Genomic DNA, 56,365 nt, shown 5'->3' on the forward strand with positions numbered 1-56,365 from the left:
CGAGTGGGCCGGCGGCGCGGCACTCTCGCACCGCCTGCCGACCGCCGTGCCGCTGGCGATCAACGTCGGCTACGCCTATGGCGGCGACGGCGGCCACGGGGTGCGGGCCGGGCTCGGCGGCGAGTTCTGAGCGCGCCTCCCGCCCGGCTCGGGCCGGGCGGGCTCGGGCCATCGCGTTGGTCCTGAGGCAATCGACGCAGCAGGCCAGGCCTCTGGGTGACGGGCGCGCCCGCCATCCAGGGGTCGTCTTCGTCGGCCCCCCATGCGATCGGGCGATGGGGCTCGTCTCCCGCATCGACTTGCGGACGGGTCGAATGTCGCCGATCGGGGCGGCTCGTTCGCCAAACCCGACCCGTCATTCCGGGGCACCGAAGGCGAGCCCGGAATCACGAACCGCCGAGCCGGCCCGAAAGGGTGTCGACGGTCGATTCAGACAGCTTCGCTGGCGGTTCTGGGTTCCGGGCTCCGCTGCGCGGCCCCGGACTGACGGGTCGGGTTTCAGGACGGTCGCGGTCGGGTCGTCGAACCGTGCTTCGCCGTTCGGGCACGTCGGCCGCCCGCGACCCCCTCACCGCGCCCCGCGATGAAGGTCCCCGTCGATCAGCAGCGCGCTCTTGCCGTCGAGGCGGGTGCGGTAGACCTGCAGGTTCTCCATCACCCGCTGGACGTAGTTGCGGGTCTCGGTGAACGGGATGCGCTCGACCCAGTCGATCGCGTCGACCTCGCCCTTGCGCGGGTCGCCGTAGGCGTCGATCCACTTCTTCACGTTGCCGCCGCCGGCGTTGTAGGAGGCGAAGGCGAGGATGTAGGAGCCGCGCCAATCCTCCATCAGCTCGCCGAGATGGGCCTGGCCGAGGCGCGCGCTGTAGATCGCGTCAGTGCCGAGCCGGTCCGGGTCGTAGGCGGCCGAGACGCGTCGCGCGGTGCGCTGGGCGGTGGCCGGCATCATCTGCATCAGGCCGCGCGCGCCGACGCCGGACTGCGCCCGCGGGTCGAACTGGCTTTCCTGGCGCGCGATCGCGAAGACCATCGCCTTCTCGACCAGCGGCACCGAGCCGAACGCCTCGTAGGTCGGGATGCCGATGGTGGGGTAGGCGTGCGCGTCGAGGGGCAGGCCGCGCTGCACCGCGAGCTTGCCGACGGCGACGAGGGCGCGGGCGTCCTTCATCTCGACGGCGAGGTCGCCGAGGGCCTGCACCTCGCGCGCATCGGTGAGGCGCTGCGCGGTGTCGATGTAGAGCGGAAGCGCCAGCTCCTTCAGCGAGGCGGCCCCGAGCAGGCGCAGGGCACGGATGCAGAGCCGGTCGTCGAAGGCGGCGCGCGCCGGGCCGTCGAGGTCGGCGGGCGCGCGCAGCGCGAGGCTGGTCTGGCCGAGCTTGGCCCGGGCGAGCTGCCCGTAATAGGCGATCGGCTGCAGCGCCGCGGTCTCGTAGAACCCCTTGGCCGCATCGGCCTGCCCGAGGGCTTCGGCCGCCCGGCCCTGCCAGTAGGCGGCGCGGGCGATCGAGATCGGCGTCTCGGCGATGCCGGCGGCGAGCGCGAAGTGGCGGGACGCGGCCTCCGGGTCGCTGCCGAAGCGGAGCGCGATCCAGCCGGCGTGGAACTCGGCCTCGATCCGCTTCTCGACGGTGCGGGCCGGGTTGGCGCTCGCCACCGCGTAGGCGGTCCTGGCGTCGCCGAGGTCGATCAGCTTGCGCGCGACGATGCGGCGCTCGACCCACCATTCGTCGCCGTCGACGAGCACGTCCGGGTTGCTCGGCGCGGTCGCCAGCACGGCCGCCGCCTCGGCCGGCTTGTCGGCCCGGCGCAGGAACTGCGCCCGCGACAGGATGTAGGAGCTGTCGCTGCGCAGCGACGGCGGCACCGCGGCGAGGGCGGAGGCGGCCCCGGAGCTCTTGTCCTCGACGGCCCGGCGCGCCCGCACCAGGCTGGCATAGGCGCCGCCGGCATAGGTCGCGGCCCGGCCGGCCGCCTCCCAGTCTTCCTTCAGGAGCGCACGCTCCATGCGGTAGCGGTGATCGATGCGGGTGAGCACGCCCGGGAAGGCGTCGGCGACCCTGGCCTCGAGCGAGCGGCCGAAGGTCTCGGAGCGCCACAGGTCGCGGACGAGGTCGGCGGCGTCCGCATCGAGCCCGTCCGCCTTGAACGCCAGCGCCAGGGCGAACTTGCCCGGCGCGCTCGCCGGCCGGGTCGCACCGAAATAGGCGCGCACCGTCGCCGGATTCCTGCGCTCGGTGAGCAACGCCTCCTCGGCGCGGCGGCGGAGAAGCGGGCCCGCCGGCCAGTCCGGGTTGGCGCGGGTGAAGGCGACGGTGCGCTCGAAGCCGATGCCGGCGCCGGCGCGGATCGCGACCCATTCGAGCAGCGCCCGCGCCGCCGGATCGGAGAAGCCGTCGCGCAGGCGGTCGCCGTCGGCGACCTTGCCCTTGCGGTAGAAGTCGATCGCCTGGCGCAGCTGGGCGACGTCGGTGTCGCCGACGCGGGCGATCGGACCGAGGCCCGGCACCTCCGGCACGGGGGCGGCCGGCGTCACGGCGGCGTCGGGCAGCGGGAAGGCGACGGGCGCGTCCGGGTCGGCCGAGGCGTAGGCGGCGGCGCCCGCCGGGAGCGCCTGCCCGGGCGGAAGCGGCTTGGCGGCCCCGGCATCGCCGGCGGCCTTCGGATCGAGCTTGAGCGCGTCGGCGGCGACCGGATCGAGCGCGGTCCTGGAGCCCTCGACCTGGCTGGCCGGCGCCGTGGCGTCGCTCGCCGGCGGCGTCGGCTGCGAGGCGGGCGGGGCCTGGACCCGCGGCAGGTCGACCGCCGGCGCGGCCAGCGCCACGCCCGCGGTCAGCGCGAGGCCGAGGGCAACGATCTGCGAGCGTGTGAGGGACGCCATGGATGCGGTCACTCTCTGCGATCCGGTTTCGACGGATGCCGGCAAAGGACAGCCTCGGCGCCGAGCGTTAAGAACGCATTAACCGCGTGCGCGAAGGGTTTGCGCGGGGGTGGCGGAAGCCCTATGTCTGCGCCGCCCGCAGCGCGGCGCCGGACCACCGGCCCAGGCCGGAGCGGGCAACGAGACCGGCTGGGACGCCCGAGATGACCGAGACCACTGCGCGCTGCCTTCGGGGCTCCATGACCGCCCTGGTGACGCCGTTCCGCGACGGCACCTTCGACGAGGCGGCGTTCCGAAAGTTCGTGGCCTGGCAGATCGAGCAGGGCAGCCACGGCCTGGTGCCGACCGGCACCACCGGCGAGAGCCCGACGCTGACGCACAGCGAGCACGACCGCGTGGTCGAGGCCTGCATCGACGAGGCCGGCGGCCGCGTGCCGGTGATCGCCGGCGCCGGATCGAACTCCACGGCCGAGGCGGTCGAGCGGGCGCAGCACGCCGAGAAGGCGGGCGCCGACGCGGTGCTCGTGGTCACGCCGTACTACAACAAGCCGACGCAGGGCGGGCTCTACGCCCACTTCAAGGCCGTCAACGACGCGGTCGGCATTCCGATCATCATCTACAACATCCCTCCGCGCTCCGTCGTCGACATGAGCGTCGAGACGATGGCGCGCCTGTTCGAGCTCAAGAACATCGCCGGGGTGAAGGACGCGACCGCCAAGATCGATCGCGTCAGCCTCCAGCGGCGGGCCATGGGCGAGGGTTTCATCCAGCTTTCGGGCGAAGATGCGACCGCGCTCGGCTACAACGCCCATGGCGGCCACGGCTGCATCTCGGTGGTGTCGAACGTGGCGCCGCGGCTCTGCGCCGACCTCCAGGAGGCGACGCTGTCGGGCGACTTCGCCAAGGCGCTGCAGCTGCAGGACCGGCTGCTGCCGCTGCAGGTCGGGCTGTTCGCCGAATCCAACCCCTCGCCGGTGAAGTACGCCCTGGAACGCCTCGGCCACATGAGCGCCGACGTGCGCCTGCCGCTCGTGCCGGTCTCGGACGCGACCAAGGCGATCGTCGACGCCGCCCTGCGCCATGCCGGCCTCCTGGCCGGCTGACGCCAGGCACCGAAGAGACCGATGGCTCCCAAACCCGAACCGAACCGGCGCATCGTCGCCGACAACCGCGCCGCGCGCTTCCACTACGCGATCGAGGACACCCTGGAGGCCGGCATCTCGCTGACCGGAACCGAGGTGAAATCGCTGCGCAGCGGGCGCGCGACCATCGGCGAGGCCTATGCCGGCCCGTCGGGCGGCGACCTGATGCTGTTCAACGCCTACATCCCGGAATACGTCCAGGCGAGCCGCTTCAACCACGAGACCAAGCGCCCGCGGCGCCTGCTGATGCACCGCCGCCAGATCGACAAGTGGATCGGCGCGACGCAGCGCCAGGGTTACACGGTGGTGCCGCTGAAGATCTACTTCAACGAGAAGGGCCGCGCGAAGGTCGAGCTCGGCCTCGGCAAGGGCAAGCAGGCCCACGACAAGCGCGAGGCCGCCAAGGAGCGCGACTGGCAGCGCGACCGCGCCCGGATCATGCGCGACCGGGGGTAGCTCCCGGACGGCCGCGCGGGTCGGCGCGACGATGCCCGGCCCGGGTTGCGAGAGTCAGAGAGCACGCCTTCCCTCCCCCCTCTGCGGGGGAGGGTGGGCCTCGCCTGAGCGAGGGTCGGGAGAGGGGAGCGCCGTATCCGGAACCGTCGCTCCCCTCTCCCGACCCGCTTCGCGGGCCACCCTCCCCCGCAGAGGGGGGAGGGAAGCGACGCGCAAATGTTCGTTCAAGAAAGCAGATTTCGAGGCTGGAACGAGAGATGGCGTGCGCGATGCCCCATCTCGTTGAATCGCCTGCTCGAACCGGAGCCGCGCCATGGACCCGAACCTCGCCCTGCCCGCCAACCTTCCCGCCCCGATCGACGACGGTGCGGCGGCGCACCTGACCGGGATGAGGCTGCCGGACGTGTCGCTCGCGGCGACCGACGGCACCCGCGTCTCGCTGGCGAAGCTCGCCGGGCGGACGGTGGTCTTCGCCTATCCCCGCACCGGCGAGCCGGGACAGCCGAACCTGGTGGCGGACTGGGACGCGATTCCCGGCGCACGCGGCTGCACGCCGCAAGCGTGCGGCTTCCGCGATCTCCATGACGACCTGAAGGCCCGCGGCGTCGCGCAGGTGCACGGGCTCTCGACGCAGACGGGCGCCTACCAGCGCGAGGTGGCGACGCGCCTGCAGCTGCCGTTTACCTTGCTGTCGGACGCCTCGCGCGCCTTCGCGATGGCAGCGCGGCTGCCCACCTTCGAGGCGGCCGGCACCATCCTGCTACGCCGGCTCAGCCTCGTCGTCGACGACGGCGTCGTGACGAAGGTGTTCTACCCGGTGTTCCCACCCGATCGCAGCGCGGCCGACATCCTGGCCTGGCTCGATGGGGAGGGAACCGCGAAGGCCTAATCCTCCGCGGGGGCGTCCGGCGTTCCGTTCGCGCCCTGACGGATGCCGTAGCGGCTCTCCAGGCCCGGGTTGGCGCGGGCGGGCCGCTCGGCGTAGTCGCGCGTCCGGTCGCCGGCCGGGCGAGCCTGACGCTCGCCGGGGTCTCGCCCGACCTTGCCGATCAGCTGCACGAGGTCGACGAACTCGTCGGCCTGGCGGCGCAGGTCGTCGGAGATCATCGCCGGCTGGGTCTGGATGGTGGAGACCACCGTGACCTTCACGCCGCGGCGCTGCATCGCCTCGACCAGCGAGCGGAAATCGCCGTCGCCGGAGAACAGCACCATGTGGTCGATGTACTGGCTCAGCTCGAGCGCATCGATCGCAAGCTCGATGTCCATGTTGCCCTTGACCTTGCGGCGGCCGAGCGAGTCGGTGAACTCCTTGGCGGGCTTGGTGACGACGCGGTAGCCGTTGTAGTCGAGCCAGTCGATCAGCGGACGGATCGAGGAATACTCCTGATCCTCGATCATCGCGGTGTAGTAGAACGCCCGAATCATGTTGTCGCGGGACTGGAATTCTTTCAGAAGCCGCTTGTAGTCGATGTCGAAGCCGAGGGCCTTCGTCGTCGCGTAGAGGTTGGCGCCGTCGATGAACAGGGCGCTGCGCTGTAGTGCACTCATGGCACGATCCATTTCTAAAATATAACCAAAACAATCATGGCACGTACCGCCCGCGGAAAAGCAGGTGGACGACACGCATCAAGGTTACGGGTGCAAAGTCGGCCCAACGGAGGACAGTGGACGCTGCTTGTTCCAAAAATCGCCGGCGACGGTGCGCAATAGTGACCGTACGGCATGTGTGAAGCGCACGATGGAATGTGTCAACCTTCGACGGAAAACGTCCTTTCGACGATCGGTCGACACAACCTCGTCGATCTTTTTCTCATTCGCCCCGCAACAACGGCGAAACATCTGCTGCCGGGACGATCAAACGCGCGTGAGTCCGTCGGCCGGCGCTGAGGCCTTCGGCATAGCGCGGCTGCCCGGCTTCACCGGCGGCAATGCGGCCAGCTCGGGCGGCAGCGCGTCGGGGGGATAGGCCGGGATGTCGAGGGTGACGAGCGAGAGCAGCGGCAGGCCGATCTCGCCGCGGCCGCCCGAGCGGTCGATCAGGCAGGCGGCGCCGACGATCTCGCCGGGCTCGCCCCGCAGCGAGGCGAGGCATTCGCGCGCGGACAGCCCGGTGGTGACGATGTCCTCGACGATCACCGCGCGCTGGCCGGCCGGGATGCTGAAGCCGCGCCGCAGGGTGAACGGGCCGCCGGGATCGCGCTCGACAAAGATCGCTCGCGCCCCGAGGTGCCGCGCGGTCTCGTAGCCGGGCACGATGCCGCCGATCGCCGGCGAGACGACGATGTCGACCTGGCCGAAGCGCGCCGTGATCACGGCGGCGAGCGCCCTGCACAGGCGCTCGGTGCGCGGCGGCTCGGAGAAGATCGCCATCTTCTGCAGGAAGACCGCCGAGCGCAGGCCGGAGCTCAGGATGAAGTGGCCTTCGAGCAGCGCGCCCGCATCGCGGAACTCCGCGAGAACCTCATCCGGACTCATGCGCACGGCTCCTCGCGGGGTGATGGCGAATGGTGCGCTTGTGGCAGCGGGAGCAGGTGGAGGCAAGCGGAAGGGGAAGAGGAAGGCGTTCGTGTCCCGGCTCGCATTCGGAACCCGAAAAACCCGCCCGCGGGGCAGCGGACGGGCCGGCGTCGCCGACGTCAGCGGTTGGACGCCATGCCGGCGGGCGGCTTGAAGTTCCCCTGCCATTGGGTGACCTGATCCGTCGGCGAGGAGAAGGTGGTCGTGAAATTCCCGTTCCCCTTCATGCCCACGAACGCGCCCGTCGCCTCGACGACCTTCGAGCTTCCGACGGCCATGAGGCGCCCCTGCGGATCGGTCGTCACCTTTCCTTGCAGCGTACTGGTCACCGAACCGTCCGGCGTCGTCAGGGTAATCCTACCCTTCACCGGCCCCTGACCTTTCACGAGCGTCACGCTGTCCTCGAGCGTGACCTGCGCGTTGTCGAGCGGCTGACCCGGGCTCCTGTTGACGCCCGAACCGCTCTCGTCGATCTGCACGCGGTCAGGACCCGTCGGTTGCGGACTCTGCTTGTCGTAGTGAACCCAGAACGTGCCGTTCATCGGCATGGCGCGAGCAGCCACCGTCCCGGCGATCATCGTTGCAACGGCAGCGGATACCACTGTCTTCTTCAACATTGGACGTCCTCCTTGCTGAGGTGCATGATTTTTTTAACGGACGTAAACTATCGCCAAACCCTCTTATAAAAGATGGCGGTCAGACACGTCTAAATACGTATCTGCGGTCGATCAAACGACTGTCCGTATCTGCAATATTTCCTCGAACAAAAATCGACTTCGCAATCGAAACATCCAAAGAATATGATGGATCATGCGATACGGCGGAGTACGTGGCGCATGCCATTCTCGACCGTATCCGAAACGTCTTCGCGCAACGAGCGGCACCAATGCAGGCTGAGTCGCAGAGGGGTCGCTCTCGATCCTTCGACATGCGCCATGCGTCGCCGAGCAGCGTGTCGAGTACGCAGCAAGAAAACTATCTGACCTTCTCCCAGACGATCGTGAGCACCTCCATCTTCCCCTCCTGGACCGACATCTGTGGCTTCGTCGTGTAGATCAGCCGACCATCCCGAGCCACGATATCCCGTATGAAGTCTTGGCCGCTCCAGAATTCGTTCCACGATGCATCGACGTGGTGGGTGATGGCGTTGCCGTTCAAGGTGAACGTTCCCGCATAGGCCCACATCGTCCGGAACAGTTTCGCGCGATCGGCATCGGTCAGATTGGTCGCCTTCTCGACATTCGGCCGCTCGTTGCTCACGGCAACCGTCATCATGCGCCCGTCGGGCGAGTAGGTGATGTAACCGACCGGCTTCGACCCGAGGGTGTTGCGCTCCTCGCCGGAATCGATGAAGCGCGTCACGCTGCTGACAAGCTTCCAGGTGCCGTACACCTCCGACGGCTCGATGGCGTCGGCGGTCGCCGGGATCGACAGCAGCGCGACCGCACACAGGCTGCATAGCATGGGCGCCTCCTCGGGTGATTGCATGCGAATCGGACGATATACAATACATCGTCGAGCGAATACGATCCTCTACCAATTTCGGAGGCGTGTCGAGGGCGCTCATTTCGCGAACGATAGTCGATCGGGCGGATGCCGATCGATGCCGGGTCGAGGACCGCGTCCAGAAGGCCGGCTCCCCGAAGGATGGAAAGGCGCGACAGAACGGTTTCGAGCATCGGGTCGAGCGCCGGGGTGCCGATCTCGCCGATGAGCTTTGCCGCTTCGCGCCGATCACCGCGAGCGCCATTCCGGCGATCTTGCGAAACTGAACGGTGCATTCTTCAGGGATGATCCGGTCGGGACTGGATCCATCGTCCCGAGCGTGCTTCAGGCGGCGCGATCGGGTTCGTGCTGCGGCCACGCGATCCGAGAGCGGCATCGCCACAAGTCCGGGCTCACCCGCCCGGACCGGGAAAAGCGCTCCGCGACGGCGTCGACCGGGCCCGGCGTGAAGCATCGTTCGACCTAGAGCACGGGCACCGCGGGCATGGCCTCCAGGGTGCGGCGAGCTGGTGTGGCAAGCCGCGAGTCGTCGTCCACGTCCTCGCGCCGAGGCGCCCTACCCGTTCACCCGGTCGACCCGGCTCACCGTCCGCTTGCCGCGCAGCTCCGCGATGATCGCGTTCAGATGCTGCAGGTCCCAGACCGAGAGGTCGATGACGATGTCGGTGAAGTCCTGAGTGCGGCGCTTCATCGAGAGGTTGTCGATGTTGCCGTCGTGGTCGGCGATCACCTGTGCGATCTGCGCCAGCACGCCGGGCTCGTTGATCGATTGCGTGGCGAGCCGCGCGGGGAAGCGCTCGGTGGCGTCCGCCTCGATGTCCCAGCGCACGTCGAGCCAGCGCTCGGGCTCGTTGTCGAACGCGGCCAGGGCCGCCGACTGGATCGGGTAGATCGTCACGCCGACGCCGGGCGTCAGGATGCCGACGATGCGGTCGCCGGGCACCGCGCCGCCGTCCGGGGCGAAGCTCACCGGCAGGTCGCCGGCGAGGCCGCGGATCGGGATCGAGTCGGTTCCGTCCGCCGCGCCGCCGCCCGGGAAGGTCAAGCGCATGGTCTGATCCTTCGACCGGATCAGGCGGCCGGCGCCGTTGACCACCGGTTGCGGCACCCCGGCCGGGCCCGATTTCCGCTCGTCCTTGTAGTCTGGGTAGACGCCGCGCACGACGTCGCCCGAGAACATCTCGCCGCGCCCCACCGCCGCGAACACGTCCTCGGCCGAGGCGCGGGCGAGGCGCGGGAGCGCGCCGCGCAGCTTGTCGTCGGTGAAGCTCTTGCCCGCGCGCTCGAACGCCCGATCGAGGATCTGGCGCCCGAGGCCGGCATATTGTCGACGCACCGCCGAGCGGGTCGCGCGCCGGATCGCGGCGCGGGCCTTGCCGGTGACGACGAGCGATTCCCAGGCGGCCGGCGGCGCGGCGCCGTCCGAGCGCGAGATCTCGACCTCGTCGCCGTTGGCGAGCTCGTGCAGCAGCGGCGCCATCCGGCCGTTGATCTTGGCGCCGACCGCCGAGTTGCCGACGTCGGTGTGCACCGCGTAGGCGAAGTCGATCGGCGTGGCGCCGCGCGGCAGGGCGATGAGCCGGCCCTTCGGCGTGAAGCAGAACACCTGGTCCTGGAACAGCTCGAGCTTGGTGTGCTCGAGGAACTCCTCGGGGCTGTCGCCCTCGGCCAGCAGCTCGATCGTGCGGCGCAGCCACTGGTAGGCGCCGCTCTCGGCCGCCAGCCGCGGGGCGACGCCGCCCTCCGGCTCGCGGCCGGCCGGCAGCTTGCCGGCCTCCTTGTAATGCGCGTGCGCGGCGATGCCGTACTCGGCGATGTCGTCCATCGCCCGGGTGCGGATCTGCAGCTCGACGCGCTGGCTCTTCGGGCCGATCACCGTGGTGTGGATCGAGCGGTAGTCGTTCTGCTTCGGCGTCGAGATGTAGTCCTTGTAGCGCCCCGGCACCATCGGCCAGGTGGTGTGGACGACGCCGAGCGCCGCGTAGCAATCGTCCAGCGTCTCGACGACGACGCGGAAGCCGAACACGTCCGAGAGCTGCTCGAAGGCGACGGACTTGCGCTCCATCTTCGACCAGATCGAGAACGGCCGCTTCTGGCGGCCGGTGACGGCGGCCTCGATCCCGCGGGCGGAGAGTTTTGCGGTGAGGTCGCGCTCGATGGTGTCGACAAGGCTCTCGGTCTTCGCGGTGAGGTCGGAGAGCCGCCGCGTGACGGTGGCGTAGATCTCCGGCTTGAGGTTGCGGAAGGACAGGTCCTCCAGCTCCTCGCGCAGCTCCTGCATGCCCATGCGGCCGGCCAGCGGCGCGTAGATGTCCAGCGTCTCCTGCGCGATCCGCTCGCGCTTGTCGGCGCGCATGTGCTGGAGCGTGCGCATGTTGTGCAGGCGGTCGGCGAGCTTGACCAGCAGCACGCGCACGTCCGCCGCCACGGCCAGCAGCAGCTTGCGGAAATTCTCGCCCTGCGCCGCGCGCTTCGAGACAAGGTCGAGGCGCTTGAGCTTGGTCAGGCCGTCGACCAGCGCGCCGATCTCGGGGCTGAACAGCTCGCGGATCTCGTCAAGCGTCGCGGCCGTATCCTCGACGGTGTCGTGCAGCACCGCCGCGACGATGGTCGCGTCGTCGAGGCGCAGATCGGTGAGGATCGCCGCGACCTCGAGGGGATGGGCGAAGAACGGGTCGCCGGACGCCCGCTTCTGCGTGCCGTGCGCGCGCATGGCGTAGACGTAGGCACGGTTGAGCAGCGCCTCGTTCGTCGCGGGGTTGTAGCGCTTCACCCGCTCGACGAGTTCGTACTGGCGCATCATCCGCCGGGAGACCCTTTCCGATCGCGAGGAGGCGCAAGTCTCACGCAAGCCGCGGCCGCGCGCCAGCCCCGAATGCGTCGCAGCCCGAGAAAGCCGAGGCGGCGCGCAAGCAAAAGGCCCGGCGTCTCCGCCGGGCCCGTGAAAGTCCGAAGTCCGGCGACGACGCCGAAGGCTACTCGCCCTCGTCGTCGGTCTCGACGGGCGGCGCCAGGTTCTCGAGGCCGCGGAGCAGGTCCTCCTCGCTCATGCGGTCGAACTGCGGCGCGGAATCGTCGCTCGCGGCGGTCGGCGAGACGGCGGCGGCGGTGGGCGAGCTCGACAGCAGCGGCACGGCCTCGGCCTCCGGCTCGTCGACCTCGACATACTTCTGCATCGAGTGGATCAGCTGTTCCTTGAGGTCGTCGGCGGTGATGGTCTCGTCGCCGATCTCGCGGAGCGCCACGACCGGGTTCTTGTCGCGGTCGCGGTCCACGGTGAGCGGCGCGCCGGCGGCGAGGAGACGCGCGCGGTGGCTCGCGAGCAGGACCAGCTCGAACCGGTTCTCGACCTTCTCGATGCAATCTTCGACGGTGACGCGAGCCATGCGCGGCGGCTCCTTCCAGCGGATACGGGGATGTCGGGCGGTGCCGGCTCATACACCGGTTGCGGTTTGGCAACAAGCACAGCGGTTTATTGCGTCGTGCATCCCGCGAGACCGTGCCGCCGACGGCACGAATCGCCGAGCCGCGACGCTCCGGGGCGCAGGCCCGGTTTGTGCGCTGCATTGTTGACACCCGCGGCGGGTGGTGCGACTGCGCCGCCCTTTCCGACAATGGGTTAGGCGACGGAGCGACCGTGCGGGCACTCATCTTTCCGGGCCAGGGCAGCCAGGCCGTCGGCATGGGCAAGGCGCTGGCCGAGGCCTTCCCGCAGGCGCGCGCCGTGTTCGCCGAGGTCGACGACGCCCTGGGCCAGCCGCTCTCCCGCGTGATGTTCGAGGGCCCGCTCGACGCGTTGACGCTGACCGCCAACGCGCAGCCGGCGCTGATGGCCGCGAGCCTCGCGGTGCTGCGGGTGCTGGAGGCCGAGCGCGGGCTCGATCTCGCGCGCGACGTCGCCTTCGTCGCCGGGCATTCGCTCGGGGAATATTCCGCCCTCGCCGCCGCCGGCAGCCTCACGATCGCCGACACTGCGCGCCTGCTGCGCATCCGCGGCGAGGCGATGCAGGCGGCGGTCGCCCCCGGCGACGGCGCCATGGCGGCGCTGATCGGCGCCGAGGTCGAGACCGCCGCGGCAATCGCGGCGGAAGCGGCCGAGGGCGCGGTCTGCGACGTCGCCAACGACAACGGCGCCGGCCAGGTCGTTCTCTCGGGCGACCGGGCCGCGGTCGAGCGCGCCGTGGCGCTCGCGCAGGCGCGCGGGATCAAGCGCGCGGTGATGCTCAACGTCTCGGCGCCGTTCCACTGCCGCCTGATGCAGCCCGCCGCCGAGGCGATGCGGGCGGCGCTCGACGCGGTCACGCTCAACCCGCCGGCCGTGCCGCTCTACGCCAACGTGCTCGCGACGCCGGTCTCGGATCCCGATGCGATTCGCCGAAACCTCGTGGCGCAGGTGACCGGAACCGTGCGCTGGCGCGAGAGCATCGCGGCCATGGCAGCGGCGGGCGTCGACGCGTTCTCCGAGATCGGCTCCGGCAAGGTTCTGTCGGGCCTCGTCAAGCGCATCGCGGCCGGTGCCGCGGCGGTGCCGGTCGGCACGCCGGACGACGTCGCCGCGTTCTCCCTGGCGTGATCGAGGCCCGCGCGCCTTCCTTCTCCCCTCTGCGTGAGAAGGTGGCCCGCGAAGCGGGTCGGATGCGGGGAGCGACGCCTCCGGATACGGCGCTCCCCTCCCCCGACCCCCGCTGACGCGGGGGCCACCCTCCCCCGCAGAGGGGGGAGGGAGACGCGCGGAGCCGATACCAAGACTTCGACACCCACAGATGAGGTGATCCCCATGTTCGATCTCACCGGTAAGAAAGCCCTCGTCACCGGCGCCACCGGCGGGCTCGGCGGCGCCATCGCGCGGGCGCTGCATGCGCAGGGGGCGGCGGTGGCCCTGTCGGGCACCCGCGCCGAGGCGCTGGAGGCGCTGGCGGGCGAGCTCGGCGAGCGCGCGCACGTGCTGCCGACGAACCTGTCCGACACGGCCGCCGTCGAGGCGCTGGTGCCGGCGGCGGAGGCCGCGCTCGGCGGTCTCGACATCCTCGTGAATAACGCCGGCATCACCCGGGACAACATCTTCGTGCGGATGAAGGACGAGGAGTGGGACCAGGTCATCGCCGTCAACCTCACCGCCGCGTTCCGCCTGTCGCGGGCGGCGGTGCGGGGGATGATGCGGCGGCGGGCCGGGCGCATCGTCAACATCGGCTCGGTGGTCGGCACCACCGGCAACCCGGGCCAGGGCAACTACGCGGCGGCCAAGGCCGGGCTCGTCGGGCTGACCAAGGCGCTGGCGGCGGAGGTCGCCTCGCGCAACGTCACCGTGAACTGCGTCAGCCCCGGCTTCATCGCCTCGCCGATGACCGACGTGCTCAACGAGAAGCAGCGCGAGGGCATCCTCGGCCGGGTGCCGGCCGGGCGCCTCGGCGAGGGTGCGGAGGTGGCCGCCGCCGTGGTCTACCTCGCCTCGGCGGAAGCGGCCTACGTCACCGGCCAGACGCTGCACGTCAACGGCGGCATGGCGATGGTGTGACGCCGGGGCGCGCGGCCCGGCCATCCCGCGGAAAACGCGGCGGAATCGGCGCCCGGAGCACACCGATGAACGGTTCGTGAACCGGGCCTCGCCAGCGCCGAAACCCTGTGTTAACACCCCGGCTGCCGTGCAAGGGGTTGACGGTTCGGCGGGTTCCGAGTCCAAGGCCAACAGGATTTCAGGACCCAGCGCGTTCGGTCACCAGCCGCTCGAAACAGGACCGGCCCGAAGCAAGGGCCACGGCGGCAACGGCGCCATTCCTTTCACCCACGTAACGTGAAGACCGAGGACCAGCAACGATGAGCGATATCGCTGAGCGCGTGAAGAAGATCGTCGTCGAGCACCTGGGCGTCGAGCCCGAGAAGGTGGTCGAGGGCGCCAACTTCATCGACGACCTCGGTGCCGACAGCCTCGACACCGTCGAGCTCGTGATGGCGTTCGAGGAAGAGTTCAACGTCGAGATTCCGGACGACGCCGCCGAGACCATCCAGACGGTCGGCGATGCGGTGAAGTTCCTGGAGAAGAACTCGGCCGCCTGATCGGCCAAAACGTCCTTCGGGTCGACGCGGCGCGGGCGGGGTGGAAACACCCGACGCGCCGCTGTCGTTGTTCAAGCGGAACGGGTTCGGGATAGCGCGATGCGGCGGGTGGTGGTTACGGGTCTGGGGATGGTCACGCCGCTCGGCAGCGGAGTCGAGCACACCTGGAGCCGGCTGATCGCCGGCGACAGCGGCGCCGGGCCGATCACCACCTTCGAGACCTCCGACCTCGCCTGCCGCATCGCCTGCACGGTGCCGCTGGGCGACGGCAGCGACGGCACCTTCGATCCCGACGCGTGGATGGAGCCGAAGGAGCAGCGCAAGGTCGACCCGTTCATCGTCTTCGCGATGGCCGCCGCGGGCCAGGCGCTCGACGATGCCGGCTGGCACCCGACGAGCTACGAGGACCAGTGCGCCACCGGCGTGATGATCGGCTCCGGCATCGGCGGCATCGGCGGCATCTACGACGCCTCGGTGACCCTGAAGGACAAGGGCCCGCGGCGGATCTCGCCGTTCTTCATCCCCGGCCGCATCATCAACATGGCCTCGGGCCAGGTCTCGATCGCGCACGGGCTGAAAGGTCCGAACAGCGCCGTCGTCACCGCCTGCTCCACCGGCACGCACGCGATCGGCGACGCCGCTCGCCTGATCATGCTGGGCGACGCCGACGTGATGGTCGCGGGCGGCGCCGAATCGCCGGTCGACCGGCTGTCGATCGCGGGCTTCGCCGCCTGCCGGGCGCTGTCCACCGGCTTCAACGACACGCCGACCAAGGCCTCGCGCCCCTACGACAAGGCCCGCGACGGCTTCGTGATGGGCGAAGGCGCCGGCGTGGTGGTGCTCGAGGAATACGAGCACGCCAAGGCCCGCGGCGCCAAGATCTACGCCGAGGTGGTCGGCTACGGCATGTCGGGCGACGCCTACCACATCACCTCCCCCTCGCCGGACGGCGACGGCGCCTTCCGCTGCATGACGGCGGCCGTGAAGCGGGCCGGCATCGACCCGGGCGCGATCGACTACATCAACGCCCACGGCACCTCGACGCCGATGGGCGACGAGCTCGAGCTGCGCGCCGTTGAGCGCCTGCTCGGGGCCGCGGCCCAGGGCGTCGCGATGTCCTCGACCAAGTCCGCCGTCGGCCACCTCCTCGGCGCCGCCGGCGCGATCGAGGCGATCTTCTCGATCCTGACCATCCGCGACGGCGTCATCCCCCCGACCCTCAACCTCGACGACCCGAGCGTCGAGACCGCCCTCGACCTCGTCCCGCACGAGGCCAAGCGGCGGCGGGTGGACATCGCGCTGTCGAATTCGTTCGGGTTTGGCGGGACGAATGCGAGCTTGGTGATGCGGCGGGTTTCTTAACTCGCTGTTTTGGTTGTTATCGGCTCTGTTGGTAGAACTTCCAGCATCGCCGTAACTACACTCCGCAAAATTCCCACTGAAGACAATGCCTCGTCCAGTGATAAGGCAGCCTCTGAGTCTATTATTGGGTTTCTATGTAATCAAGTCATCTGGCCCAGCGAAGACAAAACCTTTTATCGCCAATATCTTTCGAACGCATTGTTTTAACGTAAACGCCAAGACTTCTTACTTTAGGATTTGGCAAGTTTGTGCTGACGACAGAGTAGTACTTTTGCAGCACGCTTTTAGCTGCCCTAAATAAATGATCTCCACAAGCGGTTGGCATGTCTTAAGCAATCGCTTTTGCTGCTTCTCTTACGTCGACCAACGCCTCGGGGACTTTGTTTTTTAGATCGGTTGGGAACAGCGCATAAGGGTCGTCCAGTAGCAACAGGGTATCGTGACTACCCTTTTGATTGACGAAAAACGCTGGTGTAATTCCCACTTCCGCCTGTAAAGCAATCTTGCAACGATCATATGCAGTTCGGATCCGATATAGAACAAATTCATCAACGTCACGCTCCAGATCAAAATCTCCTTGCGTTACGTTGGCAAATTCTCGCAGAAGGTCATTAGCAAGGATTCTTGAGCTTCTTACCGTCGAAGCAAAGACGCTATTGCCGACAAAATTGCCTACGAAGTTTGTGTGAGAATTACGTGGTGAAATATATGCTTGTAATTTACTTCCGATTTTTGAGGCACTATAGTTAGCCGATTCAAATTTTCGGCCAGCTCTTAAATGTATGGTAGTAAAATTCGGATCATCTAGCGCCTCTGTTTATTTTACGGTCTACCACCCCCGCCGCTCCCCCGCATCCGGCACCCGCCCCTGCGGCGTGAGCCCGTGCACCACCTCCGGCAGCACTTGAGACAGCTGCGACAGCAGCGAGTCCCGGTCCATCCCGGTCTGGCTCTGGAGCGCGCCGAGGGTGTCGGGGCCGAGCGCGCGGGCGAGGTCGTGGGGCTCGATGCTGCGGTTGCTGCCGTGGCCGATCCACGAGTCGATCACGTCGCCGAGGCCGCCCTGCCGGAAGCGGTCGACGAGGCCGTCGAGCCCGCCGATCTGACCCGATGTTTCATGTGAAACATTTCCTGATTGAGGAACATTGGCTCGATCGCTGGGGCCGTCAAGCATCCCGGAGAGATCGCTGTAATCGCCGGGCGGCAGCGGCGCGTCGCGGCGGCCGCCCTCCTGGTCGAAGCCGCCGATGTCGCCGGGATCCTGGGCGGAATCGTCGGCGGAGTGGCCGGGATCGCGGCCGTAGGGACCGGCGCCGCCGGAGCGTTCGGTGTCCGGGCCGGGTTCCGGCCGGCGCTGGCCGCCGCCGAACACGTCGCCGAGGGCGCCCCCCAACCCGCCGCTCGCGCCCTTGGCGAGCAGCAGCATCAGCAGCGCCTTCACGATCGGCGACATCGCGCCACCGGCCGCGCCGCCCGGGTTGCCGCTGCGTCCGCCGCCGAGCACCTGCCCGAGCACGCCGCCGATCACCGAATCGAGCAGACCCATGGTGGTTTCCTTCAATCAGGATGGACTGAGCGCACGAAAAAGCCCCCGCCGATCAACGGCGGGGGCCGGGCCGAGGTTGCGTCGCGCCTAGCGGGCGGAGCGCGTCGCGTCGGGCAGGTGCTCCTTCGGGTTCACCCGCGCGGTGCCGACGGTGCCGGTGTCCATCACGTCGGTGCCGGGCGCGAGGGCGCGGGCCGAGGGGACGGTCCCGTTCGGCCGCCCTTCGGCGTCCGGTAGGGTCGCGGCGGTGGGCTGGTCGATGCGGCTGGCCGCCGACTGCGCGCGTGCCGGCTCGACGAAGTCGCCGAGCATTGCGAGCGCACCGGAGCCGGCGAGGCCGGCGGCGAGGAGCGCGGTGGCGGCGAGGCCGGCGCGCGGGCGCAGGGTGAGGCGACGGCGGGCGGAGCGATCGAGTCTCATGGTTTGGGGTCCGTTGCGTGTCTCCGGTGAGCCCGAAGGCTCTGTCTGGAGGGGCAACGCCGGACCGGGGCGCCTCGGTTCCGCGCTGGCTTCAGGTTGTGGGGGGCTCGCTCGGTCGCACCCCCGCGAGGCGCCGGGCGAGCCCGCCGAGCGCGCAGCCGGCGAGGTAGGGCGCCAGCATCGCGACCGCGCTCTCGAGCCAGAACCCGGCGACGCCGGGCACGATCCCCGCGAGGGCGATGCCGGCCGGCACCAGGGTCGCGATCCCGAGCGCGGCGGGAATCGCGGGGCCGGAAGGCAACCCGGCGAGCCGGCCGACGCCGAGCCCGAGCATCAGGGCGGCGAGCGATCCCGGCCACAGGCCGGCGAGGAGAAGCATCACGGGCGAACGGCCTCTTGACGGTCAGGGCAGCACGGCGAAGGCGATGCCCGGCCGGTCCGAGGGTTTGGTCCGCGATGCTGAGCTGATCGACGCCGGCGCCGGCCTGGAGCAGGTACTCGACGACCACCCCGGCGCGCAGCCGCGCCAGGTCGGGCTCGGGCGCTTCGGCCGCCTCCCTGGGCTTCGCGTCCTTCGGCTTGGCGTCCTTCGGCTTGGCATCCTTGGCAGGCTTGGCGTCCATGGACGCCGGCGCGGCCTTCTTGTCCGATGCCTTGGCGTCGGGCTTCGCCGCGTCGCTCTTGGCCGGATCGGGCTTGGCCCCTGCCTGCGCCCCGGACGCGTCGGCGACCTTCGCCTCGGGCGGAGCGGGCGCGGGCTTGGCCGGATCGCCGTGGCCGGCGACCGCGATGCGCAGCGCGGGGCAGGTTTTGGCGAGATCGGCGAGACGATCAAGCACCGGATAGAAGATCGGCGCGAGCGCGCCCGAGCCTGGCGGGAAGCGCAGGCTGGTTCCGCCGACGAGCGCCGTCGCCTCGGCGCGGCAGGCCTCGGGATCGCGCGTCGGCACGGGGGTCTTCGGCACCACCGCGACGGTGGCGCTCCAGCCCGGCGGCATCGCGGCCGGCAGGGTCCGGGCGACCCGTCCCGCGGCCTCGCGATACAGGCTCTCGCCCGAGAGCGTCAGCGTGCGGTCGGCGACCGCGACCTCGCCGCTCGACAGGCTCGCCAGCACCGGCACCGCGGCGGACAGGGCGGCGGCGAGGTCCGGCGGCGCGCCGTCGGCGATGCGGGTGCGGTCGACGATGCGCTCGCGGAAGAAGCGCGGCTTCACCACGGCGAGCAGCCGGTCGCGCGCTTCCGTATCGGGGAGGTGGCCGGACAGGCTGACGCTGTCGGCCTCGCGCCGGATCGCGACGCGGTAGGGCGAGAGCGGCTTCACCGTGAGCGCCACCGCGCCGGCTCCGACCCCGGCGGGCCTGGCGTCGCGCATCGCCGTCTCGATCTCCCCGACGGCCTGGCTGTCGACGGCGTCGCCCGCGACCGACACCCGGGCGCCGTCGAAGCGGGCGCCGCCGCTCTGCATCAGCCCGACGAGGCGGACCAGGAACCGGGCGAGCGCGTCCGGCTCGATGTCCTTAGCGAGGCCGCGGGCGGTGCGCATCCGGTCCTCGACCGCGACGCCATCGGCGATCTCCGCGGCCAGCCGCCCGATCTCGGCCCGCGCCGCCTCCGAGACCACCGAGCCGGTGAGCACCACCCCGCCGCCGGGGTTTCGCGACACGGCCATGGTGAAGTCGTCGATCCGCGCCGGCAGGACGTCGACCCGGCCGAGCGTGTAGCCCGGCGGCGGCTCGGCGAGCGCGGCGCGCAGCGCGTCGTAGGCGGCGACGTCCACCGCCTCGCCCGAAACGGCGATCGCCATGTCCGTCACCGTGGCGATGGCGCCCGGCGCGAGGTTGCGCAGGCGCGCGACCGCGTAGGCCGCCGCCGCGGGGAAGTCGGGCGGCGCGCCGCGGGCGGCATGGGCCGCGTCGTCGATCGCCGTCTCGTCGGGGATCTCGGCGGCCAGGCGCGTCCGCAGGGCGGCGCGGCCGATCTCCGCCGGGCGGCTGCCGGAGAACGCGATGCGGTCGGGGGCGGTCCGGGTGGCGCTCCAGGCGAAGGGCGCGGCGGTCTCGATCAGCCCGATCTCGGGCACGATCCGGCGCGGCTCGGCCAGCGCCTCCAGCCGGGCGAGCGCCGCCGCGCGCGCGGCCGGCCCCGGCGCCTCGCCCTCGGCGACGATGTCGCGCCCGCGGACCGTGACGCGGAGCCAGGGCTCGGGCGATCCGGCCTCGGTCGCCTGCGCCACCGCCTCGCCGGCCTCGGCGATCCGCGCGCCGATCCCGGGCCCGGCGTACAGCGTGGTGCCGACCCAGATCAGCCCGACCACGGGCAAGCCGAGCAGCCAGCCCTTGGATCGCAGGCCGTCAAGCGATGCGGGCGGATGGCGAGACGGCACGGGCTACGATCCGATGATGGCGGGCGATCCTCGTCTCACAGAGCGCATGATCGGGCACGGGTCCCCTCCCCCGCGCGGGAGAGAGTGCTGAGCCGTGCTTCGAACACGCCGTCCGGTGCCGACACCCGGAGATGAGTGAGTCCTGGAACTTCTGCACCGGAAACCTGAACCGCCATCGCGGCATCATGAAGGCCGGCGGACGCTCACCCTTCGCGCAGCATCTCCAGCTCGAGCCAGCGCTCCTCGGCGCCGGACAGCTCGACCTCGGCCTGGGCGAGCATCGCCGACGCCTTGTCGAAGCGGGCCGCGTCGCGGGCGTAGAGGCCGGGATCGGCCAGAACCGTGCGGAGCTGCGCGATCGCGCCCTGCAGCTTCTCCATCCGCGCGGGCAGCGTCTTCAGCTCGTGCTGGTCCTTGAAGTTCAGCTTCGCCCTCGACGCGGGCGCCGCGTCGGCCCTTTCGCGAAGGTCGGCCTTTGCGCCGCTCTTGGCGTCGGCTTTCCCCTCGGCTTTTCCCTTGGCGCCGGCGCGCGCCTGCACGCCGATCCCGCGCTGGTTGACCATGTCGGAGTAGCCGCCGGCATACTCGACCCAGCGCCCCTCGCCTTCCGAGACCAGCACGCTGCCGACGACGCGGTCGAGGAAGTCGCGGTCGTGGCTCACCAGGATCAGGGTGCCGGAATAGTCGCCGAGCATCTCCTGCAGCAGGTCGAGGGTCTCCAGATCGAGGTCGTTGGTCGGCTCGTCGAGGACCAGAAGGTTGGCCGGCTGCGCCAGCGCGCGGGCGATCAGCAGCCGGTTGCGCTCGCCGCCCGAGAGCACCGACACCGGGGTGCGCGCCTGCTCGGGGGTGAACAGGAAGTCCTTCAGGTAGCCGACCACGTGGCGGCTGACGCCGTTGACGACGACGGAATCGCCGCTGCCGCCGGTCAGCACCTCGGTCACGGTCATGCTCGGCTCGAGCACCGCGCGGGCCTGGTCGAGCAGCATCATCTTCAGGTTGGTGCCCTGGCGGACGCTGCCGTCGTCGGGCTGCAGCTTGCCGGTGAGCAGGTTGATCAGCGTGGTCTTGCCGGCGCCGTTGGCGCCGACGATGCCGAGGCGGTCGCCGCGCATCACCCGCAGGGACAGGTCGGCGACGATCCGGCGCTCGCCGAAGCTCTTGCTCGCGTTCTTGGCCTCCATCACCAGCGTGCCCGAGGCCTCGGCCTCGCCGGCCTGCATCGTCACGGTGCCGACCGGGCGGCGGTCGTCGCGGCGCTCCTTGCGCAGCGCGTGCAGGTTGCCGAGGCGGCGCACGTTGCGCTTGCGCCGGGCGGTGACGCCGTAGCGGAGCCAGTGCTCCTCGTCGTTGATCTTGCGCTCGAGCTTGTGCCGGTCGCGCTCCTCCTCCTCGAAGAACGCGTCGCGCCAGGCCTCGAAGCCGGAAAACCCCTGCTCGATCCGGCGGGTGACCCCGCGGTCGAGCCAGATCGTGGCGCGGGACAGGGCGGAGAGGAAGCGCCGGTCGTGGCTGATCAGCACCATCGCGGCGCGGGTGCCCTTCAGCTCGGCCTCGAGCCACTCGATCGCCGGCAGGTCGAGGTGGTTGGTCGGCTCGTCCAGCAGCAGCACGTCGGGCTCGGGCGCCAGCGCCTGGGCGAGCGCGACGCGGCGGCCCTCGCCGCCCGAGAGCCGCGTCGGGTCCTCGCTGCCGTCGAGGCCGAGGCTTTCGAGCAGGTAGCGGGCGCGGTGATGGGCGTCGCCGTCGCCGAGGCCCGCCTCGACGAAGTCGAGGGTGGTGGCGAAGCCGGAGAAATCCGGCTCCTGGGCGAGGTAGCGGATCGTGGTGCCGGGCTGGACGAAGCGGACGCCGCGATCCGGCTCGACGTGCCCGGCGGCGATCTTCATCAGCGTCGACTTGCCCGAGCCGTTGCGCCCGACGAGGCAGGTGCGCTCGCCGGGCGAGACGGAGAACCCCGCTCCCTCGATCAGCGGCGTGCCGCCGAAGGTGAGCGCGATGTCTTGAAGGGTCAGGAGCGGTGGGGCGGCCATGGCCGGGCTTATGGCAGCGCGGCCGCCTCACCACAAATGCCGATGCGCTCAGGCGACCGGGTCGGCGGGGCCGGTCGGCGTCGGCATGCCGGGCGTGGTCACGGGGACCTCGGCCGGGGTGATGCCGGGCGCCTCGCTCGGGGTTTCGCCGGGGATCTCCGGGCCGGGCGCAGGGCTCGGCACGGTCGGCGGGTCGTAGGGCGTGTCGGGGGCCGGCGTCGGGTTCGTCGGCACCTCGGGGATCGCGCCGGGATCGGCCATGGGAAACGCTCCTCGCTGGGGTCGCGGCGCGTCTTGGCGCGCGCCGCGTGACGAGCGTGAACGGCGCGGTCGCGCCGGGTGTTCCGGTGTTACTTCTTGGTCAGCAGCAGGTTGCCTTCCTTGCCGACCATTTTCTTCACCTTGTCGGCGAACAGCGCGAGCAGCAGCGGCAGGTGGCACTCGACGCGCACGCTCTCCTGGCCGACGTCGATCTGGCCGTTCATGTTCTGCTTCATCGCCGAGATCGCGAAGTCGAGCCGGTCGCCGTTCCAGGCGAGGTTCTCGATGGTGACGCCGCTCTTGGCGAGCAAGGCGCGCCCCTGCTCGACGCCGGTCTCGATGCGGCGGCGCGCCTCGTCGCGGCCGAGGTCGTGCGGGATGTCGACGATGAGGGGTTTTGCCATGGCTTTTCGCGCTGCGTCTCCGGTTCAGGCCCGGAGATGGGGCCGGCCGGGGTGCGGGGCAACGCCGGCCGGCCTGCCCATCAGTTCACGACGTGCAGCGAGACGTAGGTGGTGCCGCCCATGCCGAGCGCCCGGGCCGAGCCGCGGGACAGATCGATGATGCGGCCATGGACGAACGGGCCGCGATCGTTGATCCGCACCACGACCGACCGGCCGGTGCGCCGGTTCTCGACGCGGACGCGGGTGCCGAAGGGCAGGCTGCGGTGGGCGGCAGTCATCCCGTTCGGGTTGAAGCGCTCGCCGCTCGCGGTGCGATGGCCGCTGCCGTACCAGGATGCGCCTCCGCTCTGGGCGGCGGCCGGCAAGGAGGCGGCGACGAGCGACAGGGCGGTTCCGAGGGTGACGGCGGCGTTTCTGGCGACGGGTCGGAAATGCATGCTTCGGTCCTTGGCTGTTGACGAGGGCGGCGCCAATCGAGACCGAACGGGGCTGAAATGAGACCCCCACATTTTGGGCAGCCGGATCACATTCCGGCCGAATTTCGAAGATGTCGCCCGCATTCGCCGCTACAAGCAACGCGCAAGCATTGAAGACTTGTCTTTTTCTCGGTGCGAATGCCCGATTACGCTGTGGTATAGTCTTCATGCCCCCGCACAGGGACGCAGGAAGAACCGCCGTCGAGGTCCGAGACGTGCGCTCAGCGAAACCCTGCTGCCCACCCTGCGACTGAGCTTGGCCGTAGCGTGGGGCCGGGCCGGGCTCGTGGGCGCGGCGCCGCGGGCGCCTGCCTGCACCGCCGGGTCGTTCCGGTTCCCGACCGTAGGGGCGCACGACCCGGTCGCCGCGTGGCGGTTGGAGCGATCCATCCGAAGATGCGAGCGCGGAACGCGACAATCGCCGCATCGGGTGCGGTCGATGCGGTCCCGGCAAGGCAAATCGCCGTGATGGGAATGGTTAAGGCGACGTGAACGCGACAGGCCGCGACGATCCAGAAAGAGATCGAAAGCAACGCCAGCCCCAAACCGGGACAGGAAGTTCCACAAATCGGAAACGCGACCTTTACCTTAACGGGGCCATGGTCTGCCGGTCAGTCGCGTAACCGGTGTTTGCCATGGCTTCCCCGCGTACCGTGGTTGCCGACGCCGCCGCCCGGAAACATGTCTCGCGTACCGGGCGCGCTTTGTCGGCACCACGGATGGGTCTCGTACCCGCCGTCCAGCGCCTTCCCCTCGACGAGATCCTCGTCGGCGACTGCATCGCGGCGATGAACCGCCTGCCGGCGTCGTCGGTCGACTGCGTCTTCGCCGACCCGCCCTACAATCTCCAGCTCGGCGACGCCTCGCTGATGCGGCCGGACCAGAGCCGGGTCGACGCCGTCGACGACGACTGGGACAAGTTCGCGAGCTTCGCCAGCTACGACAGCTTCACCCGCGACTGGCTCACCGCCTGCCGCCGGGTGATGAAGCCGAACGCCACGCTGTGGGTGATCGGGTCGTACCACAACATCTTCCGCGTCGGCAGCGTGCTGCAGGATCTTGGTTTCTGGATCCTCAACGACATCGTCTGGCGCAAGGCCAACCCGATGCCGAACTTCCGCGGCAAGCGCTTCACCAACGCGCACGAGACCCTGATCTGGGCCTCCCGCTCGGCCGAATCGAAGGGCTACACCTTCCATTACGACGCGCTGAAGGGCGGCAACGAAGACCTTCAGATGCGCTCGGACTGGTTCATCCCGCTCTGCACCGGCGACGAGCGCCTGAAGGGCGCCGACGGCAGCAAGGTCCACCCGACCCAGAAGCCGGAGGCGCTGCTCGCCCGCACGCTGCTCTCGGCGACCAATCCCGGCGACGTGGTGCTTGACCCGTTCTTCGGCACCGGCACCACCGGCGCGGTGGCCAAGCTGCTCGGGCGCCGCTTCATCGGCTGCGAGCGCGAGGCGGTCTACGCCGACGCCGCGCGCCGGCGCATCGACGCGGTGGTGCCGCTGTCGCGGGCCGCGCTCCTCGTCGCGCCGACCAAGCGCGCCGAGCCGCGGGTGCCGTTCCTCGGCGTGGTCGAGGCCGGCCATCTCAAGGCCGGCGACGTGCTCACCGACGAGCGCCGCCGCTTCAGGGCGACGGTGCGGCCGGACGGCCAGATCGACGTCGGCGTCGCCATCGGCTCGATCCACAAGGTCGGCGCCCTGGTCCAGGGCCTGCCCGCCTGCAACGGCTGGACGTTCTGGCACTCCGAGCGCGCCGGCAAGCTGGTGGTGATCGACACCTACCGCGCGAAGCTCCGCGCGGTGATGGGGGCGGCGGGCTAGAACCGAGCCCCCTCCCCCCCGACGGATCGCGGGCTTGCCCGAGATCCGCATCTCGTGTGCCCAAGTCGGGCAGGCCCGACTTGGGTGCGGCGGAGGGAATGCGTGCGCGCCGTCAGCGTTTCCGCATCGCCTTCCGCGCCGGCTTGCGGGGGGGCGGCACAACCTCAGGTTCTCCCTCGAACATCTCGTCCGTCGGCGGCGGCGGCTCGACGATGCGCGGCGTCGGCTTCGGCACCGGGCGGAAGCGCGGCGGGTCCGCGACCGTCTCGGGCGCTTCCCAGACTGCCAGCATCGGCATCGGCGGCGGATCGCGCTTCGGCCGGCCGCGGGGCTTCGCCTCGGATTCCGGCTTCGGATCGAAGGCGTGGGCCAGCACCTTCCTCATCACGCCGGGCAGCGGCTCCGCGTCGAGGTCGCGCCGCGGCGTGAAGCGCATCCCGGCCGGCGCCTGCGTCGACAGCGCGACGCGGGCGAGAAACACGGTCAGCTCCAGCGGGAAATGCGTGAAGCCGTGCCGCACCTGCCCCGGCAGCCGTTTCCAGCGCGCGTCGAGGGGCGCGTCGAGGAGCGCGCCTGCGGGGTCGTAGTCCGGTGCCCATGCGCTCATCGGCGGCTCGGCCATGCTGCCGAGCAGGCCTTCCGGCGGCCGGGTGCGCAGCAGGACGGCCTCGTCGCCGGAGCGGACGACGACGAAGGCCGCGCCGCGCCGCAGGGAGCCCTTCACGGCCTTGAGCTTGCGCGGGTAAGTCTCCGGGTTGCCGGCAGCGCGGGCGCGGCAGGGCGCCATCCACGGGCAGAGCGCGCAGGCCGGGCGCTTCGGCGTGCAGATGGTGGCGCCAAGATCCATCACGGCCTGCGCGAAATCGCCGGGCCGGTCGAGCGGCACCAGCCCTTGCGTCACGCGCCGGATCTCGGGCCGGGCGCCGGGCAGCGGCGCCTCGATCGCGTAGAGCCGCGTCATCACCCGCTCGACGTTGCCGTCGACCGCCGCTTCCGGGCGGTCGAAGGCGATCGCCGCGACCGCGCCGGCCGTGTAGGCGCCGATGCCGGGGAGCTTGCGCAGCCCGTCGAGGGTGTCGGGGAAGCGCCCGGCCGCGGCCACCGCCTTGGCGCAGGCGTGGAGGTTGCGCGCCCGGGAATAGTAGCCGAGCCCGGCCCAGGCCGACATCACCGCCTCCTCCGGCGCCGCGGCCAGGGCGTCGACGTCGGGGAAGCGGGCGAGGAAGGTCGCGAAGTAGGGCTTCACCGCCGCGATCGTGGTCTGCTGCAGCATCACCTCGGATAGCCAGACCCGGTAGGGATCGGGCCGCTCGCCGGGCAGCGCCCGCCACGGCAGCACGCGGCGGTGCCGGTCGTACCAGACCAGCAGATCGGCGGCCTTCGGAAAGGGTTCGGACGCGGACATCGCCGGCAGGCATAGCGGCCCGGGCTCTCCGCCGAAAGCGCTCCCTTTGCCGCCGGCCTTGCGCTATCCTCGCGCCCGCAACCGGCGGGATGTCCCAAGAACATGGCGCGCGTCAAACCGCTGGCGGAACTGATCGAGGGCTGCATCGGCCCGGCCTTCGCGGCGCAGGGCTTCGCCTCGACCGACATCCTCGCCGCCTGGCCTGACATCGTCGGCGAGCGCCTGGCACGATTCTGCCGGCCCTCGAAGCTCGAATGGCCCAAGCGCAAGCGCCGGACGGACGACGCGCCCGATTCGGGGACGCTGGTGGTGCGGGTCGAGGGCGTGTTCGCGATCGAGCTGCAGCACCTCGCGCCGGTGGTGATCCAGCGCATCAACGCCCATTACGGCTGGGCCTGCGTCGGCCGGATCGTGCTGCAGCAGGACCGGGTCGGCCGCAGCGCCCGGCGCCCGCCGGAGGCGACCGTCGACCCGGGCCGGCGCGGCGAGATCGCGCAGGCGGTCTCGACGATCGAGCACGACGGCCTGCGCGACGCCCTCGACCGGCTCGGGCTCGCCGTCGTCGCGACGTCGGCGAAGCGCTAGGCGCCTTGCCACGATGCGCCCGCGCCGTTACCGCACTCTCAACAAGACGACAGGACGGAACGCGGAGGCAGCCACGGCCATGATCACCCGGCGCGACGCTTTGAAAGCCACGGGCCTCGCCATCGGCGCCGCCCTCATCCTCCCCAAGCTGTCGATGGCCGCGCTCGCCGAGAGCGTGCCGGTCGACGGCCTGATGCAGCCGGGCCCGCTCGGCGACGTCTGGCTCGGGCCGAAGGACGCGAAGGTGACGATCATCGAGTACGCCTCGATGACCTGCTCGCACTGCGCCGCCTTCCACAAGATGACCTATCCGACGCTCAAGGAGCGCTACATCGACACCGGCAAGGTCCGGTTCACCCTGCGCGAGTTTCCGCTCGATCCGCTCGCCACCGCCGCCTTCATGCTGGCGCGCTGCGACGGCGAGGCGAAGTACTACCCGATCACCGACCTGCTGTTCGACCAGCAGCCGGCCTGGGCCTTCACCCCGAAGCCGGTCGACGCCCTGGAGCAGATGCTCAAGCAGGCCGGGTTCTCGAAGGAGAAGTTCGAGGCCTGCCTCAAGGACCAGAAGCTCTACGCCGCGGTCAACGGCGTGAAGCAGCGCGGTCTCGAGACGTTCAAGGTCGATTCGACGCCGACCTTCTTCATCAACGGCGAGCGCTACACCGGCGAGATGACGGTCGACGGAATCGAGAAGATCATCAAGCCGATCCTCGGTGCGTGAGGGTTCCGGGCGGGTCTCGCGCGACGCTGCGCATGCGCACGGCCCCGAGCGGGATTTTCTCAACGGCTGGAATGCCTTAAGCTCGACCTTTCGAGCCTTGACACCCCGGGGCGCCGAAACTAAGGTGCGCCGCGCTCGAAGGAGGCAATCCGCCCGGTTCCGTTCCTCTCGCCGATGTGAGTTCTCGCCGTGAGCGGCAACGACGCAAGGGACGAGGGAGAGACCGGACGGCCCACGCCGCCCGACAGCGAACTCTCAGCGAGGCTCCGACGCCTCGAGACGCAGATCGAACGGAAGCGGCCCCCGGCCCCTCCCGCTCATTCGTCGCGTTCGGGTTCGTCCGGAAGTCCGTCCTCCCTCGGGCAGGCCATGACGCTCTCCACGGAGTTCGTCGCCGGCGTGATCGCGGGAGGGGTGCTCGGCTGGATCTTCGATCGGATGCTCGGGACGAAACCCTGGGGTCTGATCGTACTTCTGATGCTGGGCTTCGTCGCTGGCGTCTTCAACGTGATGCGGGCATCCGGCTTCGCCGGCGCCCGTTCCGGACGGGACACCCCGCGGGATCCGTGAGGGCGACCGGTGTTTTGTGACCATCGATCCGGTTCGGCCATGCGGGCCGCCGGCAACGAGACGTGAGGGCGGAAGACGGCATGGCGGCCAGCATCGACCCGGGGCACTCCGTCGCCTTGCGACCGGATCCGATCCATCAGTTCGAGCTCAAGTCGATCCTGCCCTTCGGGCATCTCGGCCATCAGGAACTCGCGTTCACCCAGTCGGCGCTCTACATGTTCGCCGCCGTCGGCGTCATCGCGCTCCTGACGATCGTCGCCACCTCGAGCCGCTCGGTCGTGCCGGGCCGGATGCAGTCGCTGGCCGAGATCTTCTACGAGTTCATCGCCGACACCCTGCACCAAGCCACCGGCGACGGCGGCAAGCGCTTCATGCCGCTGGTGTTCTCGCTCTTCATGTTCGTGCTGATCCTGAATCTGTTCGGCATGATCCCCTACGCCTTCGCAGTGACCAGCCACCTCGTCATCACCTTCGGCCTCGCCGCCCTGGTGATCTCGGTCGTGGTGATCTACGGCGTGATGAAGCACGGCGCGCACTTCTTCGGCCTGTTCGTGCCGCAGGGCGTGCCCAAGCCGCTGCTGGCCCTCCTCGTGCCGATCGAGGTGATCTCGTTCATCTCGCGGCCGATCAGCCTGTCGGTGCGTCTGTTCGCGAACGTGCTCGCCGGTCACATCGCGATGAAGATCTTCGCGTTCTTCGTCGTCGGGCTGCTTTCCGCAGGCGCATGGAGCGTGCTATCGCCCCTCCCGCTGTTCCTGACGATCGCGCTGACGGCTCTCGAATTCCTCGTTGCGGCGCTTCAGGCATACGTCTTCGCGACGCTGACGGCGATCTACCTCAACGACGCGCTTCACCCCGGCCACTGAACAGGCCGGCTCCACCCGCGGCAAACGACGCACTCTCAAGACACTTCAGGAGTTTTCTATGGATCCCGTCGCTGCGAAGTACATCGGCGCCGGCCTCGCCTGCCTCGGCATGGCCGGCGCGGGCATCGGCCTCGGCAACCTGTTCGGCCAGTTCCTGGCAGGCGCCCTTCGCAACCCCTCGGCCGCCGACGGCCAGCGCGCCACGCTGCTTCTCGGCTTCGCGCTGACGGAAGCGCTCGGCATCTTCTCGCTGCTGATCGCCCTGCTCCTGCTGTTCGCCGTCTGATCGACGCCGACACCGCCGCCGCGCCGTTCGAGGTCGCGGCGGCCGATCACCAGTGAGCGCTCCGCCCCTCGCGCGAGCGCTCCATCGTCTTTCAAGGTCATACGGACGGGGCCATGGCGCAGCCGAATTCCCTCACCACACCGCCCGCCGGTTCCGACGTCCACATGGTCCCGGCCGGTGCCGCGGAGCCGGCGCACGCCGCCGCGTTCCCGCCCTTCGAGACCCACACCTTCCTGGCGCAGCTGATCTGGCTCGCCCTCGCCTTCGGCCTGCTCTACTGGCTGATGGCCAACATCGCGCTCCCGCGCATCCAGGGCATTCTCCACGACCGCTCCGCGCGCCTCGCCGCCGACCTCGACCAGGCGCAGGCGATGAAGACGGAAGCCGACGCCGCCGGCGAGGCCTACGCCAAGTCGCTGCGCGACGCGCAGGGCAAGGCCCGCGAGATCGCGCAGGGCACCCGCACCGAGCTCGCCGCCGCCGCCGAGACCAAGCGCAAGGCGCTCGAGGCCGAGCTCAACCAGAAGATCGCAGCCTCCGAGGCGACGATCCAGAGCCGGACGCAGGAAGCCATGGGCAACGTCCGCGCCATCGCCAGCGAGACCGCCTCCGCGATCGTCGAGCGGCTGACGGGCCAGGCGCCGGACCAGGCCAGCCTCGACCGCGCCCTCGATTCCACCGCGACCGCGCACTGAGACGGAAGAACCGACCATGTTGATGACAGCGGAATTCTGGGTCGCGGTCGCCTTCCTCGTCTTCATGGCGATCGTCTGGAAGGTCGGCGGCTTCGGGATCATGACCAAGGGCCTCGACGGTCGCGCCGTCCGTGTGCGCCACGAGCTCGACGAGGCCAAGCGCCTGCGCGAGGAGGCGGCCGCCGTGCTGGCCGACTACAAGCGCCGCCGCGCGGAAGCGGAGCGCGAGGCCGAGACCATCATCGCGAGCGCCCGCGACGAGGCCGAGCGTGCCGCCGCCGAGGGCCGCCAGCGCCTCGACGACTTCATCGCCCGCCGCACCAAGTCGGCCGAGACCAAGATCGCCCAGGCCGAGGCCAAGGCCCAGGCCGAGGTCCGTGCCGCAGCGGCCGACGCCGCGGTGAAGGTCTCCGAGACGATCCTGCGCGAGCGCATGCAGGGCGAGGCCGCCCAGGCGCTGGTGCGTTCGAGCCTCGGCGAGATCCGCACCCGCATGCGGGCCTGACCCTTTCGGGCAGGACCGACCGATCAAGCCGCCTCCGGGCGGCTTTTTCGTGCGCGTGCCTTCGCCCGCCCCGCTCACGTGCCGGAGACCGAAGCGGTCCAGCGCCGATGATGGCGCTGGTGCCCTCTTCCGCCCGGCGACTGCGTCGCTCTATTTCGCAAGAATGTCGGGGAAGGCGTGCGCCTCCCCTCCCCCCTCTGCGGGGGGAAAGGCACGGTGGGCGACGCTGCCGAAAGATGGATCCGTCCCACGAAACGGAAGTGACGCGGATCGCCGCTCGCTCGATGTCGCCGCCTCGAGAATCAGAGCTGCAGGAGGTGCCATTCGACACCGCGCGCGTCGGCCGCCCGGTGGTCGGCCTGCTGCTCAACCGACAGATGCTATAGGGCACACCGTCCTCGCCGTGCCGGGCGGGCCATCCTCCGCGGACTGCGATGTCGCCGATCATCTCCATCGACAATCTGTCGAAGACCTACGCCTCGGGCCTGTCGGCGCTGAAGACCGTGAACCTCGCGATCGCGCGCGGCGAGATCTTCGCTCTGCTCGGGCCGAACGGCGCCGGCAAGTCGACCCTGATCAACATCGTCTGCGGCATCGTCACGCCGAGCACCGGCACCGTGACGGTCGACGGGCACGACATCGCCTCGGGCTATCGCGGGGCGCGCAAGGCGATCGGGCTGGTGCCGCAGGAACTCACCACCGACGCGTTCGAGAGCGTGTGGAACACGGTGAGCTTCACCCGCGGCCTGTTCGGCCTGAAGAAGGATCCCGGCCATATCGAGCGGGTGCTGCGCGACCTCTCCCTGTGGGAGAAGCGCGATTCGCGGCTGATGACCCTGTCGGGCGGCATGAAGCGCCGGGTTCTCATCGCCAAGGCGCTGTCGCACGAGCCCAAGGTCCTGTTCCTCGACGAGCCCTCGGCGGGCGTCGACGTGGAGCTGCGCCAGGACATGTGGCGCATGGTGCGGCGCCTGCGCGAGCAGGGCGTCACCGTGATCCTGACCACGCACTATATCGAGGAGGCCGAGGAGATGGCCGACCGGATCGGCGTGATCCGCAAGGGCGAGATCATCCTCGTGGAGGAGAAGGCCGAGCTGATGCGCAAGCTCGGGCGCAAGCAGCTCACACTCCAGTTGCTGGCCCCCCTCGCCGCGCTGCCGGCGGATCTCGCCGACCGCGGCCTCGAGCTCGGCCCCGGCGGGCAGGAGCTGGTCTACACCTACGATGCCAAGGGCGAGCGCACCGGCATCACCGGCCTGCTCACCGATCTCGGCGCGGCCGGCATCCGGTTCAGCGACCTGCGCACCAGCCAGTCGTCGCTCGAGGACATCTTCGTCGATCTCGTCAGGGAACGCGCATGACCGCGGCCGCCGCGAGGTCCGAACCATCCATCCCCCGGCTGCCGGCAGGCGCGAACGCGCGTCGGGGCCCGGGGCGTCGGCATCGAGAGGCAAACCGATGAACTGGCCGGCCATCCGCGCGATCTACCGGTTCGAGATGAGCCGCTTCTGGCGCACGGCGATGCAGAGCATCCTGGCGCCGGTGATCTCCACCTCGCTCTACTTCGTGGTGTTCGGCGCGGCGATCGGCTCGCGGATGAGCACCGTGGACGGCGTGCCCTACGGCCTGTTCATCGTGCCGGGACTGGTGATGCTCGCGCTGCTGACCCAGAGCATCGCCAACGCCTCGTTCGGCATCTACTTCCCGCGCTTCGCCGGCACGATCTACGAGATCCTCTCGGCGCCGATCTCGCCGGTCGAGGTGGTGCTCGGCTATGTCGGGGCGGCGGCCTCGAAGTCGATCCTGATCGGGTTGATCATCCTCGCGACCGCCGCGCTGTTCGTGCCGCTGCACATCGAGCACCCGGTGTGGATGATGGCCTTCCTGGTGCTGACGGCGGTGACGTTCAGCCTGTTCGGCTTCGTCATCGGCCTGTGGGCCGACGGCTTCGAGAAGCTGCAGCTGGTGCCGCTCCTCGTCGTGACGCCGCTGACCTTCCTCGGCGGCAGCTTCTACGCGATCGAGATGCTGCCGCCGTTCTGGCGCACCGTCAGCCTGGCGAACCCGGTGGTCTACCTGATCAGCGGGTTTCGCTGGGCCTTCTTCGGCACGGCCGACGTCGCCATCGGCATCAGCCTGGCGATGACCGGCCTGTTCCTGGCGGTCTGCCTCGGACTGGTCGCCTGGATCTTCCGCACCGGCTACCGCCTCAAGAGCTGAGCCGTCGCCCCGGCTGCCTGGAGCCGTTCGAAAACGCATAAAGACATCTTTATGTCTTGATTGCTTCGTATCCGGCGCTCTGCTAGATGCCTCGGCGAGAGGCAACCCGCGACACGGAGCGAAGCGAAATGGCCCAGGATTACATCGTCAAGGACATCGGCCTGGCCGAGTACGGCCGCAAGGAGATCTCGATCGCCGAGACCGAGATGCCGGGCCTGATGGCCACCCGCGAGGAATACGGCCCGTCGCAGCCGCTCAAGGGCGCGAAGATCGCCGGCTCGCTGCACATGACGATCCAGACCGCGGTGCTGATCGAGACGCTCAAGGCTCTCGGCGCCGACATCCGCTGGGTCTCGTGCAACATCTACTCGACCCAGGACCACGCAGCCGCCGCGATCGCCGCCGCCGGCATCCCGGTCTTCGCCATCAAGGGCGAGACCCTAGAGGAGTACTGGGACTACACCTCGAAGCTGTTCGACTGGCATGGCGGCGGAACGCCGAACATGATCCTCGACGACGGCGGCGACGCCACCATGTTCGTCCACCTGGGCCTGCGCGCCGAGAACGGCGACACCGCCTTCCTCGACAAGCCCGAGTCGGAGGAGGAGGAGATCTTCTTCGCGCTCCTGAAGAAGAAGCTCGCCGAGAAGCCGAAGGGCTGGTTCGCCGGTCTCGCCGACGCGATCAAGGGCGTCTCGGAGGAAACCACCACCGGCGTCCACCGCCTCTACAACCTCGCCAAGGAGGGCAAGCTGCTCTTCCCGGCGATCAACGTGAACGACGCGGTCACCAAGTCGAAGTTCGACAACCTCTACGGTTGCCGCGAGTCGCTGGTGGACGGCATCCGCCGCGGCACCGACGTGATGATGGCCGGCAAGGTCGCGATGGTCGCCGGCTTCGGCGACGTCGGCAAGGGTTCGGCCTCTTCGCTGCGCCATGCCGGCTGCCGCGTGCTGGTCTCGGAGGTCGATCCGATCTGCGCGCTCCAGGCCGCGATGGAAGGCTATGAGGTCGTGACGATGGAAGACGCGGCGCCCCGCGCCGACATCTTCGTCACCGCCACCGGCAACAAGGACATCATCACCCTCGACCACATGCGGGCGATGAAGGACCGGGCGATCGTCTGCAACATCGGCCACTTCGACAACGAGATCCAGGTCGCAGGCCTGAAGAACCTCAAGTGGTCGAACATCAAGCCGCAGGTCGACGAGATCACCTTCGCCGACGGCCACCGCATCATCCTGCTGTCGGAAGGCCGCCTGGTGAACCTCGGCAACGCCACCGGCCACCCGTCCTTCGTGATGTCGGCCTCGTTCACCAACCAGACGCTGGCCCAGATCGAGCTCTGGACCAACCCGGGCAAGTACGAGAAGCAGGTCTACACCCTGCCGAAGGCGCTCGACGAGAAGGTCGCGCTGCTCCACCTCGAGAAGATCGGCGTGAAGCTCTCGAAGCTCCGCCCCGACCAGGCCGCCTATATCGGCGTTTCCGAGAACGGCCCGTTCAAGCCCGACCACTACCGCTACTGAGACCCTCGGCGCGGGGACGCGCCGGGCAGGACCGATGCGAGACAGGAGGGCCCGGCGGTTGCGCCGGGCCCTCTTCGTTTGTCAAGGCACCACCGCCCGGCCGGACTGTGTCTTCTGTGTGTCGTTCGCACGCGACCTGCCGACCCACGGTTACGGCCAAGCTAATTCCGCTTCCGGCGCAAATCCCCGACGCGTTAGACTGCCCCCGGTTCGGCAGGTCGTCAGGTCGTCGCGTCTCCCCTCCCCCCGAAACGGGGCGCGGGGAACTGGCGCCGCATGCGCCACGCATTCGTTCGCGTCGGTCCGACCGGCGGTTTTGGGAGACGGGACGGATCATGGAGGTCGATCGGGCGGCACGGCGCATCGCCGGGGCCGGCGCTCTCTTCGCCGCCGCGACCGGCCTCCCGGCTCCGTCCCTCGCGGCGGGCGCCGACTTTCCGGCCTGGGGATTCGGCTCGCACATGCACAACGTGGCGGCCGCCGCGATCTTCGGCGGCCTCGTCGCCTTCGCCACCATCGTCGCCCTGCTCTACCTGAGCGAGCGCTCGCGCTGGATCCGGCGCGAGCGCGAGCAGGCCGCGGCCCTCGACGCGCTCAGCGGCGCCCACGACCGCGCCGAGATGCTGCTCGCCGCCGAGCGCCAGATCATCGTGACCTGGGACGGGCGCAGCGAGCCGGTGGTCGAGGGCGACGTCGGGCTGGCCTTCGACGGCACGCGCCCCGCGATCGGCTCCGCCCGCCGCATCCTCGCCTTCGGCACGTGGCTGGTGCCGACCGACGCCGAGGCGATCGAGACCGCGGTCGAGGCCCTGCGCATCCGGGGCACGAGCTTCCGCACCACCCTGCGCAGCCAGTCCGGCCGCAGCATCGAGGCGCAGGGCCAGGCGGTGGCCGGGCGCGTCCTGCTGCGCCTGCGCGAGACCACGGAGGATCGCCGCCAGATCTCGGAGCTGCGCGAGACCCTCGAGGATGCCCGCCGCGGCCTGTCGGCGCTGGCCGGCCTGCTCGACGCGATCCCGCAGCCGGTCTGGCGGCGCAACCGCGAGGGCGGCCTCGCCTGGGTCAACACCGCCTACGTCGCCGCGGTCGAGGCGGCGAACCGCGAATCCGCGATCCAGGCCGGGATCGAGCTGCTCGACCGCCCGGCCCGCGAGATGATCGCCCGCGAGGACGGCCAGCGCCGCCCCGCCGGCCAGCGCGCCGCGTTGCGCCTGTCGGCGGTGGTGGCCGGCGGCCGCCGCATCCTCGACGTCACCGAGACCGCCCTGGAGGGCGGGCGGGTCGGGATCGCGGTCGACGTCTCCGAGCTCGAGAGCGTCCGCGCCGACCTGCAGCGCCAGATGGATGCGAACGTGCGCACCCTCGACCAGCTGCCGACCGCGGTGGCGATGTTCGATGCCGGGCAGCGCCTGATCTTCCACAACGCCGCCTACCGCCAGCTCTGGGAGCTCGACCAGGGCTTCCTCGACGGGCGCCCGCTCGACGGCGAGATCCTCGACCATCTCCGCGCCCAGCGGAAGCTGGAGGAGCATGCCGACTTCCGCAGCTGGAAGCAGGGCGTGCTCGCGGCCTACCGCTCGGCCGAGGCGAACCCCGCCTGGTGGTACCTGCCCGACGGCCGCACGCTGCGCGTGCTGGCCGAGCCGAACCCGCAGGGCGGCCTCACCTACCTGTTCGACGACGTCTCGGACCGGATGAAGCTCGAATCCCGCTACAACGCGCTGATGCGGGTGCAGGCCGAGACGCTGGACACCCTCAAGGAGCCCGTGGCGGTCTTCGGCGCCGACGGCCGCCTGACCTTCGCCAACCGCGCCTTCGCCACCGCTTGGCGCCTCGACCCCGAGACGCTGGAGGCGCGTCCGCACGTCGAGGCGGTGATCGAGGCGTGCCGCGTGCTGGCGCCGGCCGACGAGCCCTGGCTCGACATCCGCGACGCAGTGGTCGGGCTCGAGTCCCGCACCGGCCTCGCCTGCAAGCTCGAGATGGTCGACGGCACCGTGCTCGACTGCGCCGCCCAGCCCCTGCCCGAGGGCGCGACGCTGATCACCCTGATCGACGTGACCGCGAGCGTGAACGTCGAGCGGGCGCTGACCGAGAAGAACGACGCGCTGGAGAAGGCGGCGCAGCTGCGCGACACCTTCGTCCACCACGTCTCCTACGAGCTGCGCTCGCCGCTGACCAACATCATCGGCTTCACCCAGCTGCTCGGCGACGAGACGGTCGGCGCCCTCAACGCGCGCCAGCGCGAGTATTCCGAGCACATCATGCGCTCGTCGGGGGCGCTGCTGGTGATCATCAACGACATCCTCGACCTCGCCTCGATCGATGCCGGCTCGCTCGAACTTCAGCGCGAGACCGTCAACGTCCAGGCGACCGTCGAGGCGGCCCTGCTCGGCATCGAGGACCGCCTCGCGGAATCCGATCTGAACCTCGTCCTCGACGTGCCCGACGACATCGGCAGCGTGTTCGTCGACGGCAAGCGCGTGCGCCAGATCCTGTTCAACCTGATGTCGAACGCGGTCGGCTTCTCCAGCGCCGGCCAGAGCATCACCGTTCGGGCGCGGCGGAATGCGGGCGACCTCGTGCTCAGCGTGCGCGACCAGGGCCGCGGCATGCCGCCGGAGATCGCCGCCCACGTGTTCGACCGCTTCGAGAGCCACACGCTGGGCACCCGCCACCGCGGCGTCGGCCTCGGCCTGTCGATCGTGCGCTCCTTCGTCGAGCTGCACGGCGGCCGGGTGTCGCTCGATTCGCGGCCCGGGGCCGGCACCTGCGTCAGCTGCAGCTTCCCGATCGTCGCGCCGACGATGCCGTCGGCGCGCGACTCCGAGGCGGCCGAGTAGGCCGCTTTCCGTCAGCCGAGGGCCCGCGCCGCCTCGGCCACCGCCTGGACGCGGCCGTCCACCGTCCGCGAGGCTTCCGCGATCCCGTCCATGTTCAGCCGGACGCGCTGGACGCTCTCGGCCGCGTTCTGCATGTTGACCGACATGTCGCGCGTCACCGCCGCCTGCTGCGTCACCGCGGAGGAGACGCTGAGCGAGATGTGGCTGACCTGCCCGATCGTCTGCCCGACCAGCTCGATCGCCCGCACCGCCTCCGCGGTCGCCTCCTGGACCGCCGTGACCTGCTTGCCGATCTCCTCGGTCGCGCGCGAGGATTGCGTCGCCAGCGCCTTGACCTCGGCGGCGACGACGGCGAACCCGCGGCCGGCCTGCCCGGCGCGCGCGGCCTCGATCGTCGCGTTGAGCGCCAGCAGGTTGGTCTGGTCGGCGATAGTGCGGATCGTGGTGATCACGCTGCCGATCCGCTCGGCCGAGGCGGTGAGCCCGGAGATGATGGTGCGCGCCTCGTCGGAGCGGCCGACCGCCTCGTCGGAGGCCGTCTTGGCGTCGATCGCGTGCCGCGTCAGCTCCTCGATCGAGGTCGAGAACTCCTCGGCGCCGGCGGCGACCGCCTGGACGTTGCCGGAGGTCTCGGCGGCCGCGCGCGCGGTCTCCGTCGACTGCCGGCTCACCCCCGACATCTCCTGCATGATGTGGCCGAGGTCGACCTCGATCAGGCGCTGGCCTTCGGCGCGGCGGCGGCGCTCGTGCACCTGGGCGGTCACGTCGGTGGCGAACTTCACGACCGCGAAGGGGCGGCCGTCGCGATCGAGGATCGGGTTGTAGGCGCCGTGGATCCAGACCTCGTTGCCGCCCTTGCCCATCCGGCGGAACTCGCCCGCCTGGAAGGTGCCTCCGGCCAGCGCCTTCCAGAACGCGGCGTAGGCCGGGGAATCGGCCTCGGCCGCGTCGACGAAGATCCGATGGTGGCGGCCTTTGATCTCGTCGAGCCGGTAGCCCATCGTCGTGAGGAAGTTCGCGTTCGCGTCGGTGACGGTCCCGTCGAGGGTGAAGTGGATCACGGCCTGGGAGCGGTTGATCGCGTCGATCTGGCCCTGGCTGGTCGCGGCGGCCATGGTCTCGGCGGTGATGTCGGTGGCGAGCTTCACGATCTGCACCGGCTGGCCCCGCCGATCGAGCACGGGATTGTAGGATGCCTGCAGCCAGATCTCGCGACCGTACTTCGCCACGCGCTTGAACGAGCGGGCCTGGGTCTCGCCGCGGGCCAGGGCTTCCCAGAAGGCGCGGTAGGCCGCGCTCTCGCGCTCGCTGCGCTCCATCAAGATCCCGTGATGCGCGCCTCGGATCTCGGAAAGCGTATACCCGAACAGGGTCAGGAAGTTCGCGTTCGCATCGATGATCCGCCCGTCGAGGCCGAAAACGATCCGCGCCTGAGACCGATCGATCGCATCGATCAGGGCGCTCATCTTCTGGTTGAACATCGTCATCGTCAGTACCCCGCGGCGCGCGACATGACTTTTAGCTTGGCAGGCGAGGCTTAAAATTTGATCCACCGCGACTTTTAGCAGGACACGACTTCGCGCTCGCGGCGCCCAATGACGAACTTCGGGACGCATCGAGGTCGTCGAGCACGCTGCGGTCTTTCTTGTCGGCAACACCTTCCGGTTGTTTCAGGCTGCAAGCTCAGCCGGAATATCGGAATCGGGCGTTCCGAACGCATCCGACCGAGCGCGCGGCGCCGGCGAACGCCCTGCGCTCGGTCCGGCCGCAGCTTGACCGGGCCTCGTTCGGCCGCCACGACGCTGGCGATGCCCGAGCACGCGCAATCCGGCTGGACCGTCTTCCGCAACGGCGATTTCCGCCTGTTCGGGATCTCCCGTTTCCTGACCGGTCTCGCCTACCAGATGCAGGCCGTGGCCGTCGGCTGGTTCGTCTACGACCTGACCCGCTCGGCCTGGGCGCTCGGGCTCGTCGGCCTGGCGGGCTTCCTGCCGGCGATGCTCGCTGCGCTGATCACCGGGCACGTCGCCGACACCTACGACCGCCGCCTCGTGGCGGCGGCGGCCTTCGCGGTGCAGGCGGCGACGAGCGCGGCGCTTCTCGCCTATGCTTGGAGCGGCGCGAGCGCGGTGTGGCCGGTCTACGGGCTCGTCGTGCTGATCGGGACGGCCCGCGCCTTCGCCAACCCCGCCCTGCAGGCGCTGCTGCCGACGCTGGTGCCGCGCGACCTCTTCGGCGCCGCGATCGCCTGGAACGCCTCGCTCTGGCAGAGCGCGTCGGTGCTCGGGCCGGCTTTCGGGGGCTTCCTCTACGCGCTCGGGCCGATGGTCGTGTTCGGATCGGCGTCGGCCAGCTTCGCGCTGGCGGCGCTCGCGACCACGGCGATCCGCTATCGGCCGGCGGCGGTCACGGAGCGGCCGCCGGTGACCTGGGCGACGCTGTCGGCCGGGATCGGCTACATCCGCGCGCACCCGGTGGTGCTCGGCGCGATCAGCCTCGACCTGTTCGCGGTGCTGCTCGGGGGCGCCACCGCCCTGCTGCCGATCTTCGCCGCCGAAGTGCTGCATGTCGGCCCGCTCGGCCTCGGCGCGCTGCGCAGCATGCCGGCCGCCGGCGCCGTGCTGACGGCGATCGTGCTCGCCTACCGGCCGCTGCGGCGCCATGCGGGCGTGCGGATGCTGCGCGCCGTGGCGGTGTTCGGCCTCGCCATCATCGTGTTCGGGCTCTCGACCTCGCTGCCGCTGTCGATGGCCTGCCTGTTCATCACGGGCGCGGCCGACATGATCAGCGTCTACGTCCGCCAGACCTTCGTGCAGGGCGAGACGCCGGACGCGATGCGCGGCCGGGTCTCGGCCGTGAACACCGTCTTCATCGGCGCCTCGAACGAGCTCGGCGAGTTCGAGTCCGGCTCGGTCGCGGCACTCATCGGCGCGGTGCCGGCGGTGGTCGTCGGCGGCGCCGCGACGGTGCTCGTCTCGGTGCTGTGGGGCCGGATCTTCCCGGCCCTGCGGGCCCGCGACCGCCTGCTGCGCGAGGGGTGAGGCCGGCGACCGACGGCAAACGGCCAAGCTAACCCATTCCGGCCAGGATGCGCTGCTCTACGGACGGCCGCCCGGCTGGTCCGGGTTCGTGGAGGAAGAAGATTTTGCTCGTCCGTACCGTCGTTGCGTTCGCCCTCACCACCACCGCCGCGCTCGCCGCGCCGAACGCGTCGGCCGTGCCCGACCGCGCCGCGCTGAAGCAGAACTGCACCGGCGACTACCTCGCCCTGTGCAGCGAGTTCGCCCCGGACAGCCCCGAGGTGCATGCCTGCTTCAAGCAGAACCGCGCCAGCCTGTCGCCGAACTGCCAGGCCGCGATCGGCAGCTACACGAAAGCGCAGAAGCGGGGCTGAGGCGGACCCGTCGTGCGGCCGTCGACGGATCGGGGTCCTGGAACGGACGACGCCCGTCACGTCGCGTCCTCGACGCTGCCGCGCGACCGATTATCCCTTCTGCATGCGTTCAGGCGCCGCGAAGGGATGATGGCAGGTTGATCAGGCATTCGGCCGTCGATCGAGCCCGTCGGACGGTGATCTGCGAACCGGTCGACCTCGCCTAGCGAGCGCCGCCGCTGACTTCCGATCCGGTCCCGTCGCGGCGGGATGCCGGCCAGGCCGAACGCGCCGCGCTGCGCGATCGCGCAGGGGCGCTTGCCCGGGACGCCCTCGCGACGGAGGGTCGGGGCGATGCGGTCGAGCCCGCCCGGTAGGTGGCCCCGGGGCCGAGGCCTACTTCCCCGAGAGCAGCGGCGACCAGGTCGGGTCCGAGGCGTAGGACGGCGTCGGGACCGGCGCCTCCACCTTGCCGGTGATGTCGACCATGTAGAGCTTGCCGCCGCCCTGGCCGCCGGGGTCGCGGAAGAACAGCACGTACTGCCCGTTCGGCGCGAAGGTCGGGCCCTCGTTGTGAAAGCCCTCGGTGAGCACGCGCTCGCCCGAGCCGTCGGGCTTCATCACGCAGATCGCGAAGCCGCCCTTGCGCTGGCGGGTGAAGGCGATCAGGTCCCCGCGCGGCGACCAGGCCGGCTGCGAGGCCGAGCCTTCGCCGAACGAGATCCGATGCGGGTTCGAGCCGTCGGCGCCCATCACGTAGACCTGCTGCGAGCCGCCGCGGTCGGATTCGAACACGATCTGGCTGCCGTCCGGCGAGTAGGTCGGCGAGGTGTCGATCGCGTTGCCGTTGGTGATCGAATGCTGCGCCTTCGAGGCGATGTCCATGGTGACGATGTCGGCGTTGCCGCCCTGCTGCACGCTCATCACGAGGCGGCGGCCGTCGGGTGAGAAGCGCGGGCTCGCGCTCATCGAGTCGAAGTTGCCCATCGCCGTCCGGCTACCGGTCTCGAGGTTGATCACCTGCACCCGCGGCTGGTGGCCGGTGGCCTGGGCCATGAAGGCGATGTCCTGCGTCGCGGGCGAGTAGCGCGGCGCGACGATGGCGTTCTCGCCGGTGGTGAGCGCGCGGACGTTGGCGCCGTCCTGGTCCATCACCATCAGGCGCTTGCGGCGGTTCTCCTTCGGGCCGGACTCGTCGACGAAGGCGATGCGGCTGTCGAACCACGGACCGAGGCCGGTGATCTTGGTGTAGACGCTGTCCGAGATCAGGTGGCCGGCGCGGCGCGCGTTGGCCGCGTCAGTGCCGTATTGCTGGCCGGTGATCTGCTGGCCGGAGGTAACGTCCCACAGGCGGAACTCGACCTTCAGCCGGCCGGAGCCGTCGCGCGAGACGCGGCCGGTAACGAGGCCCTGCACGCCCGCGGCGCGCCACTTCTCGAAGCCGGGGGCGGCATCGAAGTTCGGCGATTCCGGGAAGCGGCCCTTCTCCAGCGGCAGGAAGTAGCCCGAGCGGCGCAGATCGTTCGTCACCACGCTCGAGACGAGGCCGCCGAGGTTCGGGTCGCCCGAGAAGTCGGTCACCGCGATCGGCATCGGCTGGAACGCGCCGCCGCCGATGCGGAGCTGAAGCTGGGCCTGCGCCGGCGCGGCGAGGCCGAGCGTCGCCAGCAGCAGCAGCACGAGGCCATAGAGGGCGGCGGGCACGTGCCGGGCCCGGGTGAGCGATCGATGCAGCATGGGTCTGGTCCGGGAGCGTTGGAACGGGTGCCGGCGAGGTCCTGGCGTCAGGTCGTCAAGGCGGCGTCGGCGGTCAGGTCGCGGTGAACTCGAACTCCGCGTTGATCGCCTTCCAGTCGTTGTAATAGGGCTGGTACTGCGCCGGGATCTTGTAGGGCGCGCAGCGGCGCACCGCACGCAACGCCGCCTGCGCGATCGACTGGTCGACCGAGCTCGATCCGCCGCGCATGATCCGCGGCTCGGTCGAGAGCGAGCCGTCGGCGTTCAGGCGGATGTCGAGCACCGGCAGCACCACCCCCTGGGCGGCGCCCGGAGGCGCCGAGTAGCAGCGCTCGATCTGCTGCTGCAGCATGCCAACGAGCGCGTCGCGCAGCGACGGCGACAGGCGCTGGGCGGTGCCGGTGGCGGCGCCGAGCGAGGCCGTGCGCTGGACCTCGTGGCCGGTGGCGCCGGTCGATTGCGACGGCGCCTTCGAGGCCAGGATCGACTTGATGTCGCCGGCATTGAACTTGGCGGCCAGCTCGGCCTGCTTGCGCGCCTTCGCCTCGGCGTCGGCCTTGGCCTTCGCGTCGGCGACCGCCTTTGCCTTCGCCTTGGCGGCGGCCTCGGCCTTCGCCGCGGCGGCGGCCTCCGCCTTCTCCTTGGCCTCCTCGGCCTTCGCCTCGGCGATCTCCTTCTGGCGCTCGGCCTCGGCTTCCGCCTTCGCCTTGGCTTCGGCCTTGGCGGCCGCCGCCTTCTCGGCGGCCTTCGCGGCTTCCTTGGCCGCGTCCGCCTTGGCCTTCGCTTCGGCCTTCGCCTTGGCTTCCGCGGCCGCCGCCTCGGCCTCCTCGCGCTCGACCAGCTTGGCGAGCTGCTCGCGCTTCACGGCTTCGGCCTTGGCGGCCTCGGCGGCGGCCTTCGCTTCGGCCTTCGCGGCGGCGGCCTTCTCCGCGGCCGCGGCCTTGGCCGCTTCCGCCTTGGCCTCGGCCTTGGCGGCTTCGGCCTTCTCGGCGTCCGCCTTCTCCTTGACCATCTTGGCGGCCTTCGCCGTCTCGGCGGCGGGATCGGGCTCGTTGACGCGCAGCGGCATCTCGTCGGCGTTGGCGAACTTCATGTCGCTGGTGCGCGTCGGCGCGGTCGGAGAATCCACCTTGGCGTTCTCCGGCTCCTTCTCCTCGAACTTCTCGGCCTTCTTGTCGGCCCGCGGCTTGGCGTCCGACAGCGGCTTCTCGGCGTTGCGCTCGCCCTTGGTCAGCTCCGAGAACTGGTTCTCGGTGATCACCTCGACGGGCACGCCCTCCTGCGCCTCGGGAAGCGCGGGCGCGGCGACGCTGAACAGGGCGAAGACCAGCAGCCCGACATGGGTGCCGGCCGAGACCCAGAAGCCCGGTTCGCTGCGGAAGGAGGGAAGCCTCACAGGTCTGCTACCGCTGCTCGGGCTCGGTGACGAGCGCCACCTTCTTGAAGCCGCCGCCGGTGACGATCGCCATCACCTGGGCGACGCGGCCGTAATCGACCCGCTTGTCGCCGCGCACGAAGACGCGCTCCTCGAAGCCGGACTTGGCCTCCTGGGTCAGCTTCGGGATGATGGTGTCGTCGGTCAGCTCGTCCTCGCCGAGGAAGACCTGTCCCGACTGGCGGATCGACAGCGTCACCGGCTTGGTGTCCGAGTTCAGCGGCGAGGCCTTGGATTGCGGCAGGTCGAGGGGCACGCCCACCGTCATCATGGGGGCCGCCACCATGAAGATGATCAGCAGCACCAGCACGACGTCAATGAACGGCGTCATGTTGATCTCGTTGATCGGGCCGCCGCCGCGGCGTCCCCGCCGCCGCCGCTTGCCGCCGCCCTGCGCGCCCGCCGCCATGCTCATGTGTCGATTCCTTCGCGGATTTCGGTCAGGCGGCGAGCGACAGGCGCTCGTCGATCTGGCGCGACAGGATGGCGGAGAACTCGTCGGCGAAGCCTTCCAGGCGCGACTGCTGCTTGGCGACCGTGGCCTGGAGCTTGTTGTAGGCGAGCACGGCGGGGATCGCCGCGAACAGGCCGATGGCGGTGGCGAACAGCGCCTCGGCGATGCCCGGCGCCACGACGGCGAGCGAGGTGTTCTTCGAGGCCGCGATCGAGGTGAAGGCGGTCATGATGCCCCAGACCGTGCCGAACAGGCCGATATAGGGGCCGGCCGAGCCGATCGAGGCGAGGAACAGCAACCGGCCCTCGAGGCGCTCGACCTCGCGCTGGATGGTCACGTCCAGCACCTTGTCGATGCGCTGCGACAGCGACTGGATCTGCCGGCCGGTGCCCTCGAACGAGCGCTTCCACTCGCGCATGGCGGCGACGAACAGCGCGGCGAGGCCGGTGGCCGGGCGGTCGTTGAACGACCGATACAGCTCCTCGAGGGACCGGCCGGACCAGAACGCGTCCTCGAACGCATCCATCTCGTCCTTGGTGCGCCGGAACAGCAGCGTCTTGTCGACGATGATCGCCCAGCACCAGATCGAGGAGCCGAGCAGCCCGATCATCACGAACTTGACGACGATGTGGGCCTGGAGGAACAGCCCGAGCAGCGTCATGTCGGCGACGGGCGCGGCCTGCATCGCATCTGCGGGGTTCATGGGCTTTGGTCCTCGGACGTCTCGACGGCGGCGGCGCGACGACCCGGCGGGCCAGCGCGCTCCATCCGAAATCATCGAGCGAATTCAAAGGGAATCGCGTTCGAATCTGTCGAAAGTAAGGGCCGGGTGCGGTGCACGCGGGGCGTCGCTTTCCCACCGCATAAGCGGGCGGGTTGGTTAAGGAAGGGTTGCCGGGGCCAGAGCGCGGCGCAGGGCGTCGGGCAGCCGGATCGCTCGGCCCGCGCGGACGCAGGCGACCACCACCTCGGCACGGACGAGGACCACGCCGTCCCGGCAGACCTCCTGGTGCAGGTGCATCGAGGCGCCGCGCAATTCGCGCGTGCTGGTGACGATGGAGAGCACGTCGTCCATCCGCGCCGGCTTCAGGTAGTCGATCTCCATGCGGCGCACGACGAAGACGAGGCCGTCCGCCTCCCGGTGCAGATCGGACTGGTCGCCCGCGAGCCCGCGCAGCAGCTCGGTGCGCCCGCGCTCCATGAAGCGCAGGTAGCTCGCGTGGTAGACGAAGCCCGAGAAGTCGGTGTCCTCGTAGTAGACGCGCACCGGCAGCGCGTGGGCATCGATCGATGACGTCACGGGTTCGATGTCCTTCTGCTGCCGCAGGGCGGTGCTGGACGGTGGCAAGGGCCGACGTCCCGTCGGGCACGGATCGGACGAGGGTCCGTCCCCACCCTCCCGTCATCGCGGGGCCGCGCGGCTCCGGGATGACGGGCAGACATGGCGACGGCATGGCGGGCGGAGGGAGAGGACGAGGCCCTCGCGAACGCGAAAGGGCCGCCCCTCCCAGGGCGGCCCTTCCGTCAGTGAATCCGTTTCGACGATGCCGAAGCGGGATCAGCCGCCGATGCGGTTGGCGAGCGAGGCCGAGTGGCCATGCTCGTTGGCGATGTAGGGCAGCGCCTCGTTTGCGAACTGGCGGCCGGCGGCGTTGTCGCCGTTGCGCGAGTAGGTCTCGTACAGCTCGAGGGTGCGGGCGTCCGAGCGGGCCTGCTGATCGATATAGGTGCGGTCGAAGTCACGGCCGTTGCGGGCCGACTTCAGGCGCTCGATCCGGTTCTGGCCGTTCGGGCCGATCGCGACGCGGCGGCCGGGCTCGGTCGGGCTGTTGTCGATGATGCCGACGCCGCCGAGGACGCCGCCGACGATGCTGGTGCCGAGGTTGGCGGCGATGGTCACCGGGGCGAGCACGAGGCCCACCGGGTTGTCGATGCGGGTGTCGAAGCCCTGGCGATCCGAGACGACGGTGCCGCCGGAGGACAGCGACGTGCCCTCGGGCAGAAGCGCCTTGGTAGTGGCCTCACGCTCGGTGATCACGCGGTTGGCGTAGTTCCGGACCTGCGGGTTGCGCGAACGCTCCAGGGCGATGCGGCTCGACTCGATGCTCACGGCATCCGAGCGAAGGGCCTCGGCGCGGAACTCGGGAGTGTCGGTGCCGGCGGCGCCGACGCCGCGCTCGAACGGCGAGACGCGGATGGGAAGGGCGTCCTGGGCGAAGGCGGGGGCGGTCAGCGTGGCGAGCGAGAGACCGAGAACGGCGAGGGTGGCGGTACGCTTCATAGGAGAACGATCCTTTGTGGTTCGCCGGTGCGTCGAGGCCCCGGGCGATTGCGGGCACAACGGGTCGGATCGCCGCTCGTTCCGCACGTGCGAACTACGTAGCCACGCTTCCGGCACATGCTGAGCCGAGGAACCGAGCCATCGCGGCGTTGTGAAGCGGTACGCGGAACATCGATTTTCTGATTAGTCGCAATGCCTTGCTTGGTTTATGGCGGTGGCATGTGACAAGTTTCCGAACCGCGTCCTATGCCGACATGGCATAGCTGAACCGGTGGAACGGCATGCGTCGACGGCGTTGCGCCTCGGCGGAACTCGATGAAACGCGACTTCGTGTCCCGTCCTCGGACGGTCGCTTCGGCAATGCGACGGCACGGACTAGGTCTCGGGCTCGTCCTCGACGAAGAGACCGATCTGCGTGATCGGGTCGCGCTTGGGCATGGCGAACCCCATGTGCTTGAAGGCATGCTGCGTCAGCACCCGCCCGCGCGGCGTGCGCATCACGAAACCCTGCTGGATCAGGTAGGGCTCGATGATGTCCTCGATCGCGTCGCGTGGCTCCGACAGCGCGGCCGCGATGGTCTCGATCCCGACGGGGCCGCCGCCGAAGGATTTCGCGATCATCGTCAGGTACTTTCGGTCCATCACGTCGAGGCCGACGGGATCGACGTCGAGCAGCTTCAGCGCCCGGTCGGCGATCGCCCGCGTCACGGTCGGCGCCTCGGCGACGACGGCGAAGTCGCGCACCCGCCGCAGTAGGCGGCCGGCGATGCGCGGGGTCCCGCGGGCCCGCCGGGCGATCTCGTTGGCGCCGTCGTCGGACATGCCGAGCCCGAGCACCCGCGCGCCGCGGCTGACGATGAGCTGCAGCTCGTCGATGTCGTAGAATTCGAGCCGGATCGGGATGCCGAAGCGATCGCGCAGCGGCGTCGTCAGCAGGCCCGCGCGGGTGGTGGCGCCGACGAGCGTGAACTTCGGCAGCTCGATCTTGACCGAGCGCGCCGCCGGCCCCTCGCCGATGATCAGGTCGAGCTGGTAATCCTCCATCGCCGGATAGAGGATCTCCTCCACCGCCGGGTTGAGGCGGTGGATCTCGTCGATGAAGAGCACGTCGCGCTCTTCGAGGTTGGTGAGCTGGGCCGCCAGATCCCCGGCCTTGGCGATCACCGGCCCGGAGGTCGAGCGGAAGTTCACGCCGAGCTCGCGCGCCACGATCTGCGCCAGGGTGGTCTTGCCGAGGCCAGGCGGCCCGACGAAAAGGACGTGGTCGAGCGCCTGGCCGGTCATCTTCGCCGCCTGGATGAAGATCTCCATGTTGGCGCGCGCCGCCCGCTGCCCGATGAACTCGGACAGGCTAAGCGGACGGATGGTCTGATCGACGTCGTCGGCCCGCTTCTCCGGGTCGAGGATCGCGCTGGTCAGGGGTTTCGGCTTGCTCATGGAGCCTCGGCTGGGGATGCGATCCTCCTAACCCGCGCCCGCGGCGATGTCTAAGCGCGCCTTGCCGCCGTCGGATCGTCCGGCCAAGCCCGAAAAACAACCCTCGATTGTTTTTTCTTCGGCATGGTTGAGGTCGCGTTAATCGTTTCCCGGCCTCCTGGCCCCTGTCTTCACCGCCGCCCCGTGCCGTCGTTCCCGGCACCGGACCGACGACCGCGCCGTCGCGCGATCGCCGGATCGTCTCTTCGCGCCTTCGGATGGGCCGCATGCCGCACCTCGTATCCTGCCCGCCGCGCCGTCGCCTCCTCGCCACGACGGCGGTGCTGCCGCTGATCCTCGGGGCAGCGTCGATGGCGGCGCCCGATCCGGCCCGTGCGGCCTGCGTGGCGACCGCGACGGGCCTCGCCTGCGACGGGCCGGACGACGCGACGCTGGCGAGCCCGGTCGTCGGTCCCGGCGGCCTGTCGAAGGCCGGCACCGGCCGCGTCACGCTCTCGGCCGCCAACACCTATGCCGGCGGCACCAGCCTCTCGGCCGGCACGCTCGCGACTTCCGCGCCCGGAACGCTCGGCGCGACCGACGGCGCCTTGCTGGTCTCGGGCGGGCGGCTCGACCTCGGCGGCACGACCCAGGCCGTCGGGCTGGTGCGGCTCACCGGCGGCACCATCGCCGACGGGACGCTGCGCGGCTCGGTCTACGACGTGCAGTCCGGCGGCATCGAGGCCGCGCTGACCGGCCCCGGGCCGCTGGTGAAGACCGGCGCCGGCACCGTGACGCTGTCCGGCGCCAACAACTTCTTCGGCGGCACCCGCGTCGATGGCGGCACGCTGCAGCTGACCGGGAGCGGTCGTCTCGGCGCGGCGGACGCGGCCCTCGTGGTCGGGGGCGGAACGCTCGATCTCGGCGGCACCGCCTCCAGCGCCGGCCCGGTGGTGCTCACCGCCGGCACGATCCGCAACGGCACGCTGCGCGGCGCGATCTACGGCCTGCAGAGCGGCACCGTGGACGCGGTGCTGTCGGGCCCCGGGACGCTCGCCAAGAGCGGCGACGGCACCGTCCTGCTGACCCAGGCCAACAGCTACGCCGGAACCACCTCGGTCACCAACGGGACCCTGCGCGCCGGCATCGCGGGCGCCCTCCCCGCGGGCAGCGCGCTCCTCGTCGCCGGTGCCGGGACCTTCGACCTCGCCGGCTACGACCAGAGCGTCGCCGCGCTGAACGGCGACGGTCGGGTCTCGCTGGGCGGAGCCACCCTCACCGCCGGCTCGAACGGCACCGACGCGCTGTTTTCCGGCACGATCGACGGCACCGGCACCGTCGTGAAGACCGGCGCCGGCCGCCTCGACCTCACCGGCGACAGCCCGTTCGCCGGCGGCGTGACGGTGGCGGAAGGCCGCCTGCGGGTCGGCGGCGACCTCGGCGCGGCCGATGTCGGCGTCGCCTCCGGCGCGACGATCGAGGGCATCGGCACGCTCGGCGGCCTCAGCGTCCGCAGCGGCGGCCGCGCGGCGCCGGGCTACGACGGGATCGGCACGCTGTCGGCCAACGGCAACGTGCTGTTCGAGGCAGGCTCGATCTTCCAGGTGAAGGCGGATGCGGCCGGCAACAGCGACCGGATCGCGGCGGGCGGCGTCGCGACCCTGCGCGGCGGCCTCGTCGACGTGCAGGCGCAGCCAGGCGCCTACAGCGCCAACACCACCTACACGATCCTCACGGCAGCGGGCGGCGTGCAGGGGCAGTTCGCCGCCGTCACCTCCAACTTCGCCTTCCTGACGCCGTCGCTGACCTACGCGGACGACGCGGTGCAGCTGCACCTGACCCGCAACGACCTCGGCTTCGACACCGCCGGCGCGACGGTGAACGGCGTCGCCGCCGGCCGGCGCGCGCAGTCGCTCGGTGCCGGCCAGGCGGTCTACGACGCGGTCGGCCCGCTTTCCGCCGCGCAGGCCCGGCAGGCCTTCGACGCGCTCTCGGGCGAGGTCCACGCGACCGCGGTCACCGCGCTCGTCGAGTCCGGCGGGCTGGTGCGCGAGGCGATCCTCGATCGGATGCGCTGGTCGGACGGCGCCGGCCTCACCTGCACGCCGGCCGCGCCCGGCCTGCCGACAGAGCGTGCGCCGATCGCCCGGGTGTCGCTGAACTCCGTGCCCGAATGCGGCACGGGCCTCGGCCCCGGCGGCCTCGACCAGCGGATCGTCGGCTTGTGGGGCCAGGGCTTCGGCAGCTTCGGGCGCACCGGCTCGGACGGCAACGCCGCCGCCCTCCAGCGCAACACCGGCGGCCTCGTGATCGGCGGCGACGTCGCCGCGAGCGACCTGATCCGCGTCGGCGCCGCCGCCGGCTACACCGACACCGCCCTCGACATCTCGCTGCGCATGTCGAGCGGCAACGTCCAGACCGGGTTCGGGTCGGTCTATGCCGGCATCGGCCTCGGCGCGCTCGACCTGCGGATCGGCGGCCTCTACGGCGTCAGCGACACCGAGACCCGGCGCGACGTCGCGTTCGCCGGCTTTCGCGACAGCGCCCGCGCCTCTTACGGCGGCAGCGTCGCGCAGGGCTTCGGCGAAATCGGCTACCGCATGGACCTCGCCGGCCTGACGCTGGAGCCTTTCGCCGGCGGTGCGGTGATCCGCGTCGGGCAGGACGCCTTTTCCGAGACCGGCGGCGCAGCGGCGCTCACCGGCGCGGCGCGCGACGCCACCGTGTCCACCGCGACCGCGGGCGTGCGGGCCGAGGCGCGGATCGACGGCTTCGTCGGCGGCCTGCCGATGCTGCTGCGCGGCCTCGTCGGGTATCGCGGCGCCTTCGGCGACGTCACCCCGAACGCGCTCCTCGCCTTCAATGCCGGCGGCGTCTCGGCGCTGACCCGCGGCGCGCCGGTCGACCGCAGCGCCGTGCTGCTCGAGACCGGGTTGAGCTGGATCGTCCTACCCTCGACCACCGTCGGCCTGTCCTATGCCGGGCAGATCGGCGCCCGCGCCCAGGACCACGGCGCCAAGGGCAACCTGACCTACCGCTTCTGACGCCGCCACCACGCGACGAGGGCGGCCCAGGTCCTCTCGATCCAGCGGGCGGCCTTCTCCAGCGGCACCTTCAGCCAGGGCACGTCCTGCGCCAGAAGCGCGAGGCCGAGCGGCAGCATCCACAGGCCGAGCACCGGCAGGATCGAGAAGATCCCGCCGAGGATGAGCAGCAGCGCGGCCCCCACCCGCAGCCACAGGCGCGACGGCTCGCGCAGCCAGTCGACGGCGCGCTGCAGCGGCGCGGGCAGCTTTTGGGAGAGGTGCGCGACGCGCTGGTCCCAATCGTCGGGTGTCGGGTTCATCCTCCAGGAACGCACCAGCGACGAAAACGTCGCCGGATTTTCTCGGTCCCGGTGTGCGGACGGGGCAGCGTCGGGCGCCGCTCAGTAGCCCAGCGCCAAGCCGGTGTTCCGGCGCGGGTCGTTCGCCCCGTAGAACCGGTTCGCCCCGACCGCCTTGCCGCCGAGCACCGGCGCGCCGATCAGGATCGCGGCGAGGTGGTTGGCCGGCTGCGGCCCGGCGAAATGGTGGCCCATGCCCTCGAGGATCCTGCGGGTGTCGGGCGAGAGCGCGAACCGCTCGACGTTGGTGACGTCGGGCAGCCACTGGTTGTGGATGCGGGGCGCGTCGGCCGCCTCCTGCACGTTCATGCCGTAATCGACGACGTTCAGGATGCTGTGCAGCACCACGGTGAGGATGCGGCTGCCGCCCGGCGTGCCGGTGACGAGGACGGGCTTGCCGTCCTTGGTCACGATGGTCGGGCTCATCGAGCTCAGCGGCGTCTTGCCCGGCGCGATGGCGTTGGCCTCGCCCTGCACCAACCCGTAGATGTTCGGGACCCCGACCTTGGCGGTGAAGTCGTCCATCTCGTCGTTGAGCAGCACGCCGGTGCCGGGCACGGTGATGCGCGCGCCGAACCAGTCGTTCAGGGTGTAGGTCACCGAGACCGCGTTGCCGGCGCCGTCGACGATGGAATAATGCGTCGTGTTGCTGCCCTCGTGCGGCGGCACCCCCGGCTTGAGCCGGCTCGACACGCCGGCCTTGCCCGGATCGATCGCGCCCCGGATGGTCGCCGCGTAGGCCTTGTCGGTCAGGCGCGCGGTCGGGTTGTCGACGAAGTCGGGATCGCCCAGGTAGCTGTTGCGGTCGACGTAGGCGTGCCGCATCGCCTCGATCTCGTAGTGGATCGCCTGCGCCGAACCCCAGCCGAGATCGCCGAGGGGGTAGCCTTCGAGGATGTTCAGCATCTCGCAGATGACGACGCCGCCGGAGCTCGGCGGCGGGGCCGAGATCACGCGGTAGCCGCGATAGTCGCACTCGACCGGCTTCAGCTGGCGGGTGCGGTAGCGGTCGAGGTCGGCCTGGACGATCAGGCCCTTGCCGGCCTGGCTGGACGCGACGATCGCGCTGCCGACCGGGCCGCCGTAGAAGCCGGCCGCGCCGTGCTCGGCGATCGTCCGGAGCGTTCCCGCAAGATCCTTCTGCACGAGCGTCCGGCCGGCCCGGAACGGCGCATCGCCGTTGACGAAGATCGCGGCGGAGGCCGGATCCCTGCGCAGGTCCGGGGTGGCGATGGCGAACATGTCGGCATCGCCCTGCTCGAGGACGAAACCGCCCTCGGCGTAGGCGATGGCCGGGGCGATCAGCTCGGCGCGGGCCATCGTCCCGTAGGTCTCGCGCGCCGTCTCCAGGCCGGAGACGGTGCCCGGCACCGCCACGGCGAGGGGGCCGCTGACGCTCAGGCCCTTGATGACGTTCCCGTCCCTGTCGAGGTACATGTCGCGGGTCGCGGCCAAGGGCGCCTTCTCGCGAAAATCGAGGAAGGTCCGGCGCCCGTCGGCGAGCTGGACGGTCATGAAGCCGCCGCCGCCGAGGTTGCCCGCGGCCGGGTAGACCACCGCCAGCGCGTAGCCGACGGCCACCGCCGCATCGACGGCATTGCCGCCGCGCTTCAGCACGTCGACGCCGACCTGGGTCGCGAGGTGCTGCGCGGTCACGACCATGCCGTGCTCGGCCGCCGCGGGCGCGATCGAGGCCGCTCGGGCCGGCATCGCGAGGGCGAGGATCGCGAGCATCGCCGCGACGGCCCGGGCCGGCCTGCGGTGCGACCCAGCCGTCCGCGTCGGGCCAGGGCTGCCGTCCGTTCGATCCAGGCGCATCGTCGCTCCGAGGAAAGTTGGTGAGGCCGCGCTCGCGGCCCGGGCGGTGGAATGGGCCGCCAAGGTCGGCGCCGCGTCAACCGGCGCCGGGCGAAAATCGCGAAGGGCCGCCTCCCGCCCCGCAAGCCGCGTTCCGTGCCCGATCGCGGCGTGCGCCGACGGCGAAAAGCCCCGCCGGCTGGCCTCGGCCCCGGCCCTGCTGTTAAGAGGCCCCTCGACGGGCGGCCCGAAAGAGGCTCGGCCCGACGGAGGAACGATGCCTCGCTTTATTCTCCCCATCGCCGGAGCCGTGCTGATCGCCATGACCGCTGCCGCCAACGCCGACTACACCACCCTGCCCTCCGGCCTGAAGTATCAGGACGAAGTCGTCGGCACCGGGCCCGAGCCGAAGGCCGGCCAGAAGGTGACCGTGCAGTACACCGGCTGGCTCGACGACGCCGGCAAGAAGGGCAAGAAGTTCGATTCCTCGCGGGATCGCAACCAGCCCTTCACCTTCACCCTCGGCGCCGGCCAGGTCATCCAGGGCTGGGACCTCGGCGTCGCCACGATGAAGCAGGGCGGCAAGCGCACCCTGGTGATCCCGGCCGAGCTCGGCTACGGCGCCCGCGGCGCCGGCGGCATCATCCCGCCCGGCGCGACGCTGATCTTCGACGTCGAGCTTCTCGGCGCGAAGTAACGCGGACGGCTGCGCGAACGCGGGAGTTCGAGACGATGCTGTTCGCGCAGCTTCCCGACGACCTGTTCCGGCCGCTGGCCTCGCCGAGCCGGGCCTTCAACGCCGCGCTGCTGCTGCACCTGCACCGCAAGGTGATGGGCACCAGCCCCGACCCGGTGCGCAAGGCGGAGCTGCTCGCCGCCATCGGCGACTTCTCCGCCGACTGGGCGCTCGACCAGCAATCCGACGACGAGCCGGTGCCGGTCGATCCGATCGAGCGGCGCTCGGCGCTGTTCCGGCGCTTCCTCGAGACCGGCTGGCTGATCGAGCGGCGCGAGCGCTACGTGCCGGTGGTCGATTTCGACCCCGAGGCGCGGCTGCTGCTCGAGGAGCTGTCGCGGATGGAGCGCGGCGAGACCCGCTCCTACGGCGCCGCGATCCTCGACGTGCTCGGAAGTCTGGAGAGCGCGATCGCCAACCCGGCCGATCGCTCCGAGGCGCTCGGCAACGCGGCCCGCGCGGCGCAGGCCTTCCTCGGGCACGTCCGCGGGCTGGCCGGCGCGATGCGCAAGATCGAGGAGCGCATTCTCCACGAGGAGGACATGCGCGCCGCCTTCCGCCTCTACTTCGAGGACTTCGTCGAGCGCCACCTGATCAGCGACTACCGGACGCTGCACACGCGCTACAACCCGTTCCGCTTCCGCTCGGCGATCGTGCGCGAGGCGGGCCGCGCGCTGCGCGACCCGCTGCTGATCCGCGCGCTCGCCGAGGCGATCCTGCGCGAGGGAAGGGCGGCGGAACTCCGCGTCGCCGAGCGCGGCGTGCGCGCCGACCTCACCCAGATCCTGTCGATCTTCGAAGGACTCGACCGGCACCTCGACGCCGTCGACGACGTGGTCGCGCGGATGGAGCGCCGGATCGCGGCCGCCGTCCGCTACATGGACCGGCCGGATTCGGCCGGGATCGAGCGCACGGCGGCGGCCCTGCGCGCGGTCGGCGCCGCGGCGGCCGCACCGGACGTGGCACCGGCGATCTCGCTGCTGCGCCCGCCGATCGGGACGCCGCACCTCGCGATCCCGCGCGGGCGAAAAGTCCCGATCGAGACCGAGGCGCTGCCGGATTTCGAGATCGATCCCGCGATCGAGGCCTTCGTCGAGGCGAAGGCGGCCTATCGCCGCCGCACCACCGTAACGGCGGAGACGATGACCGCCTTCCTCGACCGCCACCTCGGGCCCGACGGCACCCTGCGCGGCTCGGCGATCGCGGTCGCCGACGTCGACGCCTTCGTCGTGTTCCAGCGCCTGCGCGAGATCGACGTGCTGTTCGAGGGCGCGCTCGGCACGCGCTACACGATCGCCCGCGTGGAGGGCCGGCTCGCGAACGGCTGGCTCGACTGCCCGGACTTCGTCATCCGCCGCATCTCGGGCGACCGGCATGCTTGAGCCGTTCCGCGCCATCGTCGACGGCGAGGAGCCGCCCCCGCCCGGCGCCCGCGCGCCCGACGTGGAGGAGCTGACCCGCGCGCTCGCGGTGCTGCTGAAGGGCCAGGTGATCTACGCGAACACCCCCGGCATCGGCCGCAGCTACGAGATCGCGCGCCACTACGCCCCGTTCTTCACCGACTACTTCGCCTGCCTCGGCTACGCGCTGACCGTGTCGCACCGCGACCAGATGGTCTCGCTCACGCTGGCCCAGGACGGCCCGCGTCACGACATCGTCGCCGAGCGCCTGCGCAAGGACGAGACCCTGGTGCTGCTGGCGCTCCGCCTGATCTACGAGGAAGGCTTGCGCGATCACCGCGTCTCCACCGACGGGCTCGTCGAGTGCACCACCGACGACGTCACCGAGCGCATCCGCACCGCCGCCCGCAGCGATCCGCCCGAGGAGACGCGGCTGATCGAGATCCTGCGCCTGATCGCCCGCCGCGGCGGCCTGCGGCTCGGCGAGCGCGACAGGGCCGAGCGCGTCACCCCGGTGAGCGTCCTGCCCGGCATCCTGGTGCTCGCCTCCGACGCGTGGCTCGACCGCCTGCGGGCGTGGTCCGAGGCGGCCGAGGGCTGAGTCAGGGCTTCGCCGCCCGTGGCGCGGGCAGCAGCGTGCGCAAAGCCTCGAAGTAGCGCCGACCGAGGATGCGCTGCGAGGCCGCGTCGAAATGGATCTTGTCGCCGGGGTTTCCGGTCAGCCCGTCGGCCGAGACGTCGACCGTCCGCGGCACCGTGTCGGCGAAGTGCGCGAGCGCGTCGAGGATCGCGGTCTGCGCGGGCGTCGGCTTCACCCATTCCGGCTCGAAGCGCCCCGTAACGAACGGCGCGTTC

The 56,365-nt window shown here is 70.4% G+C and carries 51 protein-coding genes (1 of these 51 cut by a window edge); 25 read left to right on the forward strand and 26 right to left on the reverse strand.

All coding sequences use genetic code 11. The annotated features are described in order from the left end of the window. Nucleotides 1–568: 568 nt before the first annotated feature. Nucleotides 569–2,878: a transglycosylase SLT domain-containing protein gene (locus MKK70_RS06185; protein WP_243946380.1), complete on the reverse strand. Its 2,310-nt coding sequence runs from the start codon at nt 2,876–2,878 to the stop codon at nt 569–571. A 203-nt stretch (nt 2,879–3,081) separates the two neighbouring features. On the opposite strand from MKK70_RS06185, the gene dapA reads away from it, so the two are divergent. The 3 genes from dapA to MKK70_RS06200 all read left to right on the forward strand — a co-directional run bounded on the left by dapA (nt 3,082) and on the right by MKK70_RS06200 (nt 5,365). After that, nucleotides 3,082–3,981, forward strand: a complete 900-nt coding sequence (dapA, locus tag MKK70_RS06190; RefSeq protein ID WP_243946382.1) for a 4-hydroxy-tetrahydrodipicolinate synthase — start codon at nt 3,082–3,084, stop codon at nt 3,979–3,981. Between the two features lie 21 nt (nt 3,982–4,002). Further along, a complete protein-coding gene (smpB, locus tag MKK70_RS06195; protein WP_147727737.1) occupies nt 4,003–4,476 on the forward strand; it encodes an SsrA-binding protein SmpB in 474 nt (157 codons plus the stop codon). Nucleotides 4,477–4,789: 313 nt separating this feature from the next. After that, nucleotides 4,790–5,365: a peroxiredoxin gene (locus MKK70_RS06200; protein WP_243946384.1), complete on the forward strand. Its 576-nt coding sequence runs from the start codon at nt 4,790–4,792 to the stop codon at nt 5,363–5,365. Here the strand turns inward: MKK70_RS06200 and MKK70_RS06205 are convergent. The 6 genes from MKK70_RS06205 to rpoZ form a co-directional block, all read right to left on the reverse strand. Then, nucleotides 5,362–6,024, reverse strand: a complete 663-nt coding sequence (locus MKK70_RS06205) for an NYN domain-containing protein (protein WP_147859678.1) — start codon at nt 6,022–6,024, stop codon at nt 5,362–5,364. The genes MKK70_RS06200 and MKK70_RS06205 overlap by 4 nt on opposite strands. A gap of 306 nt (nt 6,025–6,330) precedes the next feature. Beyond that, nucleotides 6,331–6,951: an orotate phosphoribosyltransferase gene (pyrE, locus tag MKK70_RS06210; protein WP_243946386.1), complete on the reverse strand. Its 621-nt coding sequence runs from the start codon at nt 6,949–6,951 to the stop codon at nt 6,331–6,333. 161 nt (nt 6,952–7,112) lie between these two features. Beyond that, entirely contained in the window at nt 7,113–7,610 is a 498-nt protein-coding gene (locus tag MKK70_RS06215) for a hypothetical protein (protein WP_243933009.1), read from the reverse strand. A 358-nt stretch (nt 7,611–7,968) separates the two neighbouring features. Next, on the reverse strand, nt 7,969–8,481 hold the full coding sequence (locus MKK70_RS06220; protein WP_243946389.1) for a lipocalin-like domain-containing protein: 513 nt from the start codon (nt 8,479–8,481) through the stop codon (nt 7,969–7,971). Nucleotides 8,482–9,055: 574 nt separating this feature from the next. Further along, nucleotides 9,056–11,302 carry a RelA/SpoT family protein gene (locus tag MKK70_RS06225; protein WP_243946391.1) on the reverse strand — a complete coding sequence of 749 codons (2,247 nt, stop codon included), beginning with the start codon at nt 11,300–11,302 and terminating at the stop codon, nt 9,056–9,058. 172 nt (nt 11,303–11,474) lie between these two features. Then, the gene (gene rpoZ, locus MKK70_RS06230) at nt 11,475–11,885 is read right to left on the reverse strand and encodes a DNA-directed RNA polymerase subunit omega (RefSeq protein WP_147727742.1); all 411 of its coding nucleotides are present in this window, start codon (nt 11,883–11,885) and stop codon (nt 11,475–11,477) included. Between the two features lie 251 nt (nt 11,886–12,136). Here rpoZ and fabD point away from each other — a divergent pair, with 251 nt between their 5' ends. From fabD to fabF, 4 genes are all read left to right on the forward strand, one after another. Then, a complete protein-coding gene (gene fabD / locus MKK70_RS06235; protein WP_313899078.1) occupies nt 12,137–13,072 on the forward strand; it encodes an ACP S-malonyltransferase in 936 nt (311 codons plus the stop codon). Between the two features lie 204 nt (nt 13,073–13,276). Beyond that, nucleotides 13,277–14,014, forward strand: a complete 738-nt coding sequence (fabG, locus tag MKK70_RS06240; protein WP_243946393.1) for a 3-oxoacyl-[acyl-carrier-protein] reductase — start codon at nt 13,277–13,279, stop codon at nt 14,012–14,014. A 299-nt stretch (nt 14,015–14,313) separates the two neighbouring features. Next, complete coding sequence (locus MKK70_RS06245; protein ID WP_066926221.1) at nt 14,314–14,553, forward strand: acyl carrier protein; 240 nt, start codon at nt 14,314–14,316, stop codon at nt 14,551–14,553. Between the two features lie 99 nt (nt 14,554–14,652). Next, nucleotides 14,653–15,915 carry a beta-ketoacyl-ACP synthase II gene (gene fabF, locus MKK70_RS06250; protein WP_243946395.1) on the forward strand — a complete coding sequence of 421 codons (1,263 nt, stop codon included), beginning with the start codon at nt 14,653–14,655 and terminating at the stop codon, nt 15,913–15,915. Between the two features lie 829 nt (nt 15,916–16,744). Here the strand turns inward: fabF and MKK70_RS06255 are convergent. The 7 genes from MKK70_RS06255 to MKK70_RS06285 form a co-directional block, all read right to left on the reverse strand. Then, the gene (locus tag MKK70_RS06255; RefSeq protein WP_243946397.1) at nt 16,745–17,461 is read right to left on the reverse strand and encodes a YidB family protein; all 717 of its coding nucleotides are present in this window, start codon (nt 17,459–17,461) and stop codon (nt 16,745–16,747) included. Nucleotides 17,462–17,548: 87 nt separating this feature from the next. Continuing rightward, nucleotides 17,549–17,881, reverse strand: a complete 333-nt coding sequence (locus MKK70_RS06260; protein ID WP_243946400.1) for a hypothetical protein — start codon at nt 17,879–17,881, stop codon at nt 17,549–17,551. Then, nucleotides 17,878–20,265: a BON domain-containing protein gene (locus MKK70_RS30545; RefSeq protein ID WP_279603547.1), complete on the reverse strand. Its 2,388-nt coding sequence runs from the start codon at nt 20,263–20,265 to the stop codon at nt 17,878–17,880. Before MKK70_RS30545 ends, MKK70_RS06260 begins: the two co-directional genes overlap by 4 nt. A 203-nt stretch (nt 20,266–20,468) precedes the next feature. Next, nucleotides 20,469–22,298, reverse strand: a complete 1,830-nt coding sequence (locus MKK70_RS06270; RefSeq protein ID WP_243946402.1) for an ATP-binding cassette domain-containing protein — start codon at nt 22,296–22,298, stop codon at nt 20,469–20,471. Nucleotides 22,299–22,346: 48 nt separating this feature from the next. After that, nucleotides 22,347–22,559 (reverse strand): hypothetical protein, encoded by a 213-nt coding sequence (locus MKK70_RS06275; RefSeq protein ID WP_147729106.1) that lies wholly within the window; start codon nt 22,557–22,559, stop codon nt 22,347–22,349. 89 nt (nt 22,560–22,648) lie between these two features. Continuing rightward, nucleotides 22,649–22,963 carry a polyhydroxyalkanoic acid system family protein gene (locus MKK70_RS06280; protein WP_243946404.1) on the reverse strand — a complete coding sequence of 105 codons (315 nt, stop codon included), beginning with the start codon at nt 22,961–22,963 and terminating at the stop codon, nt 22,649–22,651. A gap of 80 nt (nt 22,964–23,043) precedes the next feature. Continuing rightward, nucleotides 23,044–23,400 carry a septal ring lytic transglycosylase RlpA family protein gene (locus tag MKK70_RS06285; RefSeq protein WP_243933022.1) on the reverse strand — a complete coding sequence of 119 codons (357 nt, stop codon included), beginning with the start codon at nt 23,398–23,400 and terminating at the stop codon, nt 23,044–23,046. 674 nt (nt 23,401–24,074) lie between these two features. Here MKK70_RS06285 and MKK70_RS06290 point away from each other — a divergent pair. Further along, nucleotides 24,075–25,268, forward strand: a complete 1,194-nt coding sequence (locus MKK70_RS06290; protein ID WP_279603548.1) for a site-specific DNA-methyltransferase — start codon at nt 24,075–24,077, stop codon at nt 25,266–25,268. 112 nt (nt 25,269–25,380) lie between these two features. On the opposite strand, the gene mutY is transcribed toward MKK70_RS06290, so the two are convergent. Further along, on the reverse strand, nt 25,381–26,673 hold the full coding sequence (mutY, locus tag MKK70_RS06295; protein WP_243946406.1) for an A/G-specific adenine glycosylase: 1,293 nt from the start codon (nt 26,671–26,673) through the stop codon (nt 25,381–25,383). A 102-nt stretch (nt 26,674–26,775) separates the two neighbouring features. Here mutY and MKK70_RS06300 point away from each other — a divergent pair, with 102 nt between their 5' ends. From MKK70_RS06300 to MKK70_RS06350, 11 genes are all read left to right on the forward strand, one after another. Then, nucleotides 26,776–27,258 carry a DUF721 domain-containing protein gene (locus MKK70_RS06300; RefSeq protein ID WP_243933027.1) on the forward strand — a complete coding sequence of 161 codons (483 nt, stop codon included), beginning with the start codon at nt 26,776–26,778 and terminating at the stop codon, nt 27,256–27,258. A 79-nt stretch (nt 27,259–27,337) separates the two neighbouring features. Beyond that, complete coding sequence (locus MKK70_RS06305; protein WP_147727168.1) at nt 27,338–27,982, forward strand: DsbA family protein; 645 nt, start codon at nt 27,338–27,340, stop codon at nt 27,980–27,982. 189 nt (nt 27,983–28,171) lie between these two features. Further along, nucleotides 28,172–28,552 (forward strand): AtpZ/AtpI family protein, encoded by a 381-nt coding sequence (locus tag MKK70_RS06310; RefSeq protein WP_147727169.1) that lies wholly within the window; start codon nt 28,172–28,174, stop codon nt 28,550–28,552. An 80-nt stretch (nt 28,553–28,632) separates the two neighbouring features. Continuing rightward, nucleotides 28,633–29,418 carry a F0F1 ATP synthase subunit A gene (locus tag MKK70_RS06315; protein WP_147727170.1) on the forward strand — a complete coding sequence of 262 codons (786 nt, stop codon included), beginning with the start codon at nt 28,633–28,635 and terminating at the stop codon, nt 29,416–29,418. Nucleotides 29,419–29,476: 58 nt separating this feature from the next. Further along, a complete protein-coding gene (locus tag MKK70_RS06320) occupies nt 29,477–29,704 on the forward strand; it encodes a F0F1 ATP synthase subunit C (RefSeq protein ID WP_007566773.1) in 228 nt (75 codons plus the stop codon). A gap of 113 nt (nt 29,705–29,817) precedes the next feature. Continuing rightward, nucleotides 29,818–30,399, forward strand: coding sequence for a F0F1 ATP synthase subunit B' (locus MKK70_RS06325; protein WP_147727171.1), 582 nt, complete (start codon nt 29,818–29,820; stop codon nt 30,397–30,399). Between the two features lie 19 nt (nt 30,400–30,418). Continuing rightward, nucleotides 30,419–30,904 (forward strand): ATP F0F1 synthase subunit B, encoded by a 486-nt coding sequence (locus MKK70_RS06330; RefSeq protein ID WP_187274714.1) that lies wholly within the window; start codon nt 30,419–30,421, stop codon nt 30,902–30,904. Nucleotides 30,905–31,338: 434 nt separating this feature from the next. After that, nucleotides 31,339–32,265, forward strand: coding sequence for an ABC transporter ATP-binding protein (locus tag MKK70_RS06335; protein WP_147727173.1), 927 nt, complete (start codon nt 31,339–31,341; stop codon nt 32,263–32,265). Between the two features lie 97 nt (nt 32,266–32,362). Continuing rightward, on the forward strand, nt 32,363–33,124 hold the full coding sequence (locus MKK70_RS06340) for an ABC transporter permease (protein ID WP_147727174.1): 762 nt from the start codon (nt 32,363–32,365) through the stop codon (nt 33,122–33,124). 128 nt (nt 33,125–33,252) lie between these two features. Next, nucleotides 33,253–34,653: an adenosylhomocysteinase gene (ahcY, locus tag MKK70_RS06345; protein ID WP_147727175.1), complete on the forward strand. Its 1,401-nt coding sequence runs from the start codon at nt 33,253–33,255 to the stop codon at nt 34,651–34,653. Between the two features lie 335 nt (nt 34,654–34,988). Beyond that, entirely contained in the window at nt 34,989–37,496 is a 2,508-nt protein-coding gene (locus MKK70_RS06350) for a PAS domain-containing sensor histidine kinase (protein ID WP_243946407.1), read from the forward strand. 11 nt (nt 37,497–37,507) lie between these two features. Here MKK70_RS06350 and MKK70_RS06355 read toward each other — a convergent pair whose 3' ends face one another. Further along, entirely contained in the window at nt 37,508–38,983 is a 1,476-nt protein-coding gene (locus tag MKK70_RS06355) for a PAS domain S-box protein (RefSeq protein ID WP_243946408.1), read from the reverse strand. Between the two features lie 321 nt (nt 38,984–39,304). Between MKK70_RS06355 and MKK70_RS06360 the strand changes: the two genes are divergently transcribed. Then, on the forward strand, nt 39,305–40,537 hold the full coding sequence (locus MKK70_RS06360) for an MFS transporter (protein WP_243946409.1): 1,233 nt from the start codon (nt 39,305–39,307) through the stop codon (nt 40,535–40,537). A 104-nt stretch (nt 40,538–40,641) separates the two neighbouring features. Next, entirely contained in the window at nt 40,642–40,890 is a 249-nt protein-coding gene (locus tag MKK70_RS06365) for a hypothetical protein (RefSeq protein ID WP_147726879.1), read from the forward strand. Between the two features lie 375 nt (nt 40,891–41,265). Here MKK70_RS06365 and tolB read toward each other — a convergent pair whose 3' ends face one another. The 7 genes from tolB to ruvB form a co-directional block, all read right to left on the reverse strand. After that, nucleotides 41,266–42,606, reverse strand: a complete 1,341-nt coding sequence (gene tolB / locus MKK70_RS06370) for a Tol-Pal system beta propeller repeat protein TolB (protein WP_243946410.1) — start codon at nt 42,604–42,606, stop codon at nt 41,266–41,268. 73 nt (nt 42,607–42,679) lie between these two features. After that, complete coding sequence (gene tolA, locus MKK70_RS06375; RefSeq protein WP_243946411.1) at nt 42,680–44,002, reverse strand: cell envelope integrity protein TolA; 1,323 nt, start codon at nt 44,000–44,002, stop codon at nt 42,680–42,682. Between the two features lie 7 nt (nt 44,003–44,009). Further along, nucleotides 44,010–44,456, reverse strand: coding sequence for an ExbD/TolR family protein (locus tag MKK70_RS06380; protein WP_187274707.1), 447 nt, complete (start codon nt 44,454–44,456; stop codon nt 44,010–44,012). A gap of 25 nt (nt 44,457–44,481) precedes the next feature. Continuing rightward, nucleotides 44,482–45,198 carry a protein TolQ gene (tolQ, locus tag MKK70_RS06385; protein ID WP_147726885.1) on the reverse strand — a complete coding sequence of 239 codons (717 nt, stop codon included), beginning with the start codon at nt 45,196–45,198 and terminating at the stop codon, nt 44,482–44,484. A gap of 177 nt (nt 45,199–45,375) precedes the next feature. Further along, nucleotides 45,376–45,795, reverse strand: coding sequence for a tol-pal system-associated acyl-CoA thioesterase (ybgC, locus tag MKK70_RS06390; RefSeq protein WP_405043694.1), 420 nt, complete (start codon nt 45,793–45,795; stop codon nt 45,376–45,378). Between the two features lie 258 nt (nt 45,796–46,053). After that, nucleotides 46,054–46,776 (reverse strand): DUF4142 domain-containing protein, encoded by a 723-nt coding sequence (locus tag MKK70_RS06395; protein ID WP_243946413.1) that lies wholly within the window; start codon nt 46,774–46,776, stop codon nt 46,054–46,056. 375 nt (nt 46,777–47,151) lie between these two features. Beyond that, complete coding sequence (gene ruvB, locus MKK70_RS06400; RefSeq protein ID WP_147843182.1) at nt 47,152–48,213, reverse strand: Holliday junction branch migration DNA helicase RuvB; 1,062 nt, start codon at nt 48,211–48,213, stop codon at nt 47,152–47,154. 266 nt (nt 48,214–48,479) lie between these two features. Between ruvB and MKK70_RS06405 the strand changes: the two genes are divergently transcribed. After that, the gene (locus MKK70_RS06405) at nt 48,480–51,236 is read left to right on the forward strand and encodes an autotransporter domain-containing protein (RefSeq protein ID WP_243946415.1); all 2,757 of its coding nucleotides are present in this window, start codon (nt 48,480–48,482) and stop codon (nt 51,234–51,236) included. Here MKK70_RS06405 and MKK70_RS06410 read toward each other — a convergent pair. Next, nucleotides 51,224–51,538, reverse strand: a complete 315-nt coding sequence (locus MKK70_RS06410; RefSeq protein WP_243946416.1) for a hypothetical protein — start codon at nt 51,536–51,538, stop codon at nt 51,224–51,226. The genes MKK70_RS06405 and MKK70_RS06410 overlap by 13 nt on opposite strands. Nucleotides 51,539–51,619: 81 nt before the next feature. Further along, a complete protein-coding gene (gene ggt / locus MKK70_RS06415) occupies nt 51,620–53,311 on the reverse strand; it encodes a gamma-glutamyltransferase (protein ID WP_409568251.1) in 1,692 nt (563 codons plus the stop codon). Between the two features lie 340 nt (nt 53,312–53,651). Between ggt and MKK70_RS06420 the strand changes: the two genes are divergently transcribed. The 3 genes from MKK70_RS06420 to MKK70_RS06430 are packed head-to-tail and all read left to right on the forward strand — an operon-like array spanning nt 53,652 to nt 56,111. After that, a complete protein-coding gene (locus tag MKK70_RS06420; RefSeq protein WP_147728502.1) occupies nt 53,652–54,071 on the forward strand; it encodes an FKBP-type peptidyl-prolyl cis-trans isomerase in 420 nt (139 codons plus the stop codon). A 35-nt stretch (nt 54,072–54,106) separates the two neighbouring features. Then, entirely contained in the window at nt 54,107–55,492 is a 1,386-nt protein-coding gene (locus MKK70_RS06425; protein WP_243946418.1) for a Wadjet anti-phage system protein JetA family protein, read from the forward strand. Next, entirely contained in the window at nt 55,485–56,111 is a 627-nt protein-coding gene (locus MKK70_RS06430; RefSeq protein WP_147729679.1) for a DUF4194 domain-containing protein, read from the forward strand. Before MKK70_RS06425 ends, MKK70_RS06430 begins: the two co-directional genes overlap by 8 nt. A gap of 1 nt (nt 56,112) precedes the next feature. On the opposite strand, the gene MKK70_RS06435 is transcribed toward MKK70_RS06430, so the two are convergent. Continuing rightward, on the reverse strand, nt 56,113–56,365 hold the end of the coding sequence (locus MKK70_RS06435; RefSeq protein ID WP_243946419.1) for a sialate O-acetylesterase. The gene runs 614 nt beyond the window's last position; only the last 253 of its 867 coding nucleotides appear in the window; its start codon lies beyond the right edge, outside the window; the stop codon is at nt 56,113–56,115.

Origin of the sequence: Methylobacterium sp. E-041 (assembly GCF_022829665.1) — a bacterium.
In the GTDB taxonomy this organism is placed as follows: domain Bacteria; phylum Pseudomonadota; class Alphaproteobacteria; order Rhizobiales; family Beijerinckiaceae; genus Methylobacterium.

Bases quoted from the DNA above. Each gene is read 5' to 3' on its own strand.
- MKK70_RS06410 (WP_243946416.1), bottom strand. From the start codon at position 51,538: ATGAACCCGACACCCGACGATTGGGACCAGCGCGTCGCGCACCTCTCC.
- MKK70_RS06215 (WP_243933009.1), bottom strand. From the start codon at position 7,610: ATGTTGAAGAAGACAGTGGTATCCGCTGCCGTTGCAACGATGATCGCC.
- MKK70_RS06285 (WP_243933022.1), bottom strand. From the start codon at position 23,400: ATGCATTTCCGACCCGTCGCCAGAAACGCCGCCGTCACCCTCGGAACC.
- MKK70_RS06185 (WP_243946380.1), bottom strand. From the start codon at position 2,878: ATGGCGTCCCTCACACGCTCGCAGATCGTTGCCCTCGGCCTCGCGCTG.
- mutY (WP_243946406.1), bottom strand. From the start codon at position 26,673: ATGTCCGCGTCCGAACCCTTTCCGAAGGCCGCCGATCTGCTGGTCTGG.
- MKK70_RS06320 (WP_007566773.1), top strand. From the start codon at position 29,477: ATGGATCCCGTCGCTGCGAAGTACATCGGCGCCGGCCTCGCCTGCCTC.
- MKK70_RS06270 (WP_243946402.1), bottom strand. From the start codon at position 22,298: ATGGCCGCCCCACCGCTCCTGACCCTTCAAGACATCGCGCTCACCTTC.
- MKK70_RS06325 (WP_147727171.1), top strand. From the start codon at position 29,818: ATGGCGCAGCCGAATTCCCTCACCACACCGCCCGCCGGTTCCGACGTC.
- MKK70_RS06220 (WP_243946389.1), bottom strand. From the start codon at position 8,481: ATGCAATCACCCGAGGAGGCGCCCATGCTATGCAGCCTGTGTGCGGTC.
- MKK70_RS06300 (WP_243933027.1), top strand. From the start codon at position 26,776: ATGGCGCGCGTCAAACCGCTGGCGGAACTGATCGAGGGCTGCATCGGC.
- MKK70_RS06275 (WP_147729106.1), bottom strand. From the start codon at position 22,559: ATGGCCGATCCCGGCGCGATCCCCGAGGTGCCGACGAACCCGACGCCG.
- MKK70_RS06425 (WP_243946418.1), top strand. From the start codon at position 54,107: ATGCTGTTCGCGCAGCTTCCCGACGACCTGTTCCGGCCGCTGGCCTCG.
- MKK70_RS06290 (WP_279603548.1), top strand. From the start codon at position 24,075: ATGGCTTCCCCGCGTACCGTGGTTGCCGACGCCGCCGCCCGGAAACAT.
- ruvB (WP_147843182.1), bottom strand. From the start codon at position 48,213: ATGAGCAAGCCGAAACCCCTGACCAGCGCGATCCTCGACCCGGAGAAG.
- MKK70_RS06335 (WP_147727173.1), top strand. From the start codon at position 31,339: ATGTCGCCGATCATCTCCATCGACAATCTGTCGAAGACCTACGCCTCG.
- MKK70_RS06255 (WP_243946397.1), bottom strand. From the start codon at position 17,461: ATGGGTCTGCTCGATTCGGTGATCGGCGGCGTGCTCGGGCAGGTGCTC.
- tolQ (WP_147726885.1), bottom strand. From the start codon at position 45,198: ATGAACCCCGCAGATGCGATGCAGGCCGCGCCCGTCGCCGACATGACG.
- MKK70_RS06340 (WP_147727174.1), top strand. From the start codon at position 32,363: ATGAACTGGCCGGCCATCCGCGCGATCTACCGGTTCGAGATGAGCCGC.
- MKK70_RS06260 (WP_243946400.1), bottom strand. From the start codon at position 17,881: ATGAGACTCGATCGCTCCGCCCGCCGTCGCCTCACCCTGCGCCCGCGC.
- MKK70_RS06350 (WP_243946407.1), top strand. From the start codon at position 34,989: ATGGAGGTCGATCGGGCGGCACGGCGCATCGCCGGGGCCGGCGCTCTC.
- MKK70_RS06245 (WP_066926221.1), top strand. From the start codon at position 14,314: ATGAGCGATATCGCTGAGCGCGTGAAGAAGATCGTCGTCGAGCACCTG.
- MKK70_RS06420 (WP_147728502.1), top strand. From the start codon at position 53,652: ATGCCTCGCTTTATTCTCCCCATCGCCGGAGCCGTGCTGATCGCCATG.
- MKK70_RS06405 (WP_243946415.1), top strand. From the start codon at position 48,480: ATGCCGCACCTCGTATCCTGCCCGCCGCGCCGTCGCCTCCTCGCCACG.
- ggt (WP_409568251.1), bottom strand. From the start codon at position 53,311: ATGCTCGCGATCCTCGCCCTCGCGATGCCGGCCCGAGCGGCCTCGATC.
- MKK70_RS06430 (WP_147729679.1), top strand. From the start codon at position 55,485: ATGCTTGAGCCGTTCCGCGCCATCGTCGACGGCGAGGAGCCGCCCCCG.
- dapA (WP_243946382.1), top strand. From the start codon at position 3,082: ATGACCGAGACCACTGCGCGCTGCCTTCGGGGCTCCATGACCGCCCTG.
- smpB (WP_147727737.1), top strand. From the start codon at position 4,003: ATGGCTCCCAAACCCGAACCGAACCGGCGCATCGTCGCCGACAACCGC.
- ahcY (WP_147727175.1), top strand. From the start codon at position 33,253: ATGGCCCAGGATTACATCGTCAAGGACATCGGCCTGGCCGAGTACGGC.
- MKK70_RS06205 (WP_147859678.1), bottom strand. From the start codon at position 6,024: ATGAGTGCACTACAGCGCAGCGCCCTGTTCATCGACGGCGCCAACCTC.
- MKK70_RS06280 (WP_243946404.1), bottom strand. From the start codon at position 22,963: ATGGCAAAACCCCTCATCGTCGACATCCCGCACGACCTCGGCCGCGAC.
- fabF (WP_243946395.1), top strand. From the start codon at position 14,653: ATGCGGCGGGTGGTGGTTACGGGTCTGGGGATGGTCACGCCGCTCGGC.
- MKK70_RS06225 (WP_243946391.1), bottom strand. From the start codon at position 11,302: ATGATGCGCCAGTACGAACTCGTCGAGCGGGTGAAGCGCTACAACCCC.
- MKK70_RS06395 (WP_243946413.1), bottom strand. From the start codon at position 46,776: ATGAAGCGTACCGCCACCCTCGCCGTTCTCGGTCTCTCGCTCGCCACG.
- MKK70_RS06360 (WP_243946409.1), top strand. From the start codon at position 39,305: ATGCCCGAGCACGCGCAATCCGGCTGGACCGTCTTCCGCAACGGCGAT.
- MKK70_RS06355 (WP_243946408.1), bottom strand. From the start codon at position 38,983: ATGACGATGTTCAACCAGAAGATGAGCGCCCTGATCGATGCGATCGAT.
- pyrE (WP_243946386.1), bottom strand. From the start codon at position 6,951: ATGAGTCCGGATGAGGTTCTCGCGGAGTTCCGCGATGCGGGCGCGCTG.
- MKK70_RS06315 (WP_147727170.1), top strand. From the start codon at position 28,633: ATGGCGGCCAGCATCGACCCGGGGCACTCCGTCGCCTTGCGACCGGAT.
- MKK70_RS06200 (WP_243946384.1), top strand. From the start codon at position 4,790: ATGGACCCGAACCTCGCCCTGCCCGCCAACCTTCCCGCCCCGATCGAC.
- MKK70_RS06305 (WP_147727168.1), top strand. From the start codon at position 27,338: ATGATCACCCGGCGCGACGCTTTGAAAGCCACGGGCCTCGCCATCGGC.
- fabG (WP_243946393.1), top strand. From the start codon at position 13,277: ATGTTCGATCTCACCGGTAAGAAAGCCCTCGTCACCGGCGCCACCGGC.
- tolB (WP_243946410.1), bottom strand. From the start codon at position 42,606: ATGCTGCATCGATCGCTCACCCGGGCCCGGCACGTGCCCGCCGCCCTC.
- MKK70_RS06380 (WP_187274707.1), bottom strand. From the start codon at position 44,456: ATGAGCATGGCGGCGGGCGCGCAGGGCGGCGGCAAGCGGCGGCGGCGG.
- rpoZ (WP_147727742.1), bottom strand. From the start codon at position 11,885: ATGGCTCGCGTCACCGTCGAAGATTGCATCGAGAAGGTCGAGAACCGG.